Consider the following 56651-nt stretch of genomic DNA (forward strand, 5'->3'; position numbering starts at 1 on the left):
TATGATGTGGTTCTGGCAAGAAGAGGTAAACGCAAAGATCCGCTTTTGAAACAGTTAAAATCCTCACTATTTTATAAGGTTTTTAACTATTTTACTGAGCTTGAATATGATAGTGAAGTAGGAAATTTTCGGATCATTTCTAGAAGAGTAGCAGAAAATTTTCGTTTAATGCGTGAACAATTACGTTTTTTTGGCGGCATTGTTGATTGGATGGGCTTTACCACCGCTAGCGTGAATGTCAGCCACGAGGAACGTTTTGCTGGACAAAGTACCTATACGTTTAGTAAACTCTGGAAGTTGGCCAGTGAAACAATTATTGCTTATTCTGATAAACCACTCCGAATCTGTATTCGTTTAGGTTTCCTACTTTCAACTTTTGCGTTTGCCTATGGTGTTGTTATCTTACTAAGAGCACTTATTTATGGTTCTCCGGTCACAGGTTGGAACAGTTTAATTATTTCCCTTTACTTTTTGGGAGGAATTATCATCTCCATTTTAGGTATTTTAGGGATTTATCTAGGGAAAACCTTTGATGAAACAAAAAAAAGACCTCTCTATCTAGTTAGAAATTCAACATTTAGAGACTATCACCACTCTTTTACTAATTCAATTCATACACCTACTTCTATCTTAAGAAAGGATTAACACAATGGCTTTTCTATCCGCAAGTGAATTATTAAAAATTCCCTTCAAAAAACTTGGTATAAATGTAAAAATAAGTGATAAAGTATCTATCTACGAGCCAGAAAAAATTGAGATCGGGGATTATTCTAGAATTGACGATTTTTCTGTGATATCTGGAAAAATAAAGATTGGTTCTTTTGTCCATCTAGCAGTCTTTTCCAATCTTGCAGGTGGATCTGAAGGAATAGTTCTTGATGATTTTTCGGGGTTGGCTTATGGTTGCCATGTGTTCAGCCAGAGTGATGATTATAGTGGCCATAGCTTAACTAATCCTACTGTTCCAGACAAATATAAAAAGGAAACAAAAAAAATGGTCTATATTGGCAAACACTGTATTGTTGGAACTTCAAGTGTTATTTTTCCCGGTGTTCATCTAGCAGAGGGAACCGCTGTTGGTGCTGGTGCGGTCGTAACAAAATCTACGCAAGAGTGGTCAATTTATGTTGGCAATCCTGCAAAAAAAATCAAAAATAGATCAAAAGAACTCCTAAAACTAGAACAAGATTTTCTTGCTGAGTTAAATAACATTGAAAAAGAATAACTTTATGAACCACATTTATATTTTTCTCACTATATTTTTCACAGTATATGGCCAAATTGTAATTAAATGGCAAGTCAATTCTGCTGGCACTTTGCCCATTGAACCTTCCGAAAAGGTGGTATTTATTCTACGATTACTACTCAACCCATGGATTCTAAGTGGATTGTTTAGCGCATTTCTAGCCTCCTTGACATGGATGGCCGCTATGACAAAATTCACCCTTAGCTATGCCTACCCATTTATTAGCCTTACCTTTGTGTTAATCATGCTCTCTGCCGCTATATTTTTTCGTGAGCCAATAACCCCCCCTAAGGTATTTGGGATAATAGCCATCGTTGCCGGGGTCATTGTAGGAGCAAAAGGATGAAGCGTTGTAATTCTTGCGGTCATGTATTTAACGATTCTTCTTGGTTATGCTCAAAGTGTGCATATCATCCTCAATTTTTGAATAATTACCTCGCATTTTCTCCTTCTTTATCAGAAGAAAATAGTGGGTTTGAGGTTGGTTATTTTGCTAAACTTGCACCTCTTGAGGCTAATAACTTTTGGTTTTGCTCTCGCAACCGAATAATAAATTGGGGGATAAGAAAATATTTTTCTAAAGCACGAAAATTCCTAGAAATAGGCTGTGGGACTGGGTTTGTTTTATCTAATATCGAATCTAAATTTCCCGATCTTGAAATCTATGGTAGTGAAATCTTCACCCAAGGCTTAGAATTTTCATCAAGTCGCTTATCCGAAAAAGTCTCATTATTTCAAATGGATGCTCGTAAAATACCTTACGACAATGAATTTGATGTTATCGGTGCTTTTGATGTACTAGAGCATATCGAAGAAGACCAAACTGTTTTGTTAGAAATGTATCGATCGACTGTGAAAGGGGGAGGAATAATTCTTACTGTCCCTCAGCATCCTTGGTTATGGAGTCAAGCAGATGATTTTGCTTGTCATGTTCGTCGTTATTCTTCTGAGGAGTTAAGAGGTAAGGTTAAAGAAGCAGGATTTACAATATTAAGAATGACTTCATTCGTTAGTTTACTTCTTCCTTTAATGATGGTGTCTCGTCTGCAAATCTCAAAAAGAAAAAAAGAATATGACGTTTTTGCTGAGTTAACCATAGATAAGAAGCTCAACTCTATCCTTGAAAAAATAATGAAAATTGAATATCGTATTATAAACAATAATATATCGCTACCTTTTGGTGGCTCTTTACTTGTCATTGCCCAAAAATAAAATACTTTCTAATTATTTATGATTTTGCGATTTTTACCAAGAACTTAAAACTTCCTACCTATGACACCGGCTAATAAAATTCCCTTTAACTACCCCTATATGACCGGCAAAGAACTCTGGCTCATTAGCCAGGCTCACCATGCTGGACAACTAGCCGGAGATGGTGGCTTTACCAAAAAATGCCATCAATGGTTTGAAAACTATAGTGGTTGTCACAAAGCCCTGCTGACCCATTCCTGTACTTCTGCCTTAGAGATAACGGCTATTCTCGCCAATATTCAACCCGGCGACGAAATCATTATGCCCAGCTACACCTTCGTGTCCACCGCTAACGCTTTTGTGTTGCGGGGGGGCGTTCCCGTTTTCGTTGATATTCGTCCCGATACCCTTAATATCGATGAAAAACTCGTTGAAGCCGCCATCACTGAGCGTACCAAGGCCATCGTTCCGGTGCATTACGCCGGCATTGCTTGTGAAATGAATACTCTTAAAGAGATTGGCGATCGCTATCAACTGTTACTCATTGAAGATGCCGCCCAGGGAATGATGGCCAACTATCACGATCAACCATTAGGCAGTATTGGGCATCTAGGTTGTTTGAGTTTCCACGAAACTAAAAACGTCATCTCCGGCGAAGGCGGCGTTTTACTGATCAACGATGAGCAATTCGCTGAACGAGCCGAAATCATTCGGGAAAAAGGCACCAATCGGAGTCAATTCTTTCGGGGTCAAGTGGATAAATATACCTGGGTGGATATTGGATCTAGCTATCTACCAGGAGAAATCATCGCCGCCTTCCTCTATGCCCAACTCGAAGAAGCGGAACAAATTACTAACCTTCGGCTTCAAGCTTGGAATCATTATCATGAACTTTTGGAACCATTAGACATCTCCATAATACTATAAAATCGACAAATATGCTATAATCATAGAAATTTAGACAGGAGTAACTATGCCTGAATACATCTATATGTGGGCTTATATTCAAAAACAGCCTCAAGAAACAAAGAGGTTGTTAGGAATAGAGTACCCAAAATTATTAGAGCTTATAACCTATGGCAAATTACTTAAAAAAGAATTTGAAGAAAGCAAAACCACACTGATTAAAGCAGGTGGTGGAAATAAACCGAAATTATCAGAGGAGGAGCAAATAGTTTTAATGCTAGTTTACTTAAGGCATTATCCGACCTTTCAGCTACTAGGAATAATGTTTGAAATAAGTGAATCGTCTGCCCATAATATATTCAATTATTGGCAGTCACTATTCGGAGAAAATTTACCAGCAAGTCTATTTGAACAACTAAAAAAGTTGCCAGAAGAAATAGAAAAAGTTAAAGAGGAGCTAATCCAACATGAACTAATAGTGGATGCGACAGAACAACCAGTAGAAAGACCTTTAGGGCAGGAGGCACAAAAACCATACTACTCAGGTAAACAAAAAAGGCATACCTCAAAAAGCCAAATAATCATTTGCCCAAAAATCAAGGAGATTGTGGATGTTGTGATAGGAGAAATAGGTTCAAAGAGCGATGTACAAATATTACGTCAAAGATTGGCTAAATTCCATCAAGAACAAGGCTTTCTAGGTGATAAAGCCTACGAGGGAGAATTCCAATTAACAACACCAAAAAAGAAACCAAAGGGGCGAGAATTAAGCAAAGAAGAAAAAGAAAGAAATAGTTGGTTATCGTCTCGACGAGTAGTGGTTGAACATATGATTCGATTGCTCAAAGTATTCAAAGTGATGCAAGAAAAATTTAGACTAAGAAAGGGAAGATATAAGTCATTAATCTCAACAGTATGTGGATTGGTGAGACTAAGGATAAATGCGCTGATATTAAGCATTATAAAATGTAGCGAATCAGGGCAGGTAATTGAGGTAAAGATGAGTCATTGTTTTTTGCCAGAATTGAATTTGGAGGTCTGAAAGCCCTGTAAACTCGTCTATGTACCAAGAAGTCTACTGAGTCTAGATTTAGCTACACTGCTTGCTAGACTAGGCTTTCCAGTTTTTGGAGATGTCTATTAGAAAAGGCGGGTAAACTGCATCGTCCCATTATTCCCGACGACTGCCGCCAAAACGGGCACATGTATTATGTAATTTTGGAGGATTTACCCACCCGTACAAAATTAATTGCTTATTTGAAAGAACAAGGAATTAACTCTGTTTTTCATTACGTACCGCTCCATAGCTCTCCGGCGGGAGAAAAATATGCAAAGGTTAGTGGTGATATGACTAATACCGATTCCTTATCAAATCGCCTTTTGCGATTACCGCTATATCCTAAACTGACAACTGAAAAAATATTTGCAATTGCCAAAACATTATATGAATTTTATGGTGAAAAATTTCATGAGACCTAAAAATTTAGGTCGCCACTTTTGGCTATGCTGGTTCCTGGCATTGTTGACTATTTTTATTCTTAACCTTTCAACTTTGACACTATCTCCAACCGTTTGGATGGATGAAGTACAAATTGTTGATTACGGGAGAACAATTTTTGACCCAAGTACGGACTGGTCAATTACTTGGCTGGTCTCAGAAAATAGACCTCTAATTTCTGTTCTCTACCTAGGAAATCTTCTACAAAATCTTACTTATCAAATTTTCAGATCACCCCTTGGCCCCCGGTTAGCATCCAGTTTTGGCGCAATATTTGCCGCGACCGTTTGCGTCGGTTTTCTTCTTTCCCTTAAAACTCCCAAGTGGGTAGCCTTTGTTTTAGGTCTAGTCTTATTTCTAGATCCCATCTTTGTCTCGAGCTATCGAGGTGCCCGCGTTGATTGTTGGGCGATAGGCTTATGTTTTCTTACCTGTTGGTTAATCAGACATCAAACAAATTCACTCGAATCCAGTTCAAGCATCACAAAGCCTCCTTTCTTCATTACAGGATTGTGCATATCTGCCATGTTGTTCACTTGGCCAACAGCGATATTCTTAACTCCACTCATTGCTACAGAATTCGTTCATTTTTATTATCTAAGTCAAAAAAGCAAAAATCGAACTGCCTTTGAGATTTTTCCTCTCGATCCCAGCATCACTTTGCTATTGGCTGGCTTTACCCTGGGACTAGTCGCAATTTCATTACCCGTTTTATCAGAACTTGTCTCCGGCATTAAAACAATTTTAGCCTTTAGCAAATCAGATTCAATAGTTACTAACTTTGCAGACAAGGTTAAGTCTGCTCCTAGGCAGTTTCTAACCTCTCTTTCCCTTAGTCCTTTTCTCCTTTTGGGAGGAATCACTACTGCTTTAATTTTAACGTCCCGATACAAGCAAAAAAGCTTTGTGACCCTTCTCGTACTTGGATTGATTATCTTTTCCAGCCCTTACGGAAATCGTTTCGTCTATTTAATCCCATATTTAATTGTAGTAATTGCCTTATTGTTTGTTGAAGATTCTAGCGTACAACGAAGGATAATAATATATTGGCTCAAAAGACTATTTCTTGTAGCACTATTAATCTGGTCAATCACTATTTCCTTGGGTGTCAGAAATATAGTCGCACTCACCCAGGTTGAAGGAAGAAACCCTGAGCGTATTCTTGAGTTTGCCGAAGCCGTAATTGGCGAGGGAGACCACAAAGTCCTTATCCCTTACGAGCTATACTATGCTGGGCGAGACTTGGGATGGAAAGTTTATAATTTCTTTGGCTATATTCAGTCCCCTTCTGACAGTGATTATAAAAAATTCTTGTCACAAATGGATTACATAATAACTACGGACAGGTCGGACAATAATAATCACTTCAGAAATGAATTCACATTCAAAGGTGAACTCAACTCTCTCGTAGAAAATAAACAGAATAAGTTTTTCTTTGGTGGCCGCCCATTTCCAGTTTATTACGTTTATGAAAATTCTATGAAAAATAAAATTGATAGCAAGTCTCGATGAAATCTTACGTTTTCCATGTTTAATTTAGCGGGTCTATCGAAAAGAATGCCGAGCATCAGCCCGATTAGCCTAGCTAAACTAAAACCATGGCAAGCTTTCTCGCCCTTCTGCCCCGTTCCCTAACCACCTTCCTTTATGCCGTTGCGGCCCTCCTGAGATTTTATGGCAACCTCGACACCACCCCAATCCCCCGAATCCCCCTCACCATCATCCAATGAAGCTTCCTGGTGTTCTGTTTTGGGACAGAGGCTCTCCTGGTTAATCTCGGCCTTGAGTGGAACGCTGGAAATCGAAGCCGAAACCGAGAGATTGAAGCAAGAGAACGTGAGATTAAACGCGATGATTTTGCAAACGAGAAAAGAGAAAGGGCAGATCGAGAAAGAGAACGAGCGGCTCGCCGAGCTAGAATCCAAAATCGATTCACTGTTCTCCAAATACGGTATCACCTCGAACCTAGTGAACAAACCCAAGCAGCCTTAAAAGACTTTCTTGCTTTCCTCGAAGAGTATGTTAAGTAAGAACCAAAACTTTTGAATCTGTAGCTTTTTTGATTGATGATGAATTCCCTAAGCCTTGCCCCCCCACTACCCGTACTTGAAAGCTTAACATTGCCAGGTCAAGATCAACTCCCCTGTGATGATGGTGAACCAATGGAAACCCAACGCCACAAATTACAAATGGACTTATTGATTGAAGCCTTGGATTCCTGGTTAGAAGGTAGGGAAGACGGCTATGTGGGCGGTAATATGTTTATTTATTTCAGCCAGGCTCAAATTAAAAACCAAGACTTTAAGGGGCCAGATTTTTTTGCAGTGACAGGTGTTTCCAAAAAGGAACGAAAATCTTGGGTTGTCTGGGAAGAAGAAAAAGCACCGGATGTTATTATTGAACTTCTTTCAGAGAGTACCGCTAATCAGGATAAAACGGTTAAAAAGGAGATTTATCAAAATAAAATGCGGGTCAGTGAATATTTTTGGTATGACCCTTTTGATTCAGAGGATTTTGCTGGCTTTACCCTCAATAATGGGATTTACCAATCCCTCCCTTTTAATGAGCAAGGCTGGTTGGTGAGTCAATGTTTGGGATTAACTCTGGTTCGTTGGCCAGGAAAATATCGAGGGGTGGAAGCGATCTGGCTACGCTGGGCTACCTTGGATGGCGAGGTTCTATCCACAGGTCAAGAGTTAGCTCAAAAAGCTCAACAACAAGCAGCATTAGCCCAACAACAAGCAGCATTAGCTCAGGAACAAGTAACATTAGCTCAACAACGCTCTGACAAGTTAGCGACTAAGTTGAGAGAAATGGGCATTAATCCTGACGAAATTTAGTTTGAATGCGCTAATTCAAAGAGATAAAAGCGCGATCGCCCTTTAACCAAAATAATGCCCTACCCTACACCACTATTGGATAAAGCTATAGCGAATCGTCGTCAGCAGAACGAACAACAACGTTTAATCATGATTGAACAGGTTATTAGGTGGTTAGAATCTAAGGCTCAAAATTATGGCATTCCACAAGCCTATTTGTTTGGCTCTGTAGTTCGCCCCTATGGTTTTGGTCGTTACTCTGATATTGATCTTGCCGTAGAGATGATTGACCCCAACTATTTTTTTCAAGCCATGGCTAAATTGTCAGAGCGAGTTGGGCGGGATGTTGATCTCGTTGAACTTTCTAAATGCTCTTTCGGCGATCGCATCCGTCAACAGGGTCTGTTATGGAAACCCCAGGTTTAGCTTTATTAGCAGCAGATCTAGCCGCTCAACGAGTCACTATTGATCGTGTATTTGCCCTTCTTCTAGATCGTTCTCAAAATCTATCTCCTGATAATCCAGAAAAAGCTGAAAGTGTTGCCTATCAACTGCACAATTTCTATGGTGCCATTGAAGAGTTACTCAAGATTGTTGCCATCTATTTTGAAAACAATATCTCAGATTCATCTCAATGGCATAGTTTATTACCCAAGCGAATGATGCAACCTATTCAAGAAATTAGACCCGCCTTACTTTCTCTAGAAAGCCATGACAAATTAAATGAATTACGCGCTTTTCGACACTTTTTCCGTCATGCCTATGGTATAACTTTAGATTTTTATCAACTTCAGAGTAATGTCAATAGAGCTATTCAACTAAAGCCTCAGTTAGATCAGGATATTGAAAGTTTTTTACAAAAATTGTAATTAATAAAAATTCTAATCTTAGACAATTAAAATGAATCTCAATCAAATCACTCCCTTAATATTAACTTACAATGAAGCACCAAATATTCAACGAACATTAAAAAATTTGACGTGGGCAAAACAAATTGTTGTTATTGATAGTTTTAGTACTGACAAAACCATAGAAATCCTAAAAAACTTTAAGCAAGTTAGCATATTTCAAAGACAGTTTGACTCCCATGCTAGCCAGTGGAATTATGGATTAAATCAAATCAAGTCTGATTGGGTTCTTTCCCTTGATGCAGATTATGTAATAACAACTACTCTTATTAATGAGATTGAATCTCTAGCTCCAATAAATAATACGGATGGATATTTTATTCCTTTTAAATACTGTATTTTTGGCAAACCACTTCGAGCAACAATTCTCCCTCCTAGACTAGCTTTATTTAGACAAAAAAATGCCAAATATATTGATGATGGACATACCCAACTACTAAAAATTACGGGTTCCTCATCCAGTTTATCTTGTCACATTTATCATGACGATCGCAAACCATTAAGTCGCTGGCTTTGGGCCCAAGATCGTTACATGATCCTAGAGACCCAAAAGTTACTAAACACACCTAATTCAGAACTAAGTATTGGTGATAAAATTAGAAAATTCAAAATTCTCTCTCCTTTTGTTGTGTTTTTGTACTGCCTGCTTCTGAGAAAAGGTATTTTGGATGGATGGGAAGGCTGGTACTATGCGATGCAACGTATGTTAGCGGAAACTTTACTCGTTATTCATTTGATAGAAGCTGAAAAGCTTAGCGATAAACCTCAACCTTTGGAGTGATTTTTGTGGCTAATCTAAAACAAAGTCCTTATATTTTGGTAACTGGTGGAGCTGGTTATATTGGTTCCCATACTGTTTTAGCTCTGAAAGAAAAGGGTTATTCTGTCATTGTTTTAGATAATTTAATTTATGGACACCAAGACTTAGTAAATAATGTTCTGGCGGTTCCTTTCATACAAGGTGACATTAGCGATCGCGCTTTACTGGATAACCTTTTCGCTACCTATAACATTAATGCCGTTATCCATTTTGCAGCCTATGCCTATGTAGGTGAATCGGTTGAAGATCCTAGCAAATATTATAGAAATAATGTGGTGGGTACATTAACGCTCCTCGAAGCTATGTTAGCCGCAAATATCAAAAAATTTGTTTTCTCCTCTACCTGCGCTACCTATGGGGTTCCAACGGTTTTACCCATCCCGGAAACCCATGCTCAAAACCCCATTAATCCCTATGGGTCAAGTAAGTTAATGGTGGAGGGAATGCTTCAGGCTTTTGATAAAGCCTATGATTTAAAGTCAGTTATTTTTCGTTACTTTAATGCGGCTGGAGCCGATCCAAATGGTCGCTTAGGCGAAGATCATCAGCCCGAAACCCATTTAATTCCCCTCACTTTGCTCACTGCTTTAGGGCAACGCTCAACCATTAATATCTATGGAACCGATTATGCCACTCCTGATGGAACTTGCATTCGAGACTATATTCATGTTCATGATTTAGCGATCGCTCACATATTGGGATTAGAATATTTACTAAATAACGAAGAAAGTGAAATTTTTAATCTCGGTAATGGCAATGGTTTTTCTGTGAAGGAAGTGATTGAAACGGCTCGTCAAATTACTCAAAAACCGATTACAGCCATTGAATCACCTCGACGAGAAGGCGATCCCCCTGTTTTAGTAGGCAGTGGTGAAAAAGCCCGAAAATATTTGGGATGGCAACCGCAATATACTAGCCTAAGCGACATTATTTCCCCTGCTTGGCAATGGCACCAAATTCGGCACTCATTCTAATGGTATTAAAACTATAGTTTGTTTTAAATTTTTATTGTTTTACCCTATTTTTACAACGATTTCCTAACCCTCTAAAATGTACCTTGATAACTATAGGACAGATGACTATCATCCCGGTGCTTCTAATTTCAAACAAATACTTTGGTTTTTTATTGGCGATTTTTTAGTTCAAACGCCACTTATTCCTCTGGCCCGGTTTAAAGTTTTTATTCTGCGCTTATTTGGTGCACAAATCGGTCAAGGAGTAAATATTAAGCCCCAGGTCAAAATTAAATTTCCTTGGCGTTTAATCATCAAGGACTATGTTTGGTTAGGAGAAAAATGTTGGATTGATAACTTAGCTCCCGTCACCATTGAAAGTCATGTCTGTATTTCCCAGGCAGTCTATCTCTGTACTGGCAATCATGATTGGAGCGATCGCAATTTTAAATTAATAACCAAAGAAATTTATATAGAAGAAGGTAGCTGGATTGGAGCCTCTGCCATTATCGCTCCCGGAGTCAGAGTCGGCAAAGGAGCAGTTCTCACCTTGGGTTCGGTGGCTGTCAACACATTAACCCCGATGACAATTTATACTGGTAATCCTGCTCAACCAGTAAAAATACGCAAGCTCATCCAGTAGTGCGTTGCAACTACTTTGCGGAGATTCTGATGAAATCCCTATCATTTCCTTGATAATTCAGTATAATCACGGATGATGTTTACTAGCATGAGACCGTATTATGCTTTAATTAACGTTTATTAAAGTTTGGATCTTAAAAATCTTAATGGATAGCTGCTTTTAAGTATCCGTAAATTCTCTTTTACAAAAACATTAAGTAGCACCTCTAAAGTACCTAATTGACTAAATCAAGAAATATAGCCTTGATCTGATTTTAGTCCTATTTAAATAGAGACAAAGTAATGATACACAAAAAGTTCGCTGGGATGCCTCCTTACCTATCAAGTGATATTACCTGTTTTGGTGGTGGTGATTCAAGTGATAGTCGGATAAAAATCAATGAGGTGGAATGTTTGAGAAAAAATCTGTTTAATTTATCTATCATAACCGAGTTTTTCCCGCCTGACTATGCTGCAACTGGACAATTGATCGAGGAATTAGCAACACAATTAGAGCAGCAAAATATAAAAATAGAGGTTTTTACAGGTCAACCCAACTACGCTTTTTCAATCTCTCAGGCTGAAGCTTTAGAACAGCGTGGTAATATGCGGGTTCAGCGATCGCGCTCTACTCAAGTTTGGTCTAGACGAATTCGCGGTAAAACCTTGAATGGCGTTCTTTTTACCGTGCGAGCTTTTTTACACATCATTAAAAATATTCGTCGCCACGATTTGTTTCTCTTGACATCTGCTCCCCCCTTTCTTCAAATTGCGGGCTATCTTGCCAATCGACTTTGTTTTGGCAAAGTTTCCTATCTTTGCTTAATCTATGATCTCTATCCAGATATTGCCGTTAATTTAGGCGTAGTTGCTGAAGATCATTGGATCGTGAAGATTTGGCAATCTATCAATCGTCAAATTTGGAAGCAAGCCAAAGGAATCATTGTACTCAGTGCAGGGATGAAAGAACGAGTATCATCTCTCTGTCCAGAAGTTGCTGATAAGATCTCTGTCATTCATAGCTGGAGCGATCCTGAAGCAATTGTTCCTATGGAGAAAAAGGATAATTGGTTTGCCCAAAAGCATGATCTGGCCAGTAAATTTACGGTTCTCTATTCAGGAAATATGGGACGATGCCATGATCTAGGTACGATTATGGAGACTGCCAAACAACTACAATCTGAGCCTATCCAATTTGTTTTTATTGGTGGTGGACCCAAACTAGATAGTGTGGTGGAAACTGTTAACCAATGGCAACTTACCAATTGTCTTTTCTTGCCTTATCAAGATAAAGAAGTGTTGCCTTATTCTTTAACAGCCTGTGATCTCTCTTTAGTCAGTGTCGATGTCGGACTAGATAGTTTAGTTGCTCCGAGTAAACTTTATTCTGCATTGGCAGCAGGAAGACCTGTTGCTGTTATTTGTTCAGAACAATCCTATTTACGACAGTTAATTGCCAAGGGAAAATGTGGTATCAGCGTTAACAATGGAGATAGTCAAGGTCTGACAGACTTTATCCGTTGGCTTGCTCACAATCCAGAATCCGCAGCGGAAATGGAGCAAGCTTCCCGTCACTATTTGGAGTCCTGTTTTACGCCTAAAATTATTGCAGAAGAATATCTTCAGGTTCTGATAAAATCTCTCGACCGGGACAAGAACTAACTAGCCCAAGGTGGGTATCTAAAAATGATGACTCATCTTCTTTCTGGTTTAATTATGGTAATTCCTACCATTATGGAATTGACAATTAACTTTCTGGTCATCAGGTGACAGCCCTTAGAGGCAAGGGACTTTGGGACGAGCTAGAACAACTATAATTCGGTCTAAATCTAATTCGGATAAATGATCAATGGCCCAGTTAGCCTGTCGCTGCATAAAGTGATAAGGATAGGTATGGGCAACCCCAACAACCGACATTCCAGCTTGTTTGGCGACTTGAATACCCACGGGTGTATCCTCTATCGCTAAACATTGTGATGGTTCTAACTGTAATGTCGAGTCTGAGCGATTCAGTTGCTCAAGGGCGAATAGATAACCATCAGGTTGGGGTTTGCTGGTTGCGATATCATCTCCGGCAACGATGACAGAGAAATAGGTTTGCAGTTCTGCTTTTTCAAGAATATTGATGACCTCAGAACGAATCGCTCCGGTCACTAAACCGATCGCTAGACGATAAAGTTGAATCTGATCCAGAAGTTTCCTAATCCCTGGATAGAGAGGAAGGATATCTAATGTTTCGATTTTGGCTCGGTAGAGTTGTGCTTTTTTCTGAATTAAGCGGGTCAGATAGTCTTCGGTCATGGTTCGCCCCCGATAGCTTAACAATTCCCGCAAACAGACGCGATCGCTTTTTCCTAAGCAAAATTGGTAGTATTCTACGGTAGAAATGGGACGTAAATTTTCCCCAACAATGAGGTCGTTAGTAATCTCTCGATGAATCGATTCATCATTAATCACAACCCCGTTAAAGTCAAATAATATGGCCTTTAGCATCTTTTAACATAACGACAATTGCGATCGAGAATAGGTTTCTGGCAATAGATTGAGCAGATCGGTTGGCTCATTGTGAAATGTAACACTATCACCGTTGGGAATCAGGGTTTGTCGATAAAATTCTTGGGTCTGGTTCTCGGCATCAGCAACCATAACTTTCGCTTGATGTCCCTGAAGAAGCACTTCTCGGCGATCGCGGGCTTCATAGGCATAAATAATCAGCAAATCGCCAGGCTGACAAAGCAGTGCTGCGCCACCATTGGGGCAAATTTCTCGACTGCCTGAAGTCCCCGGAATAGCGTAGGTCGAAAAACGATGACCATTATTGAGATTAATAATATCGACTTCTTCTAGCGGTAAAATACCAACCATTTCCAATAATTCGGGATCGATAGAAATGCTACCGACATAATTAAGATTGGCTTCTGTGACTCGCACCCGATGGAGTTTAGCGTGCATTAGTCTAATTGTTCCCATTTAATTGTCCTGTTGACTAGCTGGGGGTAACTGAAGGATTGCAGTGATTGTACAAAGCTAATACTACTTTAGCATTTAAAAAAAAACTGTAAAATATTTTATCAAGTCGGCGCAAATTTCAGTGTTAAATTTCCCTAATGACTCAACACACCCCCTAATTTTTAAAATATCTATTTCGTTGATCAAAATGACAAAATACCTATTCAAACCGATAATCATCGTACAGATCGAAAAACATGGCGGAACTTAGAGCCTTCCTTGACTCCTTGATAGATGGTAGAACGTGAAACTTGACAATAAAATGCAGCCCTAATTCTCTGTGGGGGTAGAGGCCAGGCGACTACGGCGCACCCGTCGAACTGGCAAATTCGCAATGAGAGCCGTCATCCGTTGATCGCTTTCTAAAGATAATTCCATCTCCTCAGAATCAATTTCAACATAGCGACTAACTACTTCTAAAATATCTTGGCGCATCGCCTCTAACATCTCTGGACTGAGACCAGAACGATCATTGGCAATCACGAGTTTAAGCCGTCGCCTGGCCTGTTCTCCACTTTTATTTGTACTGCGCCCAAACAAACGTTCAAGCAAATCTAAAATCATTTTCAACTCCCATTGACTTTACAATTTAGTCGGATAAATTCTTGATAATTCTTTACTCTGTTGTAGTTGACCGTGCTTAGGGGCCGAATAGACGACGACGAATTCGCATCAAGAGATTATCATGGGCTGCCATAAAATCTAAGAAAGGAATATCTTGACCCTCCAAACGTCTGGCAATATTCTGAAACGCTAAACCAGGAACCGACAGTTTTTCTTCTAAAACTAAAGGCTCTCCTTTATTGGTAGAAATAATAATCTTTTGATCATCAGGGATAACGCCTAATAAGGGAATGGCTAGGAGTTCTAATATATCCTCAACACTAATCATTTGGTTAAGTTGAACCATTTCCGGTCGCAGACGATTAATAACCAGACTAATTCGTTCTATACTTTCGGCTTCTAGTAGACCAATGACGCGATCCGCATCCCGAACCGCAGACATTTCTGGGGTTGTGACAATAATCGCTTCCTTGGCGGGAGTAACGGCATTACGAAACCCCATCTCAATACCGGCCGGACAGTCAATAATAATGTAATCAAACTTTTTGGCTAATTGATCGACGAGTTGCTGCATTTGCTCTGGGCTGATAGCATCCTTGGAGCGATTTTGGGCAGCCGGTAATAAAACGAGGTTGGGTAGTCGTTTATCTTTAACTAAGGCTTTATCAATAGAACAGTCCCCAGAAAGGACATCGATCGCGGTATAGACAATCCGTTGTTCTAACCCTAGGAGTAAATCTAAGTTACGAAGACCGAAATCCGCATCTACTAAAGCGACTTTTTTCCCTAAACGGGCCAGCGCAGAGCCTAAATTAGCCGTAGTGGTGGTTTTACCCACACCGCCTTTGCCTGAAGTTACAACAATAATCCGATTCATAGCTGGGTCGTCTGTCTTGGGGTGATGGTTCGCAAAAGGTTAACAATAAAATTTAGAGGAGACTGGCTTTTGATTTTACTTGATCTTTTTGAATTTACGGGCAGAAGTTAGCCGAATGCCATCAGGAGTAATATAGGCCACTTCGGGTTCGTTTTGATCAGCCGCTTCGCTAGAAACCCTGGCAACTAAGTCAGCAATACGGATTTGGCTGGCTGCCAGCTTAAGAATCATGACGATCGCATTTTGATCGCCCTTAACGCCTGCATGGACAGTTCCGCGTAAGGTTCCCCAGATCAGGATGTCTCCCTCTGCAATAATCTCGCCGCCTGGATTGAGATCGCCCACCAATAACACATCTCCTGGATGCTCAATCACAACCCCAGAACGGATCGTATTTTTCAGGACTAGGGGTTTGGCCAAGGCACGAGGGTTGGGCTGAAGTAAAGTCGGCGATCGCGAAATTTGCTCAACAGAATAGCCAATACTGGCGGCCGCGACAGCAGTTTGACGACGGCTGGTTTTCACCCATTGCAATTCCAAGTTAATCTCTGTTAGTAGGGCGGCGATCGCCTGTAATTGCCGAACATCTAATAAACGATCCTGAACCGATAAATAAACTGAACTACCACTGGGCCAACGATCAGCCTGTAATTTTAGATAAACTTGAAGAGATTGTTCTAACTGAGTCCAATCACGACTCAGATCCGGTTGGTTGGAAAACGGCAGGGTTAGCCATAACTGATCACCTTCTGGTTGAAGTTGAATGGATAAACTAGATGGAAGAGGAAGATCGGCAGTCATCTAAATCACTCAGAAGTTCAGGAAATTTTAAAATTTTAGATTATTACATTATCACCCTTCTGTATTCTCCCCTCAGGTTTAGGTTTATGGCAGTCACCATAATGCTTCGGATGATACCAAGGGGTAATCCTCTTGGCTGAAGTTTTTCGATGTCATCAAGAATCTGTCTGTTGTTATAAATTTTTATTTCAAAATAAGATCTACTAATACTGATATAGTAATATGGCACTATTTTAGACAAATCTTTAGTACTAGTGAACTTATTAAGCACATGGATTTGATGAATATCCTGCACTGGATACTACTTGTAATGACTTCGGGCACCGCTTTGCTCTGTTATCTCTGCTGCCACAGGATGACCCGACTTCCTAGTAATGAGAGAAGTCGCCAACCCCAACAGCTCTGGTGGGCTACCTTTGCCGTCTTAGCTTTATTAAGCTTAGAGATTGTATCTAGTCTTTATCCCAGAGAAAAAATCTTCTTCTTTGATTTGTTTTTCGGAACTAGTCTTTTATCAGATCCCCAGATTAATATTATTGCTTTGCTCAAGGAGACAATCACTACCCTGGCAACCTTTATATTGCTTGTCGCTCTTTTAATCCAGAAAAAAAGCCATAAATTATTACCGATGTACATCGGCTTTTTCTTTTTACTAACACAGATTGCTTTAGATGCAATGATTACGCGATCGCTGCATCTAAAAATAGTTATTCCCTCGTTAATCAGTTTCATTCCGTTGCTTTTACAACTATTAGGAATCAGCTTTATTGCTTTCAGCACTATCAAACAATATCGCTATTTACTAACTCGAAAAGTAAGGCATAAACGACGAAGAACAACAGAGGATGCTGAACCATGAAAACAATAATTATGAACTAAAGATCAATTTCTCGGTTTAATTTTTCTTAGGATTTTGGGAATTTAAACGACGATAAACTATCGCTAAACCCTGAGTATCGCCCACATTACCAGGAAAAAGTACAACTGGTAAATTGGGAAAGCGAGGATGATCAACATCTGTTCTTACCATTGAACAGCCCGGTAATATTTGCCCTAGCAGTCGTGCCGATCGCAGCCTTAAACCTGTACTTAAAACATCATTAGAAGTAATTCCCCCTTTACTAATCAAAAACCCAATATCTTCAGGTAAGTTCTGGACAATATCCATCAGCAAAGAGGAAACTGCCCCCCCAAAATCAAGCCGTTGTTGTACTGTATCGAAGGTCAATTCTTGACGACTGGTATAAACTACCGGCGTGTTCTGATCCCGATGAATCCCTTGGATTTTTTCTAAGGTTGATTGTAATAACAACTGACGCTGCTCTGGAAAATCCCGCAAAAAGCTCACATCAATTTCAACTCCCACAACCCCTGCTTCTTTGAGTAAATTTTCTAACTGTTCTGTGGTTTTCTTGACGTGAGAACCAACAATGATCACGCCCGCTTGCTGGGTAGGCTTATATTGAGCCATAGCTTCAGCGGCCAATGGTTGAGTTCCTAACTGGGCTAAAGAGGTCAAAATACTGGCGGCACTGCGAAATAAAAAGCGTTTTCCCTGATCGGCGGCGTTTAAAATCGCCTGGGCAAATTGATCTAAATCTGCTTGTTTTTCCCCATCGACCACAACACAAGTATTATTCTGTAAATTTTGTAAACGCGCTAAACAGCCTTGTCGAATATCGGGCAGCAGAAAACGTTCTACCTGGGACGCTTTAATGTTCCCCTGGGTTTTTTCTTCCACATAATCAGGTAAATAGCTATAGTGATAGCCAAAAACGGAATCTTGAGCAAATTCTGTCTCATGAACGGGGGTTTCTTGTCCATTGACCATTAAATAATGCACACTATCCCTGGTAATTCTGCCCCCTTCAAAAAAAGCCGGAATTAAAAAATGAGCATCAAAGGGGCCTAAGATGGCGGCGATCGCGTCTGTTTCCAGGGGATAGTGGCCGCGCAATGTTGAATCTGAGCGACTAACAATGAGAAAATCCTGAATCTTTTCCGCCGCTAGAGCCAATTGTAAATTTTGGCAAACTTCACGGGTGACTTGTGTGGCTTTTTCTGAGGTTAATGCCCTGGTATTGGTGAGAATAAAAAAAATGGGAGCCTGATCCCTCAATCCTAAACGCAAGGTGTCCACATCCCACTGCATGAGCAACAAACAGCTATGAACCGTTTGTGAGCCAGTCGGATCATCATCAAGGACAATAATTTTAGGAGTCGTCATCGGATTAATTCAAGAAGTGGAAAGGAATAGACAGAAAACGGTTGACTTTTATTATTTCATGCTTTGCTGGCCCATCAAATCTGCTACCTTTAAAATCCCTGGGGGTCAATGCCCATCTCCTGTAACTTTTGGGCTAATCGTAATGCACTTTCCTCGGCTGTCGGGACTAGTTTGCCCTGGGGGGTAAAAAAGCGCAGTTGTCCATTCTCCAGTCCTAGAAATAATTGTAATTGCTGGCTCCATAAACAACCTTGCTCATTGGCTTCTAGTGCCTGATACTGTCCACCCACAAGCTGAAAGCCTTGAAATTCAAAGCTATTAGGGTCAAACCAGAAATAGTCAGGAGTCCGAAAAATATCTTGATAAATTTGTTTCTTTAAACCCCGATCTGTCTCAGCCGTACTGTCAGAGAGAATTTCGATAATCACATGGGGATACTGTCCCCCCTCTTGCCAGACCACCCAACTCTGACGGGGTTTGCGCTCTGTTCCCAAGACCACGAAAAAATCTGGCCCACGAAAAAATTCCGACTTACGTTGTTGAGGACTGTAATAAATCGTTAAGTTCCCCGCCGCAAAAAAATCGGAGCGATCGCGCCACCACCATTCTAGGCACTTAAGCAGTAGGATCATTTGCTGAAGATGAAGATAGGTTTCCATCGGTGGTTCATAACTGAGCAAATCTCCAGGCGGAAAGACAATTTTCTCAGGCAGTCTAGGGATTTCTAGCGCAATAGACATAACGATTATCTCCGCTAGGATGACGGTTATACAAGACAATGTATCGATTCTAACCCAGCTAGTTTGAGGTCTGGAAGATTTAAGCTATAGTCGAGTATCAGTTCTTTTCGGCCCCTATTGATTGCTTAAGGAAAGCTCAATGATGCACCTTGAACCCGTTGTTCTCGTTTTAATACAGATTCTGGTCGTGATTGGACTTTCTCGCTTAATGGGAACGGCCTGTCGCAAAATCCAGCAACCTTTGGTCATTGGAGAAATCATTGCCGGCATTTTACTGGGGCCATCGCTTCTGGGGTTAGTTTTGCCGGATGTGAAGGCTTGGCTTTTTCCCATTGAAACTTTACCTTATCTGAACATATTATCTCAAATTGGCTTAATTTTCTTTATGTTTCTGATTGGGCTAGAACTCAATCCGAAGTATTTAAGCGGTCAATTGAATGTAGCCATTTTGACTTCCCATGTCAGTATTGTTGTGCCTTTTTCTTTGGGCAGCATTTTAGCCTTATTACTCTATCCTTTAGTCTCTAATGCCGATGTCTCATTCACGGCTTTTGCCCTCTTTTTAGGGGCAGCTATGTCAATTACGGCTTTTCCGGTTTTAGCCCGCATTATTACCGAAAATAATTTACAAGGAACAAAATTAGGAACCCTGGCTTTAACCTGTGCCGCAGTGGATGATGTAACGGCTTGGTGTATTTTGGCTTTGGCGATCGCGGTGGCTAGAACGGGAACAATTACCGGAGCCTTTCCCACCATCATTTTAGCAATCCTTTACATTGCTTTTATGGTGACATTGGGGCGTAAATTTCTACAAAGATTACTAATTCACTATAAGCGAACGGGAAGGTTAAGCCAGTTAACCCTAGCCGGAATTTACATGGGCATTGTGATCTCTGCCCTCATTACAGAACTGATTGGCATTCACTTTATTTTTGGAGCCTTTCTGTTAGGGGCTGTGATGCCCAAAAATGCGGGACTGGTTAAAGAATTGGCTGAGAAAACGGAAGACTTTGTTTTAATCTTTCTCTTGCCTATCTTTTTTGCGTTCAGTGGTCTAAGAACCGAAATAGGATTACTGAATCGTCCTGAATTATGGTTACTCTGTGGAGCCGTTTTAGCGGTGGCCATTTCAGGAAAATATATTGGCACTTATGTCGCCGCCAGGGTTTCCGGCATTAATAATCGAGATGCTTCAGCTTTGGGATGGTTGATGAATACTCGTGGTTTGACTGAGTTAATTGTGCTGAATATTGGTCTGAGTTTAGGGGTGATTACGCCGTTGCTTTTTACGATGTTAGTGATTATGGCCCTGGTCACGACTTTTATGACTTCTCCCCTGTTGGAATGGACTTATCCAAAAGATAAAATTCGTCTTGATATTGTCGAACAGGAAACCCCTGATTTGGAATTGGATCAGGATAAACCCAATTATCGGATTTTAGTGCCAGTGGCCAATCCCCTCACCCAAAAAGGATTACTCAAATTAGCCGTCACGATCGCCGGCAAGCAACCTTCCATTGTTCACGCACTGTGTTTGATTGAATTGCAGGAAGACTATCAATTTCAAAGTACGCCCGATGAAGCCAATCGTTTAATTAAAAAAAGACGGGAGGGATTGGAAGAATTAATTGCCACCCTAGAACCCCCAGAAATTCGCCAAAATATCTATCCCATTGTCACCGTCGCGAGTGATGTGGCCAAGGAAACTGCCCAAATTGCGATCGCCGACCATGCCGATTTAATTATTGTGGGTTGGCATCGTTCTGGTTTTATTGATAATCGCTTAGGGGGAAGAGTAGGCAAAATTCTCAATAGCGCACCCGTTGATGTCGCCGTATTTGTCGATAAGCGCAAGGTGAAATTAGAATCTTTGTTAGTAGCCTATGCCGATAATATTCACGATGATCTAGGCTTTTCTTTGGCACTGCGTATGTTATTTCAGGATCCAAATTGTCAATTAGAAGTCCTCAGATTTAATAATGCCAATCAAAATAATGACGAAGAGGCCAGTTACGAATTTCGGAGAATGTTGGAATTATTGCCTGCCATTGTTCGCGATCGCATTTATATTACCCAAGTCGAAGGTACTGAACCGATTCAAGCCGTCATTGAAGCCTCTAAAAATGCCGATTTAACCATTGCGGGAACGAGTCGCACCTGGGGTATTGAAAAGCAAACTTTGGGACGCTATACCGACGAATTAGCTCAGGCTTGTCATTCCTCGTTGCTGATTACGCGACGCTATTCCCGTGTGATTAGTCATATTGCCTCTTTTATCGATGACGTAGCTGTTCGTTAAAACTCATTTGACAAAAATAATCCAAAATTAATGAATCACTTTAGCCCCAAATCCCTCGCCTTTTATGGGACGATGATCGGCTCTGTTCTCGTCTTGTTTAATATTGTTAGTGCCTACGGCGAAGCTAATCTCAAAGCCCCACCGAAAGTCTCTGGTAATTATCAACTAACCAGTTCTGATCTACCGGACTGTCTGCGTTCTGAGAATCTGACCCTGGCGATCGAGCAGTCTGGCCGTTATATCGCCGGAGAATTAAGTCTTCGTCCTCAAACCATCGCCACGCCCGAAAACATCTCCCCTGGGGTTGAATCATCTTCTGAAAAGAAAGGAACAAAAGAAAACATCGTCTTGAGTGGTTTGATGCTATCCCAACCTTTCACCTTATCAGGCAAAACAACCCTTTTAGGCCCTTGTTCAATCGCGGACTCCCCCAAGGAGATTCATCTCCAGCTTCAATTTCAGGACAAAAATCTTTCTGGTCAACTGCACTGGTCTGAGCTTGCCATCAATTTCACGGCTCAAAAACTGGAACCCACCAACGGAGTCTCCAAATAATGACTTGCCCCTCAAGGGGGTGTGCCAATTTTTTAAGTGTCACAATTTCCCGTTTTTTTCCCAAAAGCCCAGTTAATATCTACTTGTGTGTGAGGAGTAAGAGTAATAAGGAAAAGTAGAGAGGGTCGAAACACGGCAAGACTCCTTTAAGCTTTTCCTTTTTTGCTGTCAATTTTTCAATTATCTGCATATTAAAGCTGTTTACCAGCCCCAAGTGCCGCTTGCTCCTTTAAAGGGGCCAACAATATCAGCCGTAATCCATCCCCCATAAAAATCCCCTGGCTGGGCTGTGACTTTCTCGCCATCCACAAGACAAGCATCCATACGGCTCGGATAAAAAGCTACATAATCCTTTAAAACAGCAAAATAGGCATTGGGTTCAGGATAATACCAGGCGGCCTGTTCTACCCTTTTATTGCCTACTTGAATACGGTAATAGTGAGCCATCCCTTTCCATTCGCAATAGGATTGCTGAGATATGGGGCTAAGATACTGCATGGCAATATCAGCAGGCGGGATGTAATAGGCGGGAGGATGACTGGTTTCCAAAACTCTTTGGGTCTGTTGGCTATCCACAATCATGATTTCGTTAAACCAGATCTGTATGCGTTTGGGGCTGGCTTCTACTTTGGGCGGACGAGGATAGTCCCATACGGATTCTTGGCCTGGGAGCGGTTTAATCGGTTGAGGAGAAAACATAAGCATTAAAAATGGAGATGTATTTCAGTGAGTCAATCGGGCGAGAAGGGACTAAGGATACTAAAATAAAGGCAAAATGAGCATAGTCGCTCTAACAGTTGAAGTCAAGATTTAGAATGCAGAAATTCTTTAAACGCATTTGGCGATGGTTCCAGCAAGTTTTAGGTAAATTCTTGGGAGGCTCCAAGTTGACGGCTGCCTATGGCGGTAACAAATTAGCTACGTCTTCAGAAATCGTTCCTTTAACCGATACGGATTATGAATTTCTTTTTAGTCAGTTATTGGAAGGCATCGCTCACGGTTGGCATGAGGGGCGAATTTTAAAGTTCTTTGAACAATTGGGCGATCGCGGTAAGACCAAGCTCTGGGTCAACTGGTTAGATCGATTTGGTGAAAAGGTTTTAGCCTCTCCCTCTCCTAACTTGATTTTGGCGGCTCGCATGATGCGTTTAGGGGAATTGGCCCAGTCCTTTCCTAAAATTGAACCCATTGGTCATCAATCCCATTTGATTGCGCGACAACTTTATGCGAGACAGGCTCCTCAAGGGGAGGAAATTTGGGAATATGGCGGCCCCGATCTGGAGATTGCCGGTAATTTTGCCCCAGAACTACCGCCTAATGGCCAACAGGAAACCTATACCCTAGAAGAACTTGCCACCCAATTAGAAACTGATCCTGAATTAACCGCCCATTTAGCCAATGAGTTGGGTCTGGATAATCCGAGTCCCCAGAAAATTATGGAAGCTCTGATGGCCCAGTTTAATATTGCCCAGGACGAATTGGCGAATCAACACTTACCAGAAGATGCCGATGGCTGGTTATCTAGAGGGTTACAACAGGCTAATTTAGGGGATTTAGAAGGGGCGATCGCGAGTTGGGATCAGGCCGTGGCTTTAGATCCGCAGTTGTCCCAGGCTTGGCATAATCGAGGTAGTGCACTAGGAAATTTAGGGCGATTGGAAGAAGCCTTAGCCAGTTTCGGTCAGGCTGTCACCCTTAACCCCCAGGATTATCAGGCTCTATTTAACTTAGGTTCTGTTTTAGAAGTTTTAGGACAAAATGAAGAGGCGATCGCCAGCTATCAAAAGGCACTAGAAATCGAACCGACCTTTGAACTAGCAATCACCCGCTTAAACCATCTCCAATCCTCACCAGGCTAGACAAAAATCATGATGGCGTACCCTTGAATGACACCGTTGTCCTGAAAATTTTGTCCTAAGGGGCCTAGTCCCCTTGCCTTTGCCTTTTGGATCAAGAACCGCTTTATTTAGGGCGTAACGGCCTCTGCTACCCTAAAACCGTCAATTTCACTACAAACTTCATAAAAATCAGTGATGGGAGGCTTGGCAAACAGAGGATTCATTTGCTCCAGGATGGCTTGGTAAATTTCAGTTTGGTTGGCTTCCATATCCTCGATATTTTCCCAAATAATGACGGCAATCCCCTCATCGGAATTAGGTTTTTGCAACAAAAAAGATCCCTGAAACCCCTTTGAATAGGTAGAGACGGCTTTTTCGTAGAGGCGTTGGGCTTCTGCAAACCGTCCGGGTTTAAATTCCCCAATCGCCACGTAAGCGTATTTATGTTTTAGACAATGCTCAATAAAGTCAGCAGACATCTATAAAACTCCTGAACGAGTCCTGAAAGATTAATGAGTGGCCAGATCCATCAAAAACACTCTACCTGTAAATAATTCGTTGATAGATTATCCTGTGAAACGGTACGATAGGGCTTTCGAGCTCGCGTCAGATGTAATCAACGAAAATTTTACAGCAAGGATACCTTCTAAGATACTGGAGTTTTTTGCTATCTGAGATTAATTATTTTGAAGTGCAGAGTGTAGCACGGGCTTACTGGCAAAGAATTCGATCAACGTTATCCCTTAATAATTTTGATTATGATTATGATTCAAGTTAAACTGACGACAGCTTAGCATTAGCGCAATTCTCGACCAAAGGGAAAAAGAGCGAGGGGAATGAGCTTAAAGTGTTGGATGGCAAAAGGAATACCAATAATGGTGACAGCCAGAATTAAGCCCGATGTTAAATGGGTCAGAGCAATTCCCCAGCCAATCACCACAATCCAAATCAGATTTAAAATCAGGTTGATCAAACTGCCTGCCTCTGGTGTTGGTACAATTTCTCGCCCAAAGGGGGTCATGGTTGCTACTCCTAACTTGATCGCTTGTTGACCAAAGGGAATACCAATAATAGTAATACAAACGAGCATACCACCCAGAATATAGCCAATTCCTGCCAAAAATCCGCCAAACACTAACCAAATAATGTTTCCCAGTAAACTCATAATGCTCTAATCCTCAATATCTATGGGAGTTCTTCTCGCCTATAATCATAATGTTAGTTGTCTGGGGCGATAACGAAATGCCCTTAATTTTCTAGAATAGAAAGAGCGACCGTTGTACCGCTTCCGTTTAAATCCAGAGGACCAGGCGAATGATTGAAATGAGAGTGGCTGGAATTGCCCTTGATGCGGTTACTCGTAGTCCCATTGTTCTATTAAAGGATGGTTCTGATCGCCGGGCCCTGCCGATTTATATTGGCCAAGACCAGGCTAGAGCCATTATTGGGGTCTTAGAAAACCAGAGACCGCCCCGTCCTCTGACCCATGATTTAATCGTCACCCTTTTGGAAACCTGGGATGTCTCCCTTGACCGCATTATTATCCATTCGCTACAGGATAATACTTTCTACGCCGTTCTTTGTTTGTATCAAGGTGAAGTAAAAAAAGAAATTGATTGCCGTCCTAGTGATGCGATCGCGATCGCGTTGCGGATGAATACCCCCATTTGGGTGATGGAAGAAGTGGTAGCCGATGCCTCCATTCCGGTGGATAGAGATGCCGATGAAGAAGAACGTCAAGCTTTTCGAGATTTTGTCTCCAATTTACGTCCAGAGGATTTAATTAAGCAGGCTCGCTTTGGCACTGATATTGGGACAGATGGCGGCAGTTAGATTTTCTATGGTAGGTCTGTTTCTTCTGTCGGTAATTCAGATAATTCTTTGAGAGTCTGTTGTTCGTAAAATTCGTGCAGATTTTGATGATTTAAGCGGCGGGAATGACGACGATATTTTTTAGTGGCTAATTTCGGCTCGTAGGATTCCAGACCAGAGGCATTCATTTTTAATTTCAGATTACTTTCTTGATCAGGTCTGTGATGAAGCTGAAGTTCCTGTTGTTGGCTCTCTTCTAAAAATTTTAAATAGTGTTCGTAGCGTTCCCAATGGCCCCGCACATGACAGCCTGGTTCCTCTCGATGTAAACAGTCTTGAAATTGGCAAGCATTAGCGGCGATCGCTGTTTTGACTTCTGGAAAATAGCGAATTAAATCTCTAGCCGTCACCAATAAATCCGGTTGATTAAAGCCAGGGGTATCTGCCAATAACCCTCCCTGGGGTAATTCAAAAAGCTGAACATGGCGAGTGGTATGACGACCTTTTTGCAGTTTGCCAGAAACGGTTTTGACCCGTTGACTTTCTCCAGGAATTAAATGATTGATGAGACTAGACTTGCCGACTCCCGATGGCCCGGCCATGAGCGTAATCTTGTTGGCTAATGTTTGCTGGAGTTGGTCTAACCCTTGATTTTGAACAACGCTAATAAAAATAGGGGCATATCCCCAGGCTTCCAAACGCGATCGCCATTGCTGAAGCTCCTGTTCCGTCACTAAATCCTGTTTATTCAAACATAATCCCAGGGAAAGTTCTGTGGATTCTGCCTTGACCAAGAAACGACTTAATTGCCAAACTTCGAGAGGCGGTTCTGCCAAAGAGAAAACTAAAAGAATTTGTTCGGCATTGGCCACTGGTGGACGGGGAAATTCGGTTTTACGGGGTTGAACTTCCGCGATCGCACCCTGAAGGGTGGTTAAATCCACCTCCTCAACCCCCACTCGATCACCGACCATAATCGTCTGGCCAATTTTCTTTAACCGCGATCGTCGAGTGCAGAGTAAAGGAGTCTGGAGCAGTTGATCCAAACGCACCACATAATAATTGGCTTGGACAGCAATTACCGTTCCCTGAATGAGCGGTATCACAAACTCACAGCCCTGGGAAAATGATCATTTTAATGCTCCTGCCCTAACCGAATAGACAACTTGAAAAAGTTATCCATCTCTTCCAGGGTTTGATCGTCATAACCGGCGATCGCCAAACTATGAGGAACTTGCTCAATGGGTTCGCCGCTATCTAACCAAACCTCAAGGATTTGACCCTGGGACATTTGGGACAATTTCAACTTGGTTCGCACAAAATTAATGGGACAAGGAGTACCGCGCAAATCAAGCAGAATGGGTTCAGGCTGACTCATTTATGGAATAGTCCCCCTAAAAATCCTTCCAGCCCCCCTTTACCATGACTGTCTCCCTTAATTGTGGCCAACCGCTCCAGTAGTTCCCGTTCTTCGGAATTAAGACGAGTGGGAATCTGAATCTTAATGGTAATCAGATGATCGCCGCGCAAAGTCGCATTGCCTAACTTCGGTACACCGCGATCCTCAATGGTTAACACCGTATTCGGTTGAGTACCCGCCGGAATCACTAACTCATCCTGTCCATCAACGGTATCAACCATCAGACGACAGCCCAGAATCGCTTGTAAATAACTAATTCCCAGTTCAGAACGAATGTTAATCCCTTCACGGATAAACTCTCTATCAGGCTCTACCACGAGATAAACGTACAGATCGCCCGCCGGGCCACCCTTCACCCCAGCATCTCCTTCTCTGGAAACCCGCAGACGAGTGCCATCATCTACACCAGGGGGAATGGTAATCTTTAACTTTTTGGTTTCCTGTTTTCGACCCGCCCCCCCACAAACTTCGCATTTTTCCTCAATGACTTCTCCGGCTCCATTACAAGTCGGACAGGCTGATACCTGGGCAAAGCTGCCAAACGGCGTGCGAGTGGCCCTTCTCACTTGTCCGGCTCCATTACAAGTACTACAACTACGGGAGCCTGTCCCCGGTTTAGCACCTGAGCCTTGACAGCCTTGACAAACTTCTAGGTGGGGAATGCGGATTTCTTTTTCGCCGCCGAAAATAGCATCACGGAAGGATAATTTTAGATCCAGACGTAGATCTTCTCCCCTAGCGGGGCCACCTCTTCTGCGTCCAGGCTGAGCTGCTCCTCCCATACCGCCAAAGCCACCAAAAATGGTTTCAAAGATATCGGCAAAGCCGCCCATATCTCCATACTCAAAACCACTGGCTCCACCGCCACTAACTCCGGCTTCTCCAAAACGATCATAGCGATCGCGGATTTCCGGCTCTGAGAGAACTTCGTAGGCGCGATTAATTTCTTTAAAATGCTCTTCTGCCCCTGGTTCTTTATTTACGTCAGGATGATACTTCCGAGCTAAACGACGGTAGGCACGCTTAATGTCTTCTTTGTTGGCATCCCTCGCAACTCCGAGGATTTCGTAGTAGTCCCCTGGCATAAGGTTCTGATTAACTCTCTGTATCGGTTTAGATAGACTTAATGTTTACTGTAGCAAACTCTCGGCAAAACATCATCGTTAATTAGGGTAATCAGTCTGGAGGCTTAGCAATACAGATGCCTGTATTCAGCTTGGGGCTAAGGAGCGATCGCTCATAGAATTGCCACAGATTCTTAAAAATTTTCGGTCTGGGAGGCCAGCAAAGGGCATGGGTAGCTCTAGGGTGGTAGAAGCTTGAATAAATGCAATTATAGGAGATCTCGAAGAAGGGTTATCTTTTCTGAGTTTCTTGAAACAAAAAGATAAGATACAAAATAGGAGCATGCACAATCCCAGAATATTAAGCAGTACATTCTTGCTTTCCCCATCTAGAGATTTTCCAAGATAAATATTATGACTGAACAAGAGCAATTGACTCGTATTCTAACCCTCGTCGAGTTAAGCAATTCCCGTCTCGATAAACTTGATCAAGATATACGAGCGACAAACCAACGCCTTGAGCAAGAAAGTAAAGTGGCAACTCAGCGCCTTGAAAATGAAGTTAAACGTTGGGACGATCGCTTTTTTCAGTTGGTTAAAGAACAGGGCCAAACGGCGAGAACCATTATTATTGCGGCTGCTTCCGTGGTGGTATTGAGTCCAGTGTTAGGAGCCGTGACTGAATTTGTGGGTCGATTTTTAGTTAAGCGATCGCCCTTCTAATCATTTAGAGAAAAAGGGAGAAAAGACTACCTAACGGTAGCGAAAAAACGTCGTCCGTCAAAAAAAGAAATTAGAAGAAAATAAATAATTTAAAATTTACACGCTATATGCAGGCATCATTAGCCATCACAACACTAGATATAGACAGAGAAGGAAAGACTATAGTAGTGCGTTTATCAGTGCTTTTGTGCTGCATAAAGAGGCGTACTTTTGTTGATCAGCAGATTGTGATTCCTGAAACCTTTGTGGGGAAGCACTTCTGTTAATCTAGACTTGTTCGTATTAATTAAAATTCTTGTTGCCAAGTACGGAATGTGGGGTCCAAGCTTGTTTCCACAGCAATACTAGCGAGTAATCGCTTGACAATCGTTTTAGCTTGTTTTCCACTGGCGGGGATCAAACGATGGGCCAGAACATGGGGGGCCACAATTTTGACATCATCAGGAATCACATAATCTCGTTCTTCCAAAAAGGCGTAGGCTTGAGCCGCTTTCTGCAAGGCAACTGTTCCTCTCGGACTCACTCCCAAGGTAATTTCTTCATCTTGACGGGAGGCCCGCACTAAATTCAGTAAATATTGTTGGAGTTCTGGCGTTACTTTTACCTGCGTAACCGCCATCTGAAGCGATTGAACAGTTTCAAGAGAAATACAAGGTTGGAGTTCATCTACGGCGAAGGGATGTTGCTGACGTTGCAGCATTTGCAATTCTTCGACTTCGGTGGGATAACCCAGGGTCAAAGAAAGGGTGAAGCGATCCATTTGGGCTTCTGGCAGAGGAAAAGTTCCTTGATACTCAATCGGGTTTTGAGTTGCGATCACAAAAAAAGGATGGGGGACTTGGTGTGTTTCACCATCCACAGTCACTTGCTTTTCTTCCATCACTTCCAGTAAGGCTGACTGGGTACGAGGGGTCGCCCGATTAATTTCATCGGCTAACAGAACGTTGGCAAAGGCCGGGCCCTGTAGAAATTCAAAGGCCCGATTACTGGGATTCCAAATATTCGTTCCCGTAATATCACTGGGTAATAAATCGGGAGTACATTGGATGCGTTGAAATTTGCCATTAACGGAGCTGGCTAAAGACTTGGCTAAAAGCGTTTTTCCCACTCCAGGGACATCTTCTAATAAAGCGTGTCCTCCACTGAGAAGGGCAACTAACACTAGACGGATAGCTTCGGTTTTGCCAACAATCGTACGACTTAGGTTATCGGTTAGGGTAGTGATTTGTTCACGCATAGAGTTTTGGTTTAGGCCGTACTCAGGGAATTAGCTAGGCAAGAGTAAGGAGGATCGTTTGAGATAACTGTCTTAAGCATAATGTTATTTGCCTAAGAATAAGTCTATCGTCATCTTCCTCACGATACCAACGGCGATCGCCCTGAGATCTCTAATAACTGGTAAAACGAACCCCTAAAGTACTGGTACTTTCAATTTAACTCCCTAGTCGTTAGTAATCTGCTAAGTCACGGGTACTTTAGTTCAGGAAGAATGCTTTTATTGTGTTAAGTTTTGCAACAAAATCATCGTTCTGTAAAAATTGCTACAGTTTTCTGTGCTATATTTTAATCAAAGAGGTAAAGAATACTTCAAACAAGCAATTCTCTCCTCAAGCAATCGAAATTTTTTATCCAGCGCATTACCGAGTTAATCGGAGGGAATGATTATGAATACCGAACAACAAGCCAGAGCCTTAATGAATCGTCAGCAACAAGCGGTTAAAAACCGTCAGCAATCCATGCTTGAAAGAGCCGCTAATGAGATCGGTTTGGATGGCGATCAAAAAAATCAGAAGTAAGTCGCGATAATTCAGGCTTAGACAATTAGGAATAAAAAGGGTGGGAACTTTTGCCCACCTTAATTTTTGGCGTTTTATACTGAATACAGCCTAGATCACCGCCTAAAATCATTTTGATGTTTTCCTTTGCCCGTCCCTTTTATCCGCTCATGTTACAGATCACCCGTCGCAATCCCGAAAGTGGTCATAAGTTGCTGATCGAGAGTTTGAAGAAGATAGATCAATGGAGTCGAATAACCAGAAGTCCACTGCTTTTCCAAGCTCTAGATCAGAGTTTTAGCTATCCTGATGCTCGCCTTACCCAGCAATGTTGGGGATTGACCTTTCCTAACCCGGTAGGATTAGCGGCGGGTTGTGATAAGGATGGAGAAGCGGCGGCCCTTTGGCCCCATCTAGGTTTTGGCTTTGCAGAATTAGGGGGTGTTACCTTGCATGGTCAACCAGGTAATCCTCGGCCACGTTTGTTTCGGTTGCCTTTGGATCAGGCTGTTTTGAATCGTTTAGGGGGCAATAATCAAGGGGCCAAAGTAGTTGCTGAACGCTTACAACAAACCTGGAATGCCTATCCCCGTTCTACTCCCGTCGGCATTAATTTAATTAAGTCTAAAATTACGCCCTTAGAAGCAGCCACCGAAGATTATGTCCAGAGTTTTCAAGCCTTAGAAAAGGTCGCCGATTATTTTGTGGTTAATGTTAGTTCTCCGAATACACCAGGGCTGCGATCGCTGCAAAGTTCGGAAGAGTTAGGCAAAATTCTAGCGGGTTTACAGGCAGTTAATAGTAACAATAAACCTCTATTGGTTAAAATTGCCCCTGATTTAACATGGGAAGAAATTGATCAAATTCTGGATTTAGCGAAAACCTATCAATTAGCTGGCATTGTGGCAACGAATACCACTTTGCAACGGGACGGTTTAAAGACTGAGATTTTGGCAGCAACGGGTCAAGCAATTCGGATTGAGGCTGGTGGCATTAGCGGCGCACCCCTGCGTCAACGCTCGACGGAAATTATTCGTTACCTTTATCAAAAAACGGAAGGAACTTTACCCCTTGTTGGAGTGGGTGGGATTTTTTCTGCCGAAGATGCCTGGGAAAAAATTCAAGCCGGAGCCAGTCTTTTACAGCTTTATACGGGCTGGATTTACCAAGGCCCCTGGCTCATACGAGATATTTTACAAGGTCTGACCCAAAAGCTAGAGGAACAAGGACTTGACCATATTCAACAAGCGGTGGGAAGCGAAAAGATTTAACGATCTACTCTGTAAAAGTTGGGGGATGGATTCTATTTTGGATATTGGCTTGGGAATTTTCTAAACCTTCCGCTTTAACTAAAGTTTCTAGAGTTTGGGATAATTTTTTAAAGGCTTGGGGAGAATATTCAATTAGATTTGAGGGCTTTAAAAAGGTTCCCACACTAACTGTTGCGGCGGATCGAAAGGTTCCTTGGTTGTTTAAGAGAAAGTTAGAACCCCCAAAATAATCGGCGATCGCTTTTGGTGTGGATTGACCGATCAAAATGGTGCTAACCCCTGGAATTTTTTCGATCAAACCCCAGGCATCTTCGACGGCGACGAGCAAGTAATAGGGCGGAAACTGGTTAATCAGTTCTATGACTGCGGTTAAATTTTCGACGACCACAATCAGACCTGAGTGAGAGATCGCCTTTTCCAACCAAATGTCTAAAGTCTGGGATTGAACATGTTCCCGTACTGAGGTTTGCACGGCTTCAGCAATCTGGAGATCAGACGTAATCAGGACAAGAGGTGCGTTGGGATCTTGTTCGACTTGGGCTAACAAATCCAGGGCAATTTGCGAGGGATTAGCCGTACTGTCTGCCACGATCATAAAATAACTACGGTTGAGGGGACTGTCAGTATTGACTACCGTATTGACCATCTGTTTGGCCAAGCTGACTTCCCAATCTCCTACACCAGTTAAAACTTCAACGGGGGCGATCGTTTCGGTTCCATAGGCCAAGGCAGCGATCGCCTTTGCTCCTTCTAAGCGGTAAATTTCTTGAATGCCGGCTTCCTGGGCCGCAACTAACAGATCGGGGGCAATTTTTGCCTCTGGGCCAGGGGGCGTGACCAGGACGACCTGGGGAACTTGAGCAATTTTGGCGGGGATCGCCTGCATGAGCAGATTGCTCAGTCTAGAACCACGATGGCCCGTAACATAGAGTCCGGCTCGTTTGACCGGATAATGACGTTGGGCCCAGACAATTTCATCTTCACCAAATTTGACCCAGGATTTGGGCAATTGTTGACGGTGAAACAACTCTAGCTGGCGACAAGTGGCTTGGATGGCATTTAATAAATCCTTCGAGATCTGTTGATAAGCCGCATCTAATTCTGAACCACTGACGCGCAGACTAGGCAGCTTGGTTGGTTGAGGATCGGGCCAGGAGAGCAGGGCCAAGTCTTTGTCCTGTTTAACCCGCTCTAAAATGGCCTGTACCCTGGTGATTTCAGCTTGCCATACCTCGTCGCTAAGGAGATCACCAAGGGGCACGGGTACGCGATCGCCCTGGGGATGGGGAGTTTGTATCAAACGTTTGAGTTCGATAATGGCTTCCCCATACTGAGTGATAATTCGCAGCAAGTCGCCCATATCCTCACCGTCGCTACTAAATTAAGGGTGACTGAAAAATCACTCCTCTAGCTTAACCTGAATTTTTGGGGAAGGATGGAAGTAACGGGCTCCAGAGGTACAGGTTTCTCGAATTTCCACGGAATGGAGTCCATGTAAACCCCTCAGACTGATTTGGTGATAGATCCATTCGGCGATCGCTTCACTGGTCGGATTTTCCAGTCCGGTCGTTTCATTAAGATAGTGATGATCTAGATAATCCTCCAAAATAGGGTTTAAATAGGCACTAATTTTGCCAAAATCGATAACCATTCCTTTTTGTGAACCTTCCGTTTGTAACTGTTCCCCTTCGACATAAATTCGGCCAGTCCAACTATGGCCATGTAAACGCAGCAATTCTAAATTCAAACGGTAACATGAAATACAGACGTTATCTCGCTTTTATGAGGTCAAGAGAGATTTCGCTGATTTCTGACGTTTTTCGTACTTCCTCCTCGAATCTTAGCCTCTTGGAGAGTCAGCAACCATTGGTGTCAACTTAAGCCAAAATGCCTACTCACAAAAGATTAGCCTAAAAGCAGGCGGGGCTCTCCCCTTGTCTGTGTGTAATGTTATGTTACGAGTTAAAGCAAGCTAACAATTTAAGCCGTAGATGCTCAAAATTAGCAAATCCATAACTTTTCCTTTTTATTAATTTAATTTTTGTATTCATCCCTTCCGTTAATCCATTAGTTGTATGGTTTTCAAAATAATTGCATATACCTGTCAAATGAGTTTTCAGCATACCCACACTTTTTTTATAGAATAGGCTCGCTGTTCTCATCCATTTTTCAAATTTTCTCCTTGCACCATTTGTCGTTCTTGAATGCTCATAAATATCTCTAATCTCTTCCTTCATTTCATACGCTATTCCTAAACAAGGATACATTTTCAATATCTCTTCTAACTCTTCTCTTTTTTCTTCTTTTAACTCTTCTTTATTTTTCCATAATAGACATCTCCATAATACTATAAAATCGACAAATATGCTATAATCATAGAAATTTAGACAGGAGTAACTATGCCTGAATACATCTATATGTGGGCTTATATTCAAAAACAGCCTCAAGAAACAAAGAGGTTGTTAGGAATAGAGTACCCAAAATTATTAGAGCTTATAACCTATGGCAAATTACTTAAAAAAGAATTTGAAGAAAGCAAAACCACACTGATTAAAGCAGGTGGTGGAAATAAACCGAAATTATCAGAGGAGTAGCAAATAGTTTTAATGCTAGTTTACTTAAGGCATTATCCGACCTTTCAGCTACTAGGAATAATGTTTGAAATAAGTGAATCGTCTGCCCATAATATATTCAATTATTGGCAGTCACTATTCGGAGAAAATTTACCAGCAAGTCTATTTGAACAACTAAAAAAGTTGCCAGAAGAAATAGAAAAAGTTAAAGAGGAGCTAATCCAACATGAACTAATAGTGGATGCGACAGAACAACCAGTAGAAAGACCTTTAGGGCAGGAGGCACAAAAACCATACTACTCAGGTAAACAAAAAAGGCATACCTCAAAAAGCCAAATAATCATTTGCCCAAAAATCAAGGAGATTGTGGATGTTGTGATAGGAGAAATAGGTTCAAAGAGCGATGTACAAATATTACATCAAAGATTGGCTAAATTCCATCAAGAACCTGACTTTTCCCGTTAAGTGCGGATTGCAAGCTGCCAGCCTTGGCAAAGGTCATGCAACTTCAACCAACCGCGCCAAAGGACTTGGATACCGAGAGGAGTTTTACGACGATGTTCAAGATAACCACCAAGAAAAGCAACAGACTCGACAGCCCAAGCAACAGTCAAAATAGGGGGAAGTTTTTGAGAGGCGGCTGCTTTTAACACCTGAAGTTGAAGAGGATTAAGAATTTCAATCGCGAGAGCATCGGGCTGGGTACGATGAAGATAAGTAACGTGTAAAAGTTCAACAGCAATGACACTTAAAAAACCCAAAAGAGTTTTCATTCCATCAGAGGCAAGTCGATAACGCTCACTCTGACAACCAGACTTAAGGACTTTATGAAATTCTTCAACCCGCCATCGGTAGGTGTACCAACGAAGAATAGTGACAGCCATCTCAATAGTCTCAACAACTTCTGTAGTCAGAAGCATCCAAGATAAAGGAGTTTCGCCTTCGGGACAATCGATTTCTGTCGCATAAACAGCATAGACATTCAACGGGTCACGATTATCAAAACGATAGGGAGTTCGTAGATTAACTGAGCAAAATCGGACGGCAAGCTTAACCTTCCGTGCTTTTCTTTTTCCTGTACTCGGAATCTCGATTTCTTGATGAAAACGAATCGGTTCTGATTCCAAATGTTGCCAAAGTCGTTCACTATTTTTGTCTAAACTACGATTATGAGACGCTCTGACCAGCACTCCTGTATGCTTGAGTTGACGCACTGAGTCAAAGACTTCTGAAACATCTCCTTCTCTGTCAAATACATGAATTACCCTCGTTGAACTTTCTACCTGTTTCTCACAGGTGTTTAGAGCCTCTACCCATTTGTAGGATTCTTTTTCCTCAAATGGTCTTTGACGAGCTGCTTTTCTTTGTTCTTTCTGTCTTTCTTTTTTCTGCTTCGCCGTTTCATCTGTTGGGGGCTTTTCTTTTACCTCCCTATTCCACAGTTTTTGCCATAATAAACCTAATACTTGTCCTTTTTCTGGCTCAATTGCTAAAGCACTATGCAGTATTAATCCATTCCCTCCTTTTCCAGTCGGCCCATACCCTTCCCTTTTTTCCTTGATATTGCGATAATCTAAGAAGGTCGTATCTCCGACTGATAGCATTATCTTATATTCTTCTACGGCGGCAGTTGTCATTTCACAGTGCGGCTCTATTATCTTGACAAAGTCTGTTTTCGGATTCCCAAAAATTCATAGGCCCTCTTTAACTCGTTTCCTCCCTTAAACACTTCTGATGGGTGTGACCTTTAGTTGATGAAGGAAAAGAAAAGTGTTAACATGGGATGAAAAGTGACAAAGAGGAAACAATGATGACAGCAAAACTAATTAATGTAGAGGGTTCAAAGATAAAAATAGAACTAACATTAGAACTCAGTCGTTCAATGTTGGATACAGAAATAAATATTCAAAAAGGCTTAAACGAAGTAGGTTGCATCGCCAGCAAAGAAGCCTTGAAATATTTAGATACAGATGGTTCACCCTTAAAAATCGGTGAAGAAATCTGGAAGAGTAAGGGAGAGCAACCGAAAGAATATCAAACACCTTATGGTGAGGTTATAGTGAATCGTCATGTATATCAGCGTTCAGTAGGAGGAAAAACGTATTGCCCCTTAGAAAGAGAAGCAAGGATAATCATAACATCAACGCCATTATTGGCAAAACAGGTATCCTCAAAAATGTCAGGGATGGCAGGCAAAGAGGTGAAAAATGATTTATTAGAAAATCATGGTAGAAAAGTAGCGCTATCCTATATCCAAAGATTGAGTGAAGCAGTAGGAAGTGTGGTACAGGCAAAAGAAGAAGCGTGGAGTTATGCCCCGCCCAAGGAGGATAGCCAAATTGCAACAGTGGGAATAGGATTAGATGGAACCTGTATGCTGATGTGTGAGGATGGCTACCGTGAAGCAATGGTGGGAACCGTTTCCCTATACGATAGTGAGGGAGAACGTCAACATACAATCTATCTAGGTGCGGCACCAGAGTATGGAAAAAAGAGTTTTCTAGAAAGATTAGAAAGAGAAATTGAGCGAGCGAAAAACCGTTATCCAGAGGCAACATTGGTCGGGATAGCAGACGGGGCAGAATCAAATTGGAAGTTTTTAGAAAAGCAAACGGAAGAACAGATATTAGATTTCTATCATGCCTCTGGTTACTTAGGTGCCTTGGCAGAAGCGTTGCATCCTAATACAGTGTCAAAACAAAAAGAATGGTTGACTGAAAATTGTCGAGAACTCAAGCATGAAAAAGGAAAAGCAGGAGAACTGCTAAATCTGATGAAAGAAGTCAAAGAAGAAAAAAGTCATTCTAAGAATCTTACCGAGAAACTACAAGCGGCGATTACTTATTACGAGAATCATCAGCATCAAATGGATTATGCTGAATACATAGAGAAAAAGTATCCGATTGGTTCAGGTGTTACGGAAGCAGCTTGTAAGACGTTGGTCAAACAACGATTATGTTGTTCAGGGATGCGATGGAAGGAAAAAGGAGCAGGAATTATTTTGAGCCTACGAGCTTTGGTATTGACCAAGGAACGATGGAGTCAATTTTGGGCAAAACTTGATCAATATGGGTTCCCTGTAGAACCCTGATTACAACAGCTTTTATCAACTAAAGGTCGCACCCCTTCTGATAAGGCTTTTCCAAACCCCTCACTTAACTTTTTCCCAATCGAGAAGGCACGATTGTTTAGCCTCTCGTCTCCCAATTCACAACTGGCAAAGTTTTTTGTCCACCATTCCAACATTTTTTGACCTGCCCTTTAAGATTTTCTCCATTTTACAGTCTCATACTCCCTTCATCCTTTGTTTTTGAAATTTGAACGATAAGCGGGATGATGGCTTCAGAATATTTTTTTCCTGTCAAGAGAATCATTACTCAAACCCTTGCCAGATAAAGCCTCTAGAAGTTTGCATTGCTGGATTTTGGACTTAACGGGAAAAGTCAGCATCAAGAACAAGGCTTTCTAGGTGATAAAGCCTACGAGGGAGAATTCCAATTAGGGCTTGCTGAAAAAAGCTGAAACCTTTACGGAGAAAAATAGTAGGCGAATTAAGAACCGCTAGAATGCACGAAAATAGGGTAGAATGCCTCAAAACCATTGCATTAAGAAGAGAGAAAGCAGATGTACCGAAAGCAACAGTACTCAATTGAAACACCAGAAAACTTGAAAAATCTGTTCGGCGGGCAGTTAGACGAAGAAAATCGTTGGATAGAAATGTCAAAAATGATTCCCTGGGAAGAATATGAGGAAGAATATGCAAAAAACTTCACAGAAAAAAAAGGAGCCCCAGCCAAATCATTTAGAATGGCATTAGGAGCATTAATTATCAAAGAAATTTCAGGAAAAAGTGACAGAGAAACAGTAGAACAAATAAAAGAGAACCCTTATTTACAGTACTTTATAGGAATGGAAAGCTATAGTAGCAAAGAAGCATTTAATGCGTCAATGATGGTTCATTTTCGTAAAAAAATAGGAATGGAATTAATAAATAAAATTAATAAAGAAATAGAAAAAAAGCGACGGGTGTAGCGTCAGAAAAAAAAGAAAATGAAGGAAAGTTATTGTTAGATGCGACTTGTACACCAGCAGATATAAAATATCCAACGGATATAGGAATATTGAATGATGCCAGAGAAAAAACAGAAAAAATAATAGATAAGCTGTATGAAGAAATAAAAGAGAAAAGGAAAGAAAAGCCGAGGACTTATAGGGAAGTGGCAAGAAAAGAGTACTTAGCCATAGCAAAAAAACGTCGTGTGTCAAAAAAAGCAAGAAGAAAAGGAACAAAAAAACAACTAGGATATATAAAAAGAAACTTGTCTGATATAGAAAAAATGATAGAAGAGGGAGCAAAGTTAGAAAAACTAACGAAAAAAGAGCAAGAAGAGCTTGTAACGATAGGAAAAGTGTATGAGCAACAGTTAGAAATGTATGAAAAAAAGACAAATAAAGTAGAAAACAGAATTGTGAGTGTAAGCCAACCTCACGTGCGTCCAATAGTGCGTGGAAAAGCGGGAAAAGCAGTAGAGTTTGGAGCTAAAATATCGGCAAGTAATGTGAATGGCTTTGTCTTCTTAGACAAATTAAGTTGGGATAATTACAACGAATCGGGAGATTTACAAGCGCGAATAGAAGAATATAAAAGGGAAACAGGATGTTATCCGGAATCGGTTCATGTGGATAAAATCTATCGAACAAAAGCGAATCGAGCTTATTGTAAAGAAAGGGATATAAGAATGAGTGGTCCCCGATTGGGAAGACCGCCGAAAGAGGTGAGCAAAGAAAAAAGAAAGAGGCACGCTCAGATGAAAGAGTGCGTAATGCCATTGAGGGTAAATTCGGACAGGGAAAGAGGAAATTTAGTCTTGGTCGAGTGATGGCCAAACTACCTGAGACCTCGGAAACGGTAATTGCGATGAACTTTTTGGTAATGAATCTTTCTACTCTACTTCAGAAGACAAAAAAGAAAACAAAAAGTAAAAAGTTGTAGAGTCGTTTTTCTTGTGAAAAATGGTGTTAATTTTCCTCTCTTTTGTGAGGAGTGATTTGTGTTGACCTTTTTAGGCAGAAAGGAACAATAGATTAAACAAAATCTGTATTTTGATTTGTTTCCATAAGGATAAGTTATCTATGCTTTTTCAGTCCATACTTCCCTAACCCACATTTCTTTCGTTTTTTGACTTTTTCAGCAAGCCCTATTTATTATTACTCTTTTCCACAGGTTTAGAACACGACCCTTTGTCTACACCGATTTCGATAAACTTAATCTCGTAGCGTTTCTCAATTTCCAAGCAAATTTCTCGCAAGACTTCATCGACCTGTTCATCAAACACAGCTCGTCGATATTTTGCTGGGAACACTAGATGATAGAGCAAAACAGATACGTTATGGCTTTTGTGAATATACTCCCTCATCCTCATATTTTACGCCGCAGAGCGGCGGGGAATTAACCCATAGAGATTAAAAAATAAAGAAGACCTAAAAGAGGAGGAGTTAGAAAAATTAGAATTGGTGTTAAAGCAATCCTTGGTGTAAAATTTTTGTTGATTACATCTGACGCAAGCTCGAAAGCCCTATCGTACCGTTTCACAGGATAATCTATCAACGAATTATTTACAGGTAGAAAATTATTGGCGATCGCCGCTCTATCCGATGAGGTGAACAACAGGAAGAGTAAAATTTGTTAAAGCGATCGCAGATTGATAATGAAAGCTAAGATATTCAGAACACTTTAAGAAAGAGTTTGATTATGGGACAACGCTTTTTTTTGACCGGCGGCACGGGTTTTGTGGGAGCCAATCTCATTCGCCTATTATTAGCAGAGGGTCATCAGGTTCGTGCCCTCGTTCGTCCTCAAAATCCGGCGGATAATCTGAAAAATTTGGCCATTGAACGAGTCTCTGGCGATTTGAATGATCCTGATTTAGCTCAAAAAATGCGAGGTTGCGATGGTCTTTTTCATGTAGCGGCCCACTATTCCCTTTGGCAAAAAGATCGAGATCAGCTTTACCAAAGTAATGTCCTCGGAACCCGTAATATTCTGGCCTCTGCCCGAAAAGCTGGCATTGAGCGCACCGTTTATACCAGTTCTGTGGCGGCGATCGGCGTTCGCAAGGATGGTCAACTCACCGATGAAAGCTATCAAAGTCCGGTCAAAAATCTGATTGGAGCCTACAAGCAATCTAAATATTGGGCTGAACAGGAGGCTGTACAAGCGGCTCAACGGGGTCAAGCCATTATCATTGTCAATCCTAGTACTCCTATTGGCCCCTGGGATATTAAACCGACCCCAACAGGGGAAATTATTCTGCGCTTTCTGCGTCGTCAGATGCCCGCCTATGTGGATACGGGTCTGAATTTAATTGATGTACGGGATGTGGCCCAAGGTCATCTCTTAGCCTGGCAAAAGGGGAAAAGCGGCGATCGCTATATTTTGGGCCATCAAAACCTAAGTTTAAAAATGATTTTGGAACAATTGGCCGAAATTACCGGCATACCAGCCCCTCAACAAACTGTTCCCCTTTGGTTACCCCTGACAGTGGCTTGGATTGACGAAAAAATATTAGCTTCCTTCGGTAAAAACCCTTCTGTACCCCTGGATGGCGTGCGAATGTCAGCCCAGACAATGTACTATGATGTGACCAAAGCCGTTAAACAACTGGGCTTACCCCAATCACCGATTAAAACAGCCCTTCAGGATGCGGTCAATTGGTTTAGAGAAGCGGGTTATGTTTCGACAAAAAGCCCCAAGAGTAGTCTAACAGGGAAGAACTCTTGAGGAATCAGGCAAACCCCAAAGATTGTAGGGGAAACGTAAAGTAAATCAATCTAGTTGACGGTGACAGGTTGTTTGCGAATGGTTTCAAAATAGTTATTCCAGAACTGTTTTTGGGCTTCCAACATCATGGTTGCCGACTTTTCCTGGGCTTCGAGATAGCTTTTAACCATCTCTTCCTGTAGTTTTACACTGGTTTCAAAGGTATCTGTTAACTTGATTTCGGTTACTCCCTTGGGAAAGCCTTCCATCCAAGTACTAAAAAACTTTTTCTGCCAATCTAACAGTTGGGCTTGATACTCTTCAAAGAATTTGGTATCCATATTGTTTAAGCCGCTAAGGTCTCCAGCTAGGGAGGGGAAGCAGGGCGGCAATTACTACTTCCGAAGTTTTTTCTCTTCTGGCACCATTATAGTCCAAGAATTTTTATTAATAACAATTATAATTTATTTTTTCTATCAACAAATGTTAACTTGGGATTTTCTAAAAGGTCTTGAAATTAGATGAAAATGGGAATATTCAGCCTTTTTATGTCAACAATCCCTGACCCTTGTAACCGTTACAGGATTTTTCTTTAAGGTTCTTAACATAACTTCGTCTTTTGTTGCCCAGATTCTCAGTTTCTGCCGTTCCAGAGAGGATGATTTGCAAATCTCTGGTGGGGAAAAGTTCAAGATGAAGAACTGCAAAGTTATTGTGAATGTATAATTCTAGACTTGTGAACACATGATTTTAGGATATTGATTGACAATTACTTCCTTCCAGAAGCTTTAATGGTTGGGCACTGGTATCGTCTAGCTAGAAGCTACAAACGTTGCAATACGAGAGGTTCAAGAAATCAGGCGAATTTGGAGTAAGTCCTCCCAAGTAAACCCTTTTTCAATTATACCGAGAGCTACAGCAGGAACTTTTCTCGTAGTAAAATGGCTGCGAACAAAGTTATGAACCATCCAGAAAATATCTAGGACTCGCTGTAATCCCACAACAGATTTAGCATAAGTATTTGTACGACGACGAAAGGCAGATAAATAGCGTCGGATAGCACTATTAAATGCCCCAACGTGGTTGGCATGGACGTCCTTTTCTTCTGGTTTTTCTGTTGTCTCTGGATGTTCTGGTTTCGGAGTTTCTACTTTCTTTAGTTTACCCTCAGAATCTCGACGTTTACTACTCTTATTTTTTAGTCTTACCACCATACCCTTCGGTAATACTTTGGTGGGACGACCTCGCTTTCCAGTCCTTAATACTTCGTGACAAATATCAAATAGCAGTTGACTATATCGCTTTTCTCCATCTGTAAATAACTGGAGAGATTCTGCACTCCTTTCAAATAATTCCGCTACCGTCATCATTGCTTCTAGAAATAATTTCTGCTCTTTTCGACCACATTTTAAATGCCAAATAAAGCGGCTAGCCCTGTCCATGAGCACGATTGTCCAACCCTCAGAGGCACTTGCTTCTTTATTTTTTCCAACTTTTGTGTATAGTTCATCTCCTTCTATTACTAATTTAACAAATTCATTCACTAAGGCGTATAAAAATAATGTCTCTTGTAATCCTGATAATTTCTTTTCCCAATTCAATATTGTTGTTTTCGCGTAGCCGAATACTCGGGCTGCTGCATTTAATCCTATTCCTTCCATTCTGGCTTTTAATACTTTTACAATTTCACTTAATGGGGTTTCTAAGCCAGCGATTACGCTACCATAAGTCTCAGCAAAACAAGAACTACATTCTTGACAAATGAACATTTTACGTTCCCCGTTACCTTTCGTTTGATAATGAGAATGTATTTTTACGTTTTCACTATAGCAATGAGGACAGTTTTTCTTGAATAAGGCATCCTCTTTCTCTTGGCACAAGCCAACATCATTCAGGATTTCTATAGAGCTTTTCTTTAATATTGACATTGTTTTCTGTTTCCTTCTTCTTTGATATAATGACAATAATAATAGTATAATAAAAACGGGCCGATGTCTAGTCTTAAACTATTTTTCTATTTTCTCAAAGCCTTACACCATAACTTTTTCCAACTTTGATCAGACGATACCAGTTCCCAACTTGGGAGGGCTTACTCCAAATTCGCCTGATTTCTTGAACCTCTCGTATTGCAACGTTTGTAGCTTCTAGCTAGACAATACCAGCGCCATTCATTTTGCATAACTACTTATTTATTTTTCATCTCTTAGCATAGTAACTACCGATGAACCATAGTTTTTTTGATCTAAGAATTGTCAGTGAAAATTGTTAAGAAAAGTAGCGAAATCTAAAGCTTGATTGCAATTTCGCTCTAGTTTCAAAGGGTGTGACCTTTAGTTGATGAAGGAAAAGAAAAGTGTTAACATGAGATGAAAAGTGACAAAGAGGAAACAATGATGACAGCAAAACTAATTAATGTAGAGGGTTCAAAGATAAAAATAGAACTAACATTAGAACTCAGTCGTTCAATGTTGGATACAGAAATAAATATTCAAAAAGGCTTAAACGAAGTAGGTTGCATCGCCAGCAAAGAAGCCTTGAAATATTTAGATACAGATGGTTCACCCTTAAAAATCGGTGAAGAAATCTGGAAGAGTAAGGGAGAGCAACCGAAAGAATATCAAACACCTTATGGTGAGGTTATAGTGAATCGTCATGTATATCAGCGTTCACCTTTGAGGAAAAACGTATTGCCCCTTAGAAAGAGAAGCAAGGATAATCATAACATCAACGCCATTATTGGCAAAACAGGTATCCTCAAAAATGTCAGGGATGGCAGGCAAAGAGGTGAAAAATGATTTATTAGAAAATCATGGTAGAAAAGTAGCGCTATCCTATATCCAAAGATTGAGTGAAGCAGTAGGAAGTGTGGTACAGGCAAAAGAAGAAGCGTGGAGTTATGCCCCGCCCAAGGAGGATAGCCAAATTGCAACAGTGGGAATAGGATTAGATGGAACCTGTATGCTGATGTGTGAGGATGGCTACCGTGAAGCAATGGTGGGAACCGTTTCCCTATACGATAGTGAAGGCGAACGTCAACCTACAATCTATCTAGGTGCGGCACCAGAGTATGGAAAAAAGAGTTTTCTAGAAAGATTAGAAAGAGAAATTGAGCGAGCGAAAAACCGTTATCCAGAGGCAACATTGGTCGGGATAGCAGACGGGGCAGAATCAAATTGGAAGTTTTTAGAAAAGCAAACGGAAGAACAGATATTAGATTTCTATCATGCCTCTGGTTACTTAGGTGCCTTGGCAGAAGCGTTGCATCCGAATACCGTGTCAAAACAAAAAGAATGGTTGACTGAAAATTGTCGAGAACTCAAGCATGAAAAAGGAAAAGCAGGAGAACTGCTAAATCTGATGAAAGAAGTCAAAGAAGAAAAAAGTCATTCTAAGAATCTTACCGAGAAACTACAAGCGGCGATTACTTATTACGAGAATCATCAGCATCAAATGGATTATGCTGAATACATAGAGAAAAAGTATCCGATTGGTTCAGGTGTTACGGAAGCAGCTTGTAAGACGTTGGTCAAACAACGATTATGTTGTTCAGGGATGCGATGGAAGGAAAAAGGAGCAGGAATTATTTTGAGCCTACGAGCTTTGGTATTGACCAAGGAACGATGGAGTCAATTTTGGGCAAAACTTGATCAATATGGGTTCCCTGTAGAACCCTGATTACAACAGCTTTTATCAACTAAAGGTCGCACCCGTTTCAAATCCAACTCAGAAAGGGGTGCTATCGTAATCCCCATCTCTTTTTGATCATCTTGATTTGAAGCCATGTTTAATAATCCCCAAAAAGATCTCCTTGGAGCCGCTTGCATGACTGCCTTAGGTGCAGGTATTGTCACCTCTTTTGCTGTGGGTCAAGGTCAACACCCTCTCATGGGCCTAGGAATTACGACGATCGCGGCTTTGTTTGGCGTTATTTGTCATTATCAGGGAATTGTCTAGGAAGCCCCAACCGTCAGGGCTGGAGGGAATCGGGCTGGATCTATCGGTGAATACCCCTAGGAAGTTCGGTTCCACCCCCATTGCGTCCAGAAAAATTCTTGTTACAGTAGTCCTAAAGTCAAAATCAATCATTTATCAAGATGCAGCCTATTTGTCAATCAATGGGCATACTAAAGTTAACGACAAGAATCGAGGGGAGGCAACATTGTGAACTCAGAATCTCATCGTCCTCAAAACTTATTTGCCAATAATGGCGAAACAGAAGAAGGGCTATGGAACTACGTCCAAACACTCACACCAGAAACGATCGCTCAACTGTCTCGTCCCGAATCGCAGGAAGTGTTTCAGGTCATGGAACGCAATATCATTGGCCTCTTAGGGAATCTACCCTCGGAACACTTTGGCATTACGATTAGCACTAGTAGGGAAAGCCTGGGGCGTTTATTAGCTTCGGCTATGATGAGCGGTTATTTTCTTCGTAATGCGGAACAGCGACTCAGTTTTGAACAATCTCTCCAGTCTCTCCAGGGATGTCAGGACGGAGAATAGGTTTTGGCTGGTCTGATTGCAATTTGGGGTAACGCTGATTCATGGTGAATTATTCCTCATTGCCTGTTCCAGAATTACGGCGATCGCTACTTCAGTGGTATCGAAAGGAAGGACGGGATCTACCCTGGCGACAAACCAACAATCTCTATGCTATCTGGGTTTCAGAGGTCATGCTTCAACAAACCCAGGTCAAAACCGTTATTCCCTACTATCAACGCTGGTTACAATTATTTCCCACTGTCACGGCCCTTGCTCAGGCGGATTTGCAAACAGTTCTCAAAGCCTGGGAAGGTTTAGGTTATTACGCCAGGGCCAGAAATCTCCACCAAGCAGCAAAAAAAATTATTGAGCATCATGACGGTCTTTTTCCTGAGCAGTTAACGGAGGTGTTGGCTTTACCAGGGATTGGTCGTACCACTGCTGGGGGAATTCTCAGTGCCGCCTTAAATCAGTCTCTAGCCATTCTTGACGGCAATGTTAAACGGGTACTTGCTCGCCTGATTGCTTTACCAGTTCCCCCCAACGATGCGCTGGATCAACTGTGGTCATTGTCCGAAACCTTGCTAGATCCTTGGCAAAGTCGAGATTTTAACCAGGCAATCATGGACTTAGGAGCCATTGTTTGTACCCGTAGCCAACCCCGTTGTAGTCATTGTCCTTGGCAAAGTCACTGTCAGGCCTACAATAAAGGCATACAAACCCAACTTCCCCTGCGAAAAATGTCTGCTCCTCTGCCCCATAAACGGATTGGTGTGGCTGTTGTGATCAACGACCAAAACCAGATTTTAATTGACCGAAGACCTCCTGAAGGTTTATTAGGGGGATTATGGGAGTTTCCGGGAGGCAAGATTGAAGCCAATGAAACCGTTGAAGATTGTATTAAACGGGAAATTCTAGAGGAAATCGGCATTGAGATTACGGTGGGCAAAAGTTTGATTACCATTGACCATGCCTATACTCATTTCCGTGTCACCCTTTATGTGCATCTTTGCCAGTATGTCAGTGGGACTCCCAGGGCAATCGAGTGTGAAGAAGTTCGCTGGGTAACGCTAGAGGCGATCGACTCTTTTCCTTTTCCCAAAGCCAATACACAAATTATTGCGGCCTTAAAAGCCTTACCGATTAATTCCCTCTAAGCAAATCTAGGAAAGTTTTCTGGCGGCACATCCTGCCAACGGCCTTGACCAACGGCTCGAATCGCTTCTTCCAAGTTGACATCACCGGTATAGAGAGCTTTTCCGACAATGACTCCTGTCACGCCCAAGGATTCCAAAGACAATAAACTCAGTAAATCTCTTAGGGCACTGACTCCCCCCGACGCAATCACGGGAATATCGAGATGACTAGCCAATTCTCGTAACGCCTCTAAATTCGGGCCAATTAAAGTTCCATCCCGATGAATATCAGTGTAAATAATGGCGGCGGCTCCTAATTTTTCCATTTGTTGAGCTAGATCTGTCGCTTCAACCGTTGAAGTTTCTAACCATCCCCTGGTGGCCACTTTGCCATTCCGAGCATCAATACCAACGACAATTTGCTGCGGAAATTCCTGACATAAACTAGCCACTAATTCCGGTTTTTCAACAGCAACGGTTCCTAAAATAATCCGCTCTACTCCCAGTTTTAATAGTTGGGCCACACTGGCGCGATCGCGTAACCCACCTCCCACTTGTACGGGAATAGAAATTGCTCGCACAATCGCTTCAATGGCAGCCAAATTAACTGGTTTACCCACCTTTGCACCATCAAGATCCACTAAATGTAAACGAGTCGCCCCCTGTTCGGCCCACTGTCTGGCCACTTCGACCGGATTTTCATGATAAATCTGGGATTGTTGATAATCACCTTGGTAAAGCCGGACACAACGGCCATCAAGTAAGTCAATTGCGGGTAAAATTTCCATAACGGTAAAGTTAGAGTTGTTCTAGAATAGAACAGCGTAGTTAACCAGCTTACATTTTATCGAGTAATGACCATCTTAAAAACAATTGTTGACGAACTAGAAACGGCATCGGAGCCATTGTTGTTAAAAGTCTTGGGTTTTATTCAGGCAGCTAAAACTCCTGAAGATCACTCCGTATCTAGTTCTTCATCTTCGCCGCGAGTTGCGGATTTACATCAAGGTCAAGTCTGGATGAGTGAGGATTTTAATGATCCGTTGCCTGACGATTTTTGGTTAGGCGAAGATTGATGAAAGTATTGATCGATACCCATGCTTTTATCTGGTGGACTAGTAATTCTCAAAAATTAACTCCTGCTGTTTATTCCTTAATAACTAACCCGAAGACGGATGTCGTTTTAAGTATTGTCAGTATTTGGGAAATACAAATTAAATTATCCTTGGGCAAGATTGAGTTAAAAACAAATTTACCTGAGCTAATTGACTGTGAAGTTAGATGTAATAGAATTGAATTATTACACCTCTCTCTGTTTCATGTTTACGAACTTAATAATCTTCCGCATTATCACAAAGATCCTTTTGATCGTTTATTAACTGGACAGTGGGAAGTTCTCGAGCAGGGTAAGTGAGAAAAGAAAATCGGACATGCGATACCCAAGAGTGCCGTTATGTCCGAAACTGGCTGATATAGAAAATCGATAGCCAGTGCTATCTATCAATTATGCAACTATGTCAGCGACTAGAGCAAATCCTAGAGAATCTCCGTCCCGCCTTTAGCCGAGAAGCAACGTACCAATGGTTTATCCTATTAGCCTGGGGAGTAGTGCTCAACAGCCAACCGAGCGCAATAACAAGCTATGTCAATGCCTTAGGGTTAACAGAGAGCTACTACCATCAGGCACTACATTGGTTTGAATCCAAGGCATTTAACGTCAAAGGACTGACCTTGGGATGGTCGAAGTGGGTAAGTCAGCATGAAAATCTATATCGAATCAAGGAAAAACGAGTGTATGTGGGGGATGGAATCAAAGTGGGGAAAGAAGGGCGCAAGATGCCAGGGGTAAAACGACTACACCAAGAATCCGGAAATGTGGCGAAGCCAGAATGGATAAGGGGGCATTACTTCAATGCCTTGAGTGTTTTGGTGGGAGCAGGAAAAGCCTGCTTTGCCTTGCCCTTAGTGTTGCGGCTAGACGATGGCATCAAGTCCAAAGCAACGGCAAAGGAAGGGAAAAAAGGCAGCAAAAAAGAGAAGACTACTCTAGTCACGAAAATGGGGGAGCTTTGCACTACCTACGCAGAGGCGGGAAGCTATGTGATTTTGGATGCTTACTTCGCTTGTGGAGCAGTGCTCAAAAGTTTTCGCCAAAATGCCTTGCATCTCATCACCCGAGTGCGTTGCTCTACAGTGGCATATGCTCCCTTTTCTTCCGTTCCGACCTTGAGGGGGAAAGGACGACCACGGCTTTGGGGGAGTTCAATAAAACTAGAAAGCCTGTTTGCTCTTGTGGAGGATTTTCCCACCGCTAAAGTCTGGCTCTATGGTCAACAAGTCTCCGTTTCTTATCAGTGCTTTGAGTTCCACTGGGATAGTCCCCATCAGCTCGTTAAGTTTGTCCTCACCCAATTGCCCAACGGACAAAGACTGATTCTGCTTTCTACTGACCTCTGTTTGACTGGACCTGAGATTATTGCCGCTTACGGTCTCCGATTTAAGATTGAAGTCACTTTTCGTCAATTAATCCATCTTTTGGGCGGCTTTGCCTATCGTTTTTGGCTTAAGGCTCTTCCTACTTTACCGACCTGGCCTAGCAATCTTATCCTCCCTGACTATCCCCAAACTGTTCAGACTCAGATTTTAAACAAAGTAGAAGCCTTTGAGCGTTTTGTTAATCTTCATGTCATTGTTCTCGGCTTACTTCAAATTCTTTCCTTAGAGTTACCCCAGGGGATTTGGGCTAATTTCCCTCGCTGGTTTCGGACTCTACCCTCCCATGGCTATCCTAGTGAACGCATTGCTCAACTAGCCATCCAACATCAAGCCCCAATGATTTTTCCTCAAAGTCCACCTAGTCTGCTTTTGCCTAAATTCCTTGCCGCTAAACTTGACCCTTTTCCAAGTCCTGATAGACTTACTTTGGCCGCATAGTCATTACCTTCTCTGCCATCCATAAACTTCCCACTGTCCAGTTATTAATAGCTCAAGCTAAGTTTGAAAAACTATCAATTGTTAGTATTGACGACAAGTTTAATGATTATGAAATTGACCGATTATGGGAATAACAAATAACCATTGATCGAGAATTCAAAGACCAATCAGAATTGCCATAGAAAAAAGAGGATGGTCAATTACACCACCTATTGAGATCTCGACGTACAGTTTTTTTACAAGCCTTACTGAGTAAATCTTCTTGCTTTTTTCTGTACGGCGTAATCAGCCAAGATGCTGTATTAAGTTTTGTTTATTTTTTTGTTTTTTGGTGGATGCTTGACTTTTTTGTTCGGATACAATACGATTTATGGTGACTAGAACAAATATTAAATCAATGCTTATGGAGCTAGTTGCTCTAATTTTTCTTGGGGCATTATCTTAGTTTTTCTCGGCTATTGTACTGACTTAATCATCTTAACAAAGAGGAACATCAACATGAGGAATCTTCTTCCCCCCCCCCCCAAAATCGCCAAAACCCTTGCTCTGACTGGCTTTTTGGCTTCTCTAGCATTAACTGGTAATCCCGCTCAAGCTATCACTTTGCATAATTTTAGTTTTTCCAATGTTGAAGGGACAGTTCCTGGTATGGTAGCGGGAACGATTACATTGCCTGATGGCGATGGCACATTTGCGGCGAGTTCTGTCACTGTGACGACAGCCCCTAATGGGTTAGGCTATGATCCTACGGGTTTTAATTTCACAAGCGTTCTTGTATATGTAAATAAATTTTCTGTCGTGAATGGGATTATTTCCAAATCTGACTCTAATTTTGCTGGCTTCTTCAATGGCAGTACAGCCCTTGGGCTTAACTATAATGGGATAACATTTCTTGATTACCTTAACGTTGGTAACTTGGGTAATCCTGGTGTACGAGATTCAAGTAGTTCGACCCTTACCTACTCTGCTACTGCTGTTCCTTGGGAAACAGACTCGCTTCCTGCCATTGGTAGTACGATTCTTTTCGGTTTAGGTTTATGGGGGAAACGTAAACTAGCTCAAAAACAGATCAACCAGGAAGAAAAAAACTAATATACCTAACTTTCTTTTTCTCAAATTTCCTTTTTCTCCTGAACTTATGAAAAAATTTGGGAGTTTTTTTTTGCTCAATTGTCCTCTAAAATTAACTGCATTGCTTGCTCCAATCTAAGTACAGGACAAAAAATGTAGGGAGTCGAGAAAAAGAGAAAAATTGGGTAGAGAAGGATTAAGAACAAGATGACGAAGATGGTCAAAACCAAGACGAAAAAGACTCTGCGCTAGGCGACCATGTTTCTTGAGGGGAATGGGATGAAGATGATGAATTGCTAGACCAGTTTTGAGAGACCAAGCCAAAGCTAAAGTCAGTAAAGCCAAAAGCTTACGAAGACGCTTGGGGTCAGTAAAGTGAGTAGATTCCAAGCAAAAGCCACGAGTCTTAAAGATGCCAAAAAGGGTTTCAATGCCCCAACGCAGGGCATAATCGTGAATAAGACCTTGGGAATCGGGATGTCCAATGACGATGAGTAGAGAATTATCAGGCAAGCGAAGAGCCTCTACAGAAACAGGATATCCCCAAACCCGACAACTCCCTTGAAGACGTTGAGATTCACTCTTTTGCAAGATGGGCAAAAATGACTTTGGCGGCCAAAAGCTTGCCATTGTGCTCAATCTTGTCCGTAGCCCGAATTCTCAGACAGAAAGCCAGTAGCGGTTCGAGCAGAAGATAGCGAAGCCAAGCCTGACCAATAAACTCACGGTCGCCACATAAACAACGAATCAGGGCGGTGGGAAAAATCTTGAGCATCTCCTCGATAAAACGCATTCGTTCATCACTGTTAGAATTGCCCTTTTTCTTGCTAAGCATCCACCACAAGATGGGAATGGCTACTCCTTCATGGACAATGCCGACAGTGAGGATATTATAACCATGACTGCCAAACTCCCAGGTTGTGCGGTCAATACTTAATACCCAAGGTTGAGGGATATCCAGCCAACTGACTACAATACGGGCAATGTGATGGTAATCCAGCTCAAATCCTGAGAAAAAGCGTTGTAAGCGTTTGTAATGAGAATCCACCAATGCCCGACCTTCAAAACCCAGAGCCAATTCTTTAAGGTTAACCGTTTTCACTTTGAGGAGGGCGAGTAAGAACAAGGCTAGGAAGGAGAGTCTGGCACCATGCCATCCCAAATGGGGTTTTAGGGCTTGTTTCAATGCGTTATATTGGTTCATGGGTTTTCTTACATTACGTTCATCTTCCATGAAACCCCTTTCTCGTATACTTTTCAAGCCTTTTGTCCTGTACTTAGTGCTCCAATATGAGATGACTATCAACCATTACCGCGATCGCCTCTGGTTCATATCTTCCTTCAAATACCTCTAACGCTGCTCCATCTAAGGCAGATTTGTAAGCATCAATCAAGGTTTCTTCTAATTCTTCGAGGGTGAGATAGTTGCCACCGGCTTTGCGTCGTTTGTTTGAGCGTTGAATCTGTCGAACAGAATTACGGATAGAAACTTCCCAAGAGCGCGTGGTGCGTTTTTCAGCCTGCTGCTTAATCAAATGCAGTAAAAGGATAATACTAAAACTAAAAATCTTGTTGAGTTTATCATCTTTACTCATCTCCGTCATTTCCTCTACTAACAACAAGGCTTCAGAGATGTTGCCCCCCGTCAATAATGCTTTTAGTTCTAATAGTTCTTCCATTCTTTAAACCCCCTCAGTCAAGATTAGCTCGTTTTTTTACCGCTTGCCAAAGATACGAAGTAGTTTTAAGAAACTAATTGAGATTTTGAAATCAGAATAGCTATCCCCCTCGCCTTCCCAGAGAAAATTCCGCTCTATATTTGTTAAAGTTGTATAGAGCCTAGACCCTAGAGCCAATCACCCCTTGCCCCTGTGAGTATAAATTGTCTATTGAAACCAGAATGAGCAGAGGAAAACGTTCCCAAGCCCCCCAAATCGAGATTCATCTTCTGCGGGAAGGTATTATTGAGTCCACCCATTATGCTGAAGCCGTTGTTTGTGATGATCGAGGCCGAACCCTGCTAGTGGCGGGCAATGCTGAAACCAATGCTTTTATTCGTTCTGCTTTAAAACCCTTTCAAGCTTTAGCGGTAACGAGTACGGGAACCTTAGAACGATTTGGTTTAACGGATAAGGATTTGGCGATTATTTGTAGTTCTCATCGTGGGACGACGGAACAGGCTAGACAGGTTTTCAATATTTTGTGGCGGGCAGATATTGACCCTAGTGCATTGCAATGTCCGATTCCAGCCAATGGCAATAGTGCGTTACAACATGGTTGTTCAGGAAAACACGCGGGAATGTTAGCGGTCTGTCAACAGCGTAATTGGCCTATTAATTCCTACCTGCGATCGCAGAGTCCGGTTCAACAGTTAATTTTAAGTAAAGTGGCTGAATTATTGTCCTTGCCAGGGGATGAGCTAATCGCCGCCCATGACGACTGTGGTGCACCCACCTATTTTATGCAGTTGGGACAGATGGCACACCTTTATGCCCAAATGGCTTCCGGCAATCATATTGACCTAGAAAGAGTCATTCGGGCCATGACCTATTATCCCCGTTTAGTGGCAGCAGAAGGGTCTTTTGATACGGAATTAATGCGGCTAACGGAAGGGGAACTAGTCAGTAAATCGGGTTCGGAAGGTATTCAATGTATTGCTCGTGGGGGAGAAGGTTTGGGCATGGCCATTAAGGTTAAAGATGGTGCTCGACGGGCTAAGTATGCAACAGCTATTCATCTTTTACAACAAATGGGTTGGATTCCGCCGAGTGTGGCTGAAACGTTAGCAGATAAATTTATGACCTTAAGTCATTACACGCGTTTGGAGATTATTGGTGAACTGACGATGCTTTAAACGGTACTTTTAAACGATGTTTTAATACACTATGTGGAACCAATTCACTGTAACCATCTATAATCGTACTATTGGCTCGCTACTCTTAGTTTTGTCTATATACCGTCTTGCTTTCAGCCTTCGTGAATGTCACTGGCAAGTTTTCTGACGGGTAAAGACCACCATCATTAATCTTTTAATATTTTCTTCCATTTGTGTGTCCGCTGTTGCAGTTTATTCGGGGAAGACTAGGTTATGCTAAAGCCATCACCGAGAAAACAAATTATGGAGAGACAATAAAATATGGTTAGTGCAGCAGTTTTCTCTAAGACTGAAATTGATCTTAATAATGACTCTGCTATTTGGGCAAGCCTCAAATTGGCGATCGCGACTAGCTCTGGTTTTAAGTGTTGGCAAGAAGAACAAACTAACGAGAAAGACTTGACTGTTCCCTTTTCAGATACTCAGATCCGTCATTATCTTCGTCAAACCTTAGAAACATTGGCTTATTAGTTTTCGCCTTAGATTTTAAAACCCTCTGGATATATTCCGCCTCTATTTCATAGTCAGAATAGGGGTTTTTTATTGCGTCCAAAAGATCAAGCAAAAGTGACCTAAGGTTAGGGAATAAAATCCCTTAAAGCTTGACGCATTGTATCAACTGGAACTGGTTTCTGTAACCACAAACGTAAAGCAGCCGCACCTTGTTGAACGAGCATTTCTAAACCATCGATAATTGTCGCGCCTTGATCAGCGGCCTGTTGTAAAAAACGAGTTGGACGGGGAGTATAAATCAAATCGTAGGTGATCGCGCTAGAAGATAATCCTTGCATCAGATCCTCTTCCACGGGAGATTGTTCAAGGTGAGGAGTCATACCGAGAGGCGTTGTATTAATCAGCAATGTTGTTGAGGGGATGAGTTCGGCCAGAGCTTGCCAAGGATAAACTGATAGCTCTGAGTTAAAATCTGCCCTTGACCAACTATTTTTAAACGCTTCTAATTTCTCCAAATTCCGTCCCACAATTTGAATCTCTGGACAGCCTAACTGGGCCAATCCCACGACCACTGCCCTGGCAGCCCCTCCATTCCCTAAAACAACAGGTTTAACTTTCCACCAATCTCGATCCAGTTCTGTTAACGGAGCGACAAAACCTTCAACATCGGTATTGGTTCCTTGCCAACCCTGCTCTGTCCACCAAACGGTATTAACAGCTCCCACTAATTTTGCAGTCGGTGTTATTTGACTTAAAAAAGGCATAATCGTCTGTTTATGGGGAATGGTGACACTGAAACCGACCACGCCAATACTTTCTAGACCGGCGATCGCCGTTGCCAAATCATCCGGTTTAATTGGAAACGCCACATAAACATAGTTTTCTCCTAATTCTGTTAAAGCCGCATTGTGCATCAAAGGAGAAAGGGAATGACCAATAGGATGGCCAATCACACCGAGCAATCTAGTCTTACCTGTAATTTCTGACATTTTTAAGCCAAGAAAATTTAACTAAAAATTTAACTAAAATAGAAAAAAGGGTACGGAAACGCACCCTCAGAGCAACACAAATCACTTGGTTTCTAAATCAACCTCCAGCTACGGCCGGAACAATACTAACTTCATCCCCATCCTTGAGGGTAGTTGCCGTTCCATCCAGAAAGCGGATATCTTCTCTGTTGACATAGAAATTCAAAAAACGTCGAGGTTTTCCTGCCTCATCACAAAGACGGGCTTTGATGCCTGGACAATCTTTTTCCAGAGCTTCAATCAGTTCTCCGACATTATCAGCAACACATTTGATATTTGCTTTTTCGTCAGTGAACTTCTGTAGGGGAGTAGGAATTAAAACAGTAACAGCCATAGGAAAAGACACTTAAAGAATTACAAAAGAGAACTTTCTCTCAGGTTAGGGGGGATAAATCCATCTCAACAATCTAGTTCCCCTTAAAAAACGCAGGATGACAAAGACGAGGGGCTCAAGCTTCTAAGGCGGCCAAGGAATGTCTGTCAACAGTCGCTTTTTAAAGGAGAGTTAGAAGGTATGCAATTAAACGAGAACTTGTTGCCATTCCAGACGTTCTAAAGTTCGTGACCGCTCTAAAGCACGCTCAAAACTATCCAGTTTCGGTTCAATAATCAGAGGCTCGCCAATATAACCTTGAACCGCTTCTTGAGTTTTCAAACCATTACCAGTGATATAAACAACGGTCGTTTCTTCAGGATCAATTTTACCGGCTTCCACCAGTTTTTTCAGCACAGCAACGGTAGTTCCGCCTGCGGTTTCTGTGAAAATTCCCTCGGTTTCTGCCAAAAGTTTAATGCCTTCAATGATTTCCGCATCGGTGACACTTTCAATATTACCGTTAGTTTTGTTGGCAATATCGATCGCATACATTCCATCCGCCGGATTGCCGATCGCAATAGACTTAGCAATGGTATCTGGTTTAACGGGGGCAATAAAATCCCGACCTTCTTTAAAGGCAGTCGCAATGGGAGAACAACCTTGAGCTTGCGCACCACTGAAACGCACGGGCTTGTCATCCACTAAACCGACTTTGACAAATTCTTGAAAGCCTTTATAAATCTTAGTAAAGAGAGAACCTGATGCAAGCGGAGCCACAATGTGATCTGGTAATTTCCAACCTAATTGTTCGGCCACCTCAAAGCCCAAGGTTTTGGAACCTTCGGAATAGTAAGGACGTAGATTAATATTGACAAAACCCCAACCGTAGGTATTTCCCACTTCACAACAGAGGCGATTAACTTGATCGTAATTGCCCTTCACCGCCATTACGGTCGGGTTATAAATTAGCGTGCCTAAAATTTTGCCAGCTTCCAAATCAGAGGGAATAAATACACAGCAATCTAAACCCGCATGGGCGGCGATCGCGGCGGTAGAATTCGCCAAATTACCTGTACTTGCACAGGA

Annotated in this window: 61 protein-coding genes and 6 pseudogenes (2 of these 67 cut by a window edge); 39 read left to right on the top strand and 28 right to left on the bottom strand. The window is 41.8% G+C overall.

The window, feature by feature from the left end; translation table 11 throughout:
* The 16 genes and pseudogenes from KA717_37495 to KA717_37570 form a co-directional block, all read left to right on the top strand.
* Positions 1 to 645, top strand: the 3' portion of a protein-coding gene (locus tag KA717_37495) for a glycosyltransferase family 2 protein (GenBank protein ID UXE61044.1). The gene continues 339 nt to the left of window position 1, outside the view; only the last 645 of its 984 coding nucleotides appear in the window; its start codon lies beyond the left edge, outside the window; it ends in the stop codon at positions 643 to 645.
* Positions 646 to 649: 4 nt separating this feature from the next.
* Positions 650 to 1225 (top strand): acyltransferase, encoded by a 576-nt coding sequence (locus KA717_37500; protein UXE61045.1) that lies wholly within the window; start codon positions 650 to 652, stop codon positions 1223 to 1225.
* Between the two features lie 4 nt (positions 1226 to 1229).
* On the top strand, positions 1230 to 1592 hold the full coding sequence (locus KA717_37505) for an EamA family transporter (protein UXE61046.1): 363 nt from the start codon (positions 1230 to 1232) through the stop codon (positions 1590 to 1592).
* 77 nt (positions 1593 to 1669) lie between these two features.
* Complete coding sequence (locus KA717_37510; protein ID UXE61047.1) at positions 1670 to 2458, top strand: class I SAM-dependent methyltransferase; 789 nt, start codon at positions 1670 to 1672, stop codon at positions 2456 to 2458.
* 60 nt (positions 2459 to 2518) lie between these two features.
* The gene (rffA, locus tag KA717_37515; protein ID UXE61048.1) at positions 2519 to 3364 is read left to right on the top strand and encodes a dTDP-4-amino-4,6-dideoxygalactose transaminase; all 846 of its coding nucleotides are present in this window, start codon (positions 2519 to 2521) and stop codon (positions 3362 to 3364) included.
* Positions 3365 to 3428: 64 nt separating this feature from the next.
* Positions 3429 to 4385 carry a transposase gene (locus KA717_37520; protein ID UXE61049.1) on the top strand — a complete coding sequence of 319 codons (957 nt, stop codon included), beginning with the start codon at positions 3429 to 3431 and terminating at the stop codon, positions 4383 to 4385.
* Positions 4386 to 4561: 176 nt separating this feature from the next.
* Positions 4562 to 4822 (top strand): DegT/DnrJ/EryC1/StrS family aminotransferase, encoded by a 261-nt coding sequence (locus KA717_37525; protein UXE61050.1) that lies wholly within the window; start codon positions 4562 to 4564, stop codon positions 4820 to 4822.
* A complete protein-coding gene (locus tag KA717_37530; protein ID UXE61051.1) occupies positions 4788 to 6353 on the top strand; it encodes a hypothetical protein in 1566 nt (521 codons plus the stop codon). Before KA717_37525 ends, KA717_37530 begins: the two co-directional genes overlap by 35 nt.
* Before the next feature lie 86 nt (positions 6354 to 6439).
* A pseudogene (locus tag KA717_37535) lies at positions 6440 to 6871 on the top strand (hypothetical protein).
* Between the two features lie 36 nt (positions 6872 to 6907).
* On the top strand, positions 6908 to 7681 hold the full coding sequence (locus KA717_37540; GenBank protein ID UXE61052.1) for a Uma2 family endonuclease: 774 nt from the start codon (positions 6908 to 6910) through the stop codon (positions 7679 to 7681).
* Between the two features lie 75 nt (positions 7682 to 7756).
* Positions 7757 to 8086, top strand: a complete 330-nt coding sequence (locus tag KA717_37545; protein ID UXE61053.1) for a nucleotidyltransferase domain-containing protein — start codon at positions 7757 to 7759, stop codon at positions 8084 to 8086.
* On the top strand, positions 8068 to 8529 hold the full coding sequence (locus KA717_37550) for a hypothetical protein (GenBank protein UXE61054.1): 462 nt from the start codon (positions 8068 to 8070) through the stop codon (positions 8527 to 8529). The genes KA717_37545 and KA717_37550 overlap by 19 nt, the downstream gene beginning before the upstream one ends.
* A 31-nt stretch (positions 8530 to 8560) precedes the next feature.
* Positions 8561 to 9349 carry a glycosyltransferase family 2 protein gene (locus KA717_37555; GenBank protein UXE61055.1) on the top strand — a complete coding sequence of 263 codons (789 nt, stop codon included), beginning with the start codon at positions 8561 to 8563 and terminating at the stop codon, positions 9347 to 9349.
* A 5-nt stretch (positions 9350 to 9354) separates the two neighbouring features.
* A complete protein-coding gene (gene galE / locus KA717_37560; protein UXE61056.1) occupies positions 9355 to 10362 on the top strand; it encodes a UDP-glucose 4-epimerase GalE in 1008 nt (335 codons plus the stop codon).
* A gap of 76 nt (positions 10363 to 10438) precedes the next feature.
* The gene (locus KA717_37565) at positions 10439 to 10984 is read left to right on the top strand and encodes a WcaF family extracellular polysaccharide biosynthesis acetyltransferase (protein ID UXE61057.1); all 546 of its coding nucleotides are present in this window, start codon (positions 10439 to 10441) and stop codon (positions 10982 to 10984) included.
* A gap of 305 nt (positions 10985 to 11289) precedes the next feature.
* On the top strand, positions 11290 to 12624 hold the full coding sequence (locus KA717_37570; GenBank protein ID UXE61058.1) for a glycosyltransferase family 4 protein: 1335 nt from the start codon (positions 11290 to 11292) through the stop codon (positions 12622 to 12624).
* A gap of 114 nt (positions 12625 to 12738) precedes the next feature.
* On the opposite strand, the gene KA717_37575 is transcribed toward KA717_37570, so the two are convergent.
* The 5 genes from KA717_37575 to KA717_37595 all read right to left on the bottom strand — a co-directional run bounded on the left by KA717_37575 (position 12739) and on the right by KA717_37595 (position 16213).
* Positions 12739 to 13455, bottom strand: a complete 717-nt coding sequence (locus tag KA717_37575) for an HAD family phosphatase (GenBank protein UXE61059.1) — start codon at positions 13453 to 13455, stop codon at positions 12739 to 12741.
* A gap of 3 nt (positions 13456 to 13458) precedes the next feature.
* Entirely contained in the window at positions 13459 to 13932 is a 474-nt protein-coding gene (locus tag KA717_37580; protein ID UXE61060.1) for an aspartate 1-decarboxylase, read from the bottom strand.
* Between the two features lie 309 nt (positions 13933 to 14241).
* Positions 14242 to 14535, bottom strand: a complete 294-nt coding sequence (gene minE, locus KA717_37585; protein UXE64905.1) for a cell division topological specificity factor MinE — start codon at positions 14533 to 14535, stop codon at positions 14242 to 14244.
* Positions 14536 to 14611: 76 nt separating this feature from the next.
* A complete protein-coding gene (minD, locus tag KA717_37590) occupies positions 14612 to 15412 on the bottom strand; it encodes a septum site-determining protein MinD (GenBank protein UXE61061.1) in 801 nt (266 codons plus the stop codon).
* Between the two features lie 75 nt (positions 15413 to 15487).
* Positions 15488 to 16213 (bottom strand): septum site-determining protein MinC, encoded by a 726-nt coding sequence (locus KA717_37595; GenBank protein UXE61062.1) that lies wholly within the window; start codon positions 16211 to 16213, stop codon positions 15488 to 15490.
* 280 nt (positions 16214 to 16493) lie between these two features.
* Between KA717_37595 and KA717_37600 the strand changes: the two genes are divergently transcribed.
* A complete protein-coding gene (locus tag KA717_37600; GenBank protein ID UXE61063.1) occupies positions 16494 to 17072 on the top strand; it encodes a hypothetical protein in 579 nt (192 codons plus the stop codon).
* Positions 17073 to 17108: 36 nt separating this feature from the next.
* On the opposite strand, the gene KA717_37605 is transcribed toward KA717_37600, so the two are convergent.
* Both KA717_37605 and KA717_37610 read right to left on the bottom strand, forming a co-directional pair.
* The gene (locus tag KA717_37605) at positions 17109 to 18440 is read right to left on the bottom strand and encodes a four-carbon acid sugar kinase family protein (protein UXE61064.1); all 1332 of its coding nucleotides are present in this window, start codon (positions 18438 to 18440) and stop codon (positions 17109 to 17111) included.
* Between the two features lie 89 nt (positions 18441 to 18529).
* Positions 18530 to 19180, bottom strand: a complete 651-nt coding sequence (locus tag KA717_37610; protein UXE61065.1) for a Uma2 family endonuclease — start codon at positions 19178 to 19180, stop codon at positions 18530 to 18532.
* Between the two features lie 139 nt (positions 19181 to 19319).
* On the opposite strand from KA717_37610, the gene KA717_37615 reads away from it, so the two are divergent.
* Both KA717_37615 and KA717_37620 read left to right on the top strand, forming a co-directional pair.
* A complete protein-coding gene (locus KA717_37615) occupies positions 19320 to 21479 on the top strand; it encodes a cation:proton antiporter (protein ID UXE61066.1) in 2160 nt (719 codons plus the stop codon).
* 30 nt (positions 21480 to 21509) lie between these two features.
* A complete protein-coding gene (locus KA717_37620; GenBank protein ID UXE61067.1) occupies positions 21510 to 22034 on the top strand; it encodes a hypothetical protein in 525 nt (174 codons plus the stop codon).
* Positions 22035 to 22235: 201 nt separating this feature from the next.
* Here KA717_37620 and KA717_37625 read toward each other — a convergent pair whose 3' ends face one another.
* A complete protein-coding gene (locus KA717_37625) occupies positions 22236 to 22733 on the bottom strand; it encodes a DUF427 domain-containing protein (protein UXE64906.1) in 498 nt (165 codons plus the stop codon).
* A 116-nt stretch (positions 22734 to 22849) separates the two neighbouring features.
* Here KA717_37625 and KA717_37630 point away from each other — a divergent pair, with 116 nt between their 5' ends.
* Entirely contained in the window at positions 22850 to 23893 is a 1044-nt protein-coding gene (locus KA717_37630) for a tetratricopeptide repeat protein (GenBank protein UXE61068.1), read from the top strand.
* Positions 23894 to 24000: 107 nt separating this feature from the next.
* Here KA717_37630 and KA717_37635 read toward each other — a convergent pair whose 3' ends face one another.
* Both KA717_37635 and KA717_37640 read right to left on the bottom strand, forming a co-directional pair.
* Positions 24001 to 24351 (bottom strand): antibiotic biosynthesis monooxygenase, encoded by a 351-nt coding sequence (locus tag KA717_37635; protein UXE61069.1) that lies wholly within the window; start codon positions 24349 to 24351, stop codon positions 24001 to 24003.
* 317 nt (positions 24352 to 24668) lie between these two features.
* The gene (locus tag KA717_37640) at positions 24669 to 25037 is read right to left on the bottom strand and encodes a YccF domain-containing protein (protein ID UXE61070.1); all 369 of its coding nucleotides are present in this window, start codon (positions 25035 to 25037) and stop codon (positions 24669 to 24671) included.
* 149 nt (positions 25038 to 25186) lie between these two features.
* On the opposite strand from KA717_37640, the gene KA717_37645 reads away from it, so the two are divergent.
* Entirely contained in the window at positions 25187 to 25705 is a 519-nt protein-coding gene (locus tag KA717_37645; protein UXE61071.1) for a bifunctional nuclease family protein, read from the top strand.
* Between the two features lie 5 nt (positions 25706 to 25710).
* Here the strand turns inward: KA717_37645 and rsgA are convergent, their stop codons facing one another.
* Genes rsgA through dnaJ form a run of 3 tightly spaced genes read right to left on the bottom strand, consistent with a single transcriptional unit; the run spans position 25711 to position 28189 of the window.
* Positions 25711 to 26790 carry a small ribosomal subunit biogenesis GTPase RsgA gene (rsgA, locus tag KA717_37650; GenBank protein UXE61072.1) on the bottom strand — a complete coding sequence of 360 codons (1080 nt, stop codon included), beginning with the start codon at positions 26788 to 26790 and terminating at the stop codon, positions 25711 to 25713.
* Positions 26791 to 26819: 29 nt separating this feature from the next.
* Positions 26820 to 27062 (bottom strand): sulfurtransferase TusA family protein, encoded by a 243-nt coding sequence (locus tag KA717_37655; GenBank protein ID UXE61073.1) that lies wholly within the window; start codon positions 27060 to 27062, stop codon positions 26820 to 26822.
* Positions 27059 to 28189 carry a molecular chaperone DnaJ gene (gene dnaJ, locus KA717_37660; protein UXE61074.1) on the bottom strand — a complete coding sequence of 377 codons (1131 nt, stop codon included), beginning with the start codon at positions 28187 to 28189 and terminating at the stop codon, positions 27059 to 27061. The genes KA717_37655 and dnaJ overlap by 4 nt, the downstream gene beginning before the upstream one ends.
* Before the next feature lie 393 nt (positions 28190 to 28582).
* On the opposite strand from dnaJ, the gene KA717_37665 reads away from it, so the two are divergent.
* Entirely contained in the window at positions 28583 to 28891 is a 309-nt protein-coding gene (locus KA717_37665) for a hypothetical protein (protein ID UXE61075.1), read from the top strand.
* Between the two features lie 286 nt (positions 28892 to 29177).
* Here the strand turns inward: KA717_37665 and KA717_37670 are convergent, their stop codons facing one another.
* The gene (locus tag KA717_37670) at positions 29178 to 30128 is read right to left on the bottom strand and encodes a MoxR family ATPase (protein ID UXE61076.1); all 951 of its coding nucleotides are present in this window, start codon (positions 30126 to 30128) and stop codon (positions 29178 to 29180) included.
* Between the two features lie 675 nt (positions 30129 to 30803).
* On the opposite strand from KA717_37670, the gene KA717_37675 reads away from it, so the two are divergent.
* Entirely contained in the window at positions 30804 to 31937 is a 1134-nt protein-coding gene (locus KA717_37675) for a quinone-dependent dihydroorotate dehydrogenase (protein UXE64907.1), read from the top strand.
* Between the two features lie 4 nt (positions 31938 to 31941).
* On the opposite strand, the gene hisD is transcribed toward KA717_37675, so the two are convergent.
* From hisD to KA717_37690, 3 genes and pseudogenes are all read right to left on the bottom strand, one after another.
* A complete protein-coding gene (hisD, locus tag KA717_37680; protein ID UXE61077.1) occupies positions 31942 to 33288 on the bottom strand; it encodes a histidinol dehydrogenase in 1347 nt (448 codons plus the stop codon).
* A 48-nt stretch (positions 33289 to 33336) separates the two neighbouring features.
* On the bottom strand, positions 33337 to 33684 hold the full coding sequence (locus KA717_37685) for a 6-carboxytetrahydropterin synthase (GenBank protein ID UXE61078.1): 348 nt from the start codon (positions 33682 to 33684) through the stop codon (positions 33337 to 33339).
* 208 nt (positions 33685 to 33892) lie between these two features.
* Positions 33893 to 34270: pseudogene (locus KA717_37690) on the bottom strand (transposase).
* A gap of 84 nt (positions 34271 to 34354) precedes the next feature.
* On the opposite strand from KA717_37690, the gene KA717_37695 reads away from it, so the two are divergent.
* Positions 34355 to 34531: a hypothetical protein gene (locus KA717_37695; protein ID UXE61079.1), complete on the top strand. Its 177-nt coding sequence runs from the start codon at positions 34355 to 34357 to the stop codon at positions 34529 to 34531.
* Between the two features lie 12 nt (positions 34532 to 34543).
* Positions 34544 to 34975 (top strand): transposase, encoded by a 432-nt coding sequence (locus KA717_37700; GenBank protein ID UXE61080.1) that lies wholly within the window; start codon positions 34544 to 34546, stop codon positions 34973 to 34975.
* Here KA717_37700 and KA717_37705 read toward each other — a convergent pair.
* Positions 34972 to 36147 (bottom strand): IS4 family transposase, encoded by a 1176-nt coding sequence (locus KA717_37705; protein UXE61081.1) that lies wholly within the window; start codon positions 36145 to 36147, stop codon positions 34972 to 34974. The two genes, KA717_37700 and KA717_37705, sit on opposite strands and share 4 nt — an antisense overlap.
* A gap of 173 nt (positions 36148 to 36320) precedes the next feature.
* Here KA717_37705 and KA717_37710 point away from each other — a divergent pair, with 173 nt between their 5' ends.
* The gene (locus KA717_37710) at positions 36321 to 37601 is read left to right on the top strand and encodes an ISKra4 family transposase (protein ID UXE64908.1); all 1281 of its coding nucleotides are present in this window, start codon (positions 36321 to 36323) and stop codon (positions 37599 to 37601) included.
* Here the strand turns inward: KA717_37710 and KA717_37715 are convergent.
* The gene (locus KA717_37715) at positions 37574 to 37756 is read right to left on the bottom strand and encodes a transposase (GenBank protein UXE61082.1); all 183 of its coding nucleotides are present in this window, start codon (positions 37754 to 37756) and stop codon (positions 37574 to 37576) included. The genes KA717_37710 and KA717_37715 overlap by 28 nt on opposite strands.
* 378 nt (positions 37757 to 38134) lie before the next feature.
* Here KA717_37715 and KA717_37720 point away from each other — a divergent pair, with 378 nt between their 5' ends.
* Positions 38135 to 38542, top strand: coding sequence for a transposase (locus KA717_37720; GenBank protein UXE61083.1), 408 nt, complete (start codon positions 38135 to 38137; stop codon positions 38540 to 38542).
* A gap of 398 nt (positions 38543 to 38940) precedes the next feature.
* Positions 38941 to 39503 (top strand): annotated as a pseudogene (locus KA717_37725) (transposase).
* Positions 39504 to 39750: 247 nt separating this feature from the next.
* On the opposite strand, the pseudogene KA717_37730 reads toward KA717_37725, so the two are convergent.
* Positions 39751 to 39927 (bottom strand): annotated as a pseudogene (locus tag KA717_37730) (transposase).
* A 335-nt stretch (positions 39928 to 40262) separates the two neighbouring features.
* Between KA717_37730 and KA717_37735 the strand changes: the two are divergent.
* Positions 40263 to 41291 carry an NAD-dependent epimerase/dehydratase family protein gene (locus KA717_37735; protein UXE61084.1) on the top strand — a complete coding sequence of 343 codons (1029 nt, stop codon included), beginning with the start codon at positions 40263 to 40265 and terminating at the stop codon, positions 41289 to 41291.
* Between the two features lie 50 nt (positions 41292 to 41341).
* Here the strand turns inward: KA717_37735 and KA717_37740 are convergent, their stop codons facing one another.
* Positions 41342 to 41611: a thylakoid-associated protein gene (locus KA717_37740; protein ID UXE61085.1), complete on the bottom strand. Its 270-nt coding sequence runs from the start codon at positions 41609 to 41611 to the stop codon at positions 41342 to 41344.
* Positions 41612 to 42118: 507 nt separating this feature from the next.
* Entirely contained in the window at positions 42119 to 43198 is a 1080-nt protein-coding gene (locus tag KA717_37745; GenBank protein UXE61086.1) for an IS1 family transposase, read from the bottom strand.
* Positions 43199 to 43663: 465 nt separating this feature from the next.
* Here KA717_37745 and KA717_37750 point away from each other — a divergent pair.
* The 4 genes and pseudogenes from KA717_37750 (at position 43664) to mutY (ending at position 46909) form a co-directional block, all read left to right on the top strand.
* Positions 43664 to 44945 (top strand): annotated as a pseudogene (locus KA717_37750) (ISKra4 family transposase).
* 105 nt (positions 44946 to 45050) lie between these two features.
* A complete protein-coding gene (locus KA717_37755) occupies positions 45051 to 45224 on the top strand; it encodes a hypothetical protein (GenBank protein UXE61087.1) in 174 nt (57 codons plus the stop codon).
* A 204-nt stretch (positions 45225 to 45428) separates the two neighbouring features.
* Positions 45429 to 45773, top strand: coding sequence for a DUF760 domain-containing protein (locus KA717_37760; protein UXE64909.1), 345 nt, complete (start codon positions 45429 to 45431; stop codon positions 45771 to 45773).
* Positions 45774 to 45814: 41 nt separating this feature from the next.
* A complete protein-coding gene (gene mutY / locus KA717_37765) occupies positions 45815 to 46909 on the top strand; it encodes an A/G-specific adenine glycosylase (protein UXE61088.1) in 1095 nt (364 codons plus the stop codon).
* On the opposite strand, the gene hisA is transcribed toward mutY, so the two are convergent.
* Entirely contained in the window at positions 46906 to 47676 is a 771-nt protein-coding gene (gene hisA / locus KA717_37770; GenBank protein ID UXE61089.1) for a 1-(5-phosphoribosyl)-5-[(5-phosphoribosylamino)methylideneamino]imidazole-4-carboxamide isomerase, read from the bottom strand. The two genes, mutY and hisA, sit on opposite strands and share 4 nt — an antisense overlap.
* A 66-nt stretch (positions 47677 to 47742) precedes the next feature.
* Between hisA and KA717_37775 the strand changes: the two genes are divergently transcribed.
* From KA717_37775 to KA717_37790, 4 genes are all read left to right on the top strand, one after another.
* Positions 47743 to 47964, top strand: coding sequence for a hypothetical protein (locus KA717_37775; GenBank protein UXE61090.1), 222 nt, complete (start codon positions 47743 to 47745; stop codon positions 47962 to 47964).
* Positions 47964 to 48302: a type II toxin-antitoxin system VapC family toxin gene (locus KA717_37780; GenBank protein ID UXE61091.1), complete on the top strand. Its 339-nt coding sequence runs from the start codon at positions 47964 to 47966 to the stop codon at positions 48300 to 48302. Before KA717_37775 ends, KA717_37780 begins: the two co-directional genes overlap by 1 nt.
* A gap of 92 nt (positions 48303 to 48394) precedes the next feature.
* On the top strand, positions 48395 to 49822 hold the full coding sequence (locus KA717_37785) for a transposase (GenBank protein UXE61092.1): 1428 nt from the start codon (positions 48395 to 48397) through the stop codon (positions 49820 to 49822).
* A gap of 498 nt (positions 49823 to 50320) precedes the next feature.
* Positions 50321 to 50914, top strand: a complete 594-nt coding sequence (locus KA717_37790; GenBank protein ID UXE61093.1) for a hypothetical protein — start codon at positions 50321 to 50323, stop codon at positions 50912 to 50914.
* Between the two features lie 114 nt (positions 50915 to 51028).
* Here the strand turns inward: KA717_37790 and KA717_37795 are convergent.
* Both KA717_37795 and KA717_37800 read right to left on the bottom strand, forming a co-directional pair.
* A pseudogene (locus KA717_37795) lies at positions 51029 to 52097 on the bottom strand (IS4 family transposase).
* A 73-nt stretch (positions 52098 to 52170) separates the two neighbouring features.
* Positions 52171 to 52572 (bottom strand): DUF29 domain-containing protein, encoded by a 402-nt coding sequence (locus KA717_37800; GenBank protein UXE61094.1) that lies wholly within the window; start codon positions 52570 to 52572, stop codon positions 52171 to 52173.
* A 221-nt stretch (positions 52573 to 52793) separates the two neighbouring features.
* On the opposite strand from KA717_37800, the gene KA717_37805 reads away from it, so the two are divergent.
* Both KA717_37805 and KA717_37810 read left to right on the top strand, forming a co-directional pair.
* Positions 52794 to 53747 (top strand): asparaginase, encoded by a 954-nt coding sequence (locus tag KA717_37805; protein UXE61095.1) that lies wholly within the window; start codon positions 52794 to 52796, stop codon positions 53745 to 53747.
* A gap of 282 nt (positions 53748 to 54029) precedes the next feature.
* The gene (locus KA717_37810) at positions 54030 to 54239 is read left to right on the top strand and encodes a hypothetical protein (protein UXE61096.1); all 210 of its coding nucleotides are present in this window, start codon (positions 54030 to 54032) and stop codon (positions 54237 to 54239) included.
* Between the two features lie 107 nt (positions 54240 to 54346).
* Here KA717_37810 and KA717_37815 read toward each other — a convergent pair whose 3' ends face one another.
* From KA717_37815 to thrC, 3 genes are all read right to left on the bottom strand, one after another.
* The gene (locus tag KA717_37815) at positions 54347 to 55210 is read right to left on the bottom strand and encodes a shikimate dehydrogenase (protein UXE61097.1); all 864 of its coding nucleotides are present in this window, start codon (positions 55208 to 55210) and stop codon (positions 54347 to 54349) included.
* 97 nt (positions 55211 to 55307) lie between these two features.
* Entirely contained in the window at positions 55308 to 55583 is a 276-nt protein-coding gene (locus KA717_37820; GenBank protein ID UXE61098.1) for a MoaD/ThiS family protein, read from the bottom strand.
* 186 nt (positions 55584 to 55769) lie between these two features.
* On the bottom strand, positions 55770 to 56651 hold the 3' portion of the coding sequence (gene thrC / locus KA717_37825) for a threonine synthase (GenBank protein ID UXE61099.1). The gene runs 435 nt beyond the window's last position; 882 of the gene's 1317 nt are visible here — the last part of the coding sequence; its start codon lies beyond the right edge, outside the window; the stop codon is at positions 55770 to 55772.

The sequence above is a fragment of the Woronichinia naegeliana WA131 genome, assembly GCA_025370055.1.
Classification (GTDB): Bacteria; Cyanobacteriota; Cyanobacteriia; order Cyanobacteriales; family Microcystaceae; genus Woronichinia; species Woronichinia naegeliana.

Excerpts from the sequence above, each read along its gene's own strand:
- KA717_37805 (UXE61095.1), top strand. The coding sequence starts at position 52,794 with ATGAGCAGAGGAAAACGTTCCCAAGCCCCCCAAATCGAGATTCATCTT.
- KA717_37600 (UXE61063.1), top strand. The coding sequence starts at position 16,494 with ATGAATATCCTGCACTGGATACTACTTGTAATGACTTCGGGCACCGCT.
- KA717_37635 (UXE61069.1), bottom strand. The coding sequence starts at position 24,351 with ATGTCTGCTGACTTTATTGAGCATTGTCTAAAACATAAATACGCTTAC.
- KA717_37530 (UXE61051.1), top strand. The coding sequence starts at position 4,788 with ATGAATTTTATGGTGAAAAATTTCATGAGACCTAAAAATTTAGGTCGC.
- KA717_37540 (UXE61052.1), top strand. The coding sequence starts at position 6,908 with ATGATGAATTCCCTAAGCCTTGCCCCCCCACTACCCGTACTTGAAAGC.
- KA717_37520 (UXE61049.1), top strand. The coding sequence starts at position 3,429 with ATGTGGGCTTATATTCAAAAACAGCCTCAAGAAACAAAGAGGTTGTTA.
- KA717_37695 (UXE61079.1), top strand. The coding sequence starts at position 34,355 with ATGTGGGCTTATATTCAAAAACAGCCTCAAGAAACAAAGAGGTTGTTA.
- KA717_37780 (UXE61091.1), top strand. The coding sequence starts at position 47,964 with ATGAAAGTATTGATCGATACCCATGCTTTTATCTGGTGGACTAGTAAT.
- KA717_37710 (UXE64908.1), top strand. The coding sequence starts at position 36,321 with ATGACAGCAAAACTAATTAATGTAGAGGGTTCAAAGATAAAAATAGAA.
- KA717_37610 (UXE61065.1), bottom strand. The coding sequence starts at position 19,180 with ATGTCTATTGCGCTAGAAATCCCTAGACTGCCTGAGAAAATTGTCTTT.
- KA717_37630 (UXE61068.1), top strand. The coding sequence starts at position 22,850 with ATGCAGAAATTCTTTAAACGCATTTGGCGATGGTTCCAGCAAGTTTTA.
- KA717_37810 (UXE61096.1), top strand. The coding sequence starts at position 54,030 with ATGGTTAGTGCAGCAGTTTTCTCTAAGACTGAAATTGATCTTAATAAT.
- KA717_37720 (UXE61083.1), top strand. The coding sequence starts at position 38,135 with ATGTACCGAAAGCAACAGTACTCAATTGAAACACCAGAAAACTTGAAA.
- KA717_37505 (UXE61046.1), top strand. The coding sequence starts at position 1,230 with ATGAACCACATTTATATTTTTCTCACTATATTTTTCACAGTATATGGC.
- KA717_37580 (UXE61060.1), bottom strand. The coding sequence starts at position 13,932 with ATGGGAACAATTAGACTAATGCACGCTAAACTCCATCGGGTGCGAGTC.
- minD (UXE61061.1), bottom strand. The coding sequence starts at position 15,412 with ATGAATCGGATTATTGTTGTAACTTCAGGCAAAGGCGGTGTGGGTAAA.
- KA717_37735 (UXE61084.1), top strand. The coding sequence starts at position 40,263 with ATGGGACAACGCTTTTTTTTGACCGGCGGCACGGGTTTTGTGGGAGCC.
- KA717_37715 (UXE61082.1), bottom strand. The coding sequence starts at position 37,756 with ATGTTGGAATGGTGGACAAAAAACTTTGCCAGTTGTGAATTGGGAGAC.
- KA717_37575 (UXE61059.1), bottom strand. The coding sequence starts at position 13,455 with ATGCTAAAGGCCATATTATTTGACTTTAACGGGGTTGTGATTAATGAT.
- KA717_37550 (UXE61054.1), top strand. The coding sequence starts at position 8,068 with ATGGAAACCCCAGGTTTAGCTTTATTAGCAGCAGATCTAGCCGCTCAA.
- KA717_37670 (UXE61076.1), bottom strand. The coding sequence starts at position 30,128 with ATGCGTGAACAAATCACTACCCTAACCGATAACCTAAGTCGTACGATT.
- KA717_37640 (UXE61070.1), bottom strand. The coding sequence starts at position 25,037 with ATGAGTTTACTGGGAAACATTATTTGGTTAGTGTTTGGCGGATTTTTG.
- KA717_37555 (UXE61055.1), top strand. The coding sequence starts at position 8,561 with ATGAATCTCAATCAAATCACTCCCTTAATATTAACTTACAATGAAGCA.
- KA717_37655 (UXE61073.1), bottom strand. The coding sequence starts at position 27,062 with ATGAGTCAGCCTGAACCCATTCTGCTTGATTTGCGCGGTACTCCTTGT.
- KA717_37625 (UXE64906.1), bottom strand. The coding sequence starts at position 22,733 with ATGTTTTCTCCTCAACCGATTAAACCGCTCCCAGGCCAAGAATCCGTA.
- KA717_37605 (UXE61064.1), bottom strand. The coding sequence starts at position 18,440 with ATGACGACTCCTAAAATTATTGTCCTTGATGATGATCCGACTGGCTCA.
- KA717_37755 (UXE61087.1), top strand. The coding sequence starts at position 45,051 with ATGTTTAATAATCCCCAAAAAGATCTCCTTGGAGCCGCTTGCATGACT.
- dnaJ (UXE61074.1), bottom strand. The coding sequence starts at position 28,189 with ATGCCAGGGGACTACTACGAAATCCTCGGAGTTGCGAGGGATGCCAAC.
- KA717_37800 (UXE61094.1), bottom strand. The coding sequence starts at position 52,572 with ATGGAAGAACTATTAGAACTAAAAGCATTATTGACGGGGGGCAACATC.
- KA717_37595 (UXE61062.1), bottom strand. The coding sequence starts at position 16,213 with ATGACTGCCGATCTTCCTCTTCCATCTAGTTTATCCATTCAACTTCAA.
- KA717_37570 (UXE61058.1), top strand. The coding sequence starts at position 11,290 with ATGCCTCCTTACCTATCAAGTGATATTACCTGTTTTGGTGGTGGTGAT.
- KA717_37740 (UXE61085.1), bottom strand. The coding sequence starts at position 41,611 with ATGGATACCAAATTCTTTGAAGAGTATCAAGCCCAACTGTTAGATTGG.
- KA717_37565 (UXE61057.1), top strand. The coding sequence starts at position 10,439 with ATGTACCTTGATAACTATAGGACAGATGACTATCATCCCGGTGCTTCT.
- minE (UXE64905.1), bottom strand. The coding sequence starts at position 14,535 with ATGATTTTAGATTTGCTTGAACGTTTGTTTGGGCGCAGTACAAATAAA.
- KA717_37820 (UXE61098.1), bottom strand. The coding sequence starts at position 55,583 with ATGGCTGTTACTGTTTTAATTCCTACTCCCCTACAGAAGTTCACTGAC.
- KA717_37775 (UXE61090.1), top strand. The coding sequence starts at position 47,743 with ATGACCATCTTAAAAACAATTGTTGACGAACTAGAAACGGCATCGGAG.
- KA717_37790 (UXE61093.1), top strand. The coding sequence starts at position 50,321 with ATGAGGAATCTTCTTCCCCCCCCCCCCAAAATCGCCAAAACCCTTGCT.
- KA717_37675 (UXE64907.1), top strand. The coding sequence starts at position 30,804 with ATGTTTTCCTTTGCCCGTCCCTTTTATCCGCTCATGTTACAGATCACC.
- KA717_37700 (UXE61080.1), top strand. The coding sequence starts at position 34,544 with ATGCTAGTTTACTTAAGGCATTATCCGACCTTTCAGCTACTAGGAATA.
- hisA (UXE61089.1), bottom strand. The coding sequence starts at position 47,676 with ATGGAAATTTTACCCGCAATTGACTTACTTGATGGCCGTTGTGTCCGG.
- KA717_37645 (UXE61071.1), top strand. The coding sequence starts at position 25,187 with ATGATTGAAATGAGAGTGGCTGGAATTGCCCTTGATGCGGTTACTCGT.
- KA717_37705 (UXE61081.1), bottom strand. The coding sequence starts at position 36,147 with ATGACAACTGCCGCCGTAGAAGAATATAAGATAATGCTATCAGTCGGA.
- KA717_37815 (UXE61097.1), bottom strand. The coding sequence starts at position 55,210 with ATGTCAGAAATTACAGGTAAGACTAGATTGCTCGGTGTGATTGGCCAT.
- KA717_37615 (UXE61066.1), top strand. The coding sequence starts at position 19,320 with ATGATGCACCTTGAACCCGTTGTTCTCGTTTTAATACAGATTCTGGTC.
- mutY (UXE61088.1), top strand. The coding sequence starts at position 45,815 with ATGGTGAATTATTCCTCATTGCCTGTTCCAGAATTACGGCGATCGCTA.
- KA717_37665 (UXE61075.1), top strand. The coding sequence starts at position 28,583 with ATGACTGAACAAGAGCAATTGACTCGTATTCTAACCCTCGTCGAGTTA.
- KA717_37785 (UXE61092.1), top strand. The coding sequence starts at position 48,395 with ATGCAACTATGTCAGCGACTAGAGCAAATCCTAGAGAATCTCCGTCCC.
- rffA (UXE61048.1), top strand. The coding sequence starts at position 2,519 with ATGACACCGGCTAATAAAATTCCCTTTAACTACCCCTATATGACCGGC.
- KA717_37500 (UXE61045.1), top strand. The coding sequence starts at position 650 with ATGGCTTTTCTATCCGCAAGTGAATTATTAAAAATTCCCTTCAAAAAA.
- KA717_37620 (UXE61067.1), top strand. The coding sequence starts at position 21,510 with ATGAATCACTTTAGCCCCAAATCCCTCGCCTTTTATGGGACGATGATC.
- KA717_37745 (UXE61086.1), bottom strand. The coding sequence starts at position 43,198 with ATGTCAATATTAAAGAAAAGCTCTATAGAAATCCTGAATGATGTTGGC.